The organism is Streptomyces sp. MI02-7b, from assembly GCF_033793585.1.
Lineage (GTDB): Bacteria > Actinomycetota > Actinomycetes > Streptomycetales > Streptomycetaceae > Actinacidiphila.
Genome location: NZ_JARAWX010000034.1, coordinates 1 through 56,831 on the forward strand (window position 1 = coordinate 1; position 56,831 = coordinate 56,831).

The 56,831-nt window shown below is 71.7% G+C and carries 51 protein-coding genes and 3 pseudogenes (1 of these 54 running past the window's edge); 20 read left to right on the forward strand and 34 right to left on the reverse strand.

The window, feature by feature from the left end:
* The 5 genes from PV364_RS36315 to PV364_RS41415 all read right to left on the reverse strand — a co-directional run.
* Window positions 1–1,076, reverse strand: a 1,076-nt coding sequence (locus tag PV364_RS36315) for an ABC transporter ATP-binding protein (protein ID WP_319665143.1), incomplete at its 3' end; no start/stop codon positions are given.
* Window positions 1,073–1,435 carry a hypothetical protein gene (locus PV364_RS36320; RefSeq protein WP_319665144.1) on the reverse strand — a complete coding sequence of 121 codons (363 nt, stop codon included), beginning with the start codon at window positions 1,433–1,435 and terminating at the stop codon, window positions 1,073–1,075. The genes PV364_RS36315 and PV364_RS36320, both read right to left, overlap by 4 nt.
* Window positions 1,432–2,397, reverse strand: coding sequence for an ABC transporter permease (locus PV364_RS36325; RefSeq protein ID WP_319665145.1), 966 nt, complete (start codon window positions 2,395–2,397; stop codon window positions 1,432–1,434). Before PV364_RS36325 ends, PV364_RS36320 begins: the two co-directional genes overlap by 4 nt.
* Window positions 2,398–2,451: 54 nt before the next feature.
* Window positions 2,452–3,432 carry an ABC transporter permease gene (locus PV364_RS36330; RefSeq protein ID WP_319665148.1) on the reverse strand — a complete coding sequence of 327 codons (981 nt, stop codon included), beginning with the start codon at window positions 3,430–3,432 and terminating at the stop codon, window positions 2,452–2,454.
* Between the two features lie 567 nt (window positions 3,433–3,999).
* Window positions 4,000–4,416, reverse strand: a complete 417-nt coding sequence (locus PV364_RS41415; RefSeq protein ID WP_415924656.1) for a DUF1214 domain-containing protein — start codon at window positions 4,414–4,416, stop codon at window positions 4,000–4,002.
* Window positions 4,417–4,681: 265 nt separating this feature from the next.
* Here PV364_RS41415 and PV364_RS36335 point away from each other — a divergent pair, with 265 nt between their 5' ends.
* The 3 genes and pseudogenes from PV364_RS36335 to PV364_RS36345 all read left to right on the forward strand — a co-directional run.
* Entirely contained in the window at window positions 4,682–5,038 is a 357-nt protein-coding gene (locus tag PV364_RS36335) for a DUF5335 family protein (protein ID WP_319665149.1), read from the forward strand.
* A 44-nt stretch (window positions 5,039–5,082) separates the two neighbouring features.
* A pseudogene (locus tag PV364_RS36340) lies at window positions 5,083–5,268 on the forward strand (DUF1918 domain-containing protein); the annotation flags it as partial.
* A 932-nt stretch (window positions 5,269–6,200) separates the two neighbouring features.
* Window positions 6,201–6,410, forward strand: a pseudogene (locus tag PV364_RS36345) (dsRBD fold-containing protein); the annotation flags it as partial.
* A 222-nt stretch (window positions 6,411–6,632) separates the two neighbouring features.
* On the opposite strand, the gene PV364_RS36350 reads toward PV364_RS36345, so the two are convergent.
* The 7 genes and pseudogenes from PV364_RS36350 to PV364_RS36380 all read right to left on the reverse strand — a co-directional run bounded on the left by PV364_RS36350 (window position 6,633) and on the right by PV364_RS36380 (window position 15,965).
* Window positions 6,633–9,032, reverse strand: coding sequence for a glycoside hydrolase family 65 protein (locus PV364_RS36350; RefSeq protein WP_319665265.1), 2,400 nt, complete (start codon window positions 9,030–9,032; stop codon window positions 6,633–6,635).
* A 142-nt stretch (window positions 9,033–9,174) separates the two neighbouring features.
* The gene (locus PV364_RS36355; RefSeq protein ID WP_319665151.1) at window positions 9,175–9,555 is read right to left on the reverse strand and encodes a universal stress protein; all 381 of its coding nucleotides are present in this window, start codon (window positions 9,553–9,555) and stop codon (window positions 9,175–9,177) included.
* Window positions 9,556–9,698: 143 nt separating this feature from the next.
* A pseudogene (locus tag PV364_RS41420) lies at window positions 9,699–9,770 on the reverse strand (hypothetical protein); the annotation flags it as partial.
* Window positions 9,771–10,251: 481 nt separating this feature from the next.
* On the reverse strand, window positions 10,252–11,268 hold the full coding sequence (locus PV364_RS36365) for an alcohol dehydrogenase catalytic domain-containing protein (RefSeq protein WP_319665154.1): 1,017 nt from the start codon (window positions 11,266–11,268) through the stop codon (window positions 10,252–10,254).
* A gap of 356 nt (window positions 11,269–11,624) precedes the next feature.
* Window positions 11,625–12,524: a universal stress protein gene (locus PV364_RS36370; RefSeq protein WP_319665155.1), complete on the reverse strand. Its 900-nt coding sequence runs from the start codon at window positions 12,522–12,524 to the stop codon at window positions 11,625–11,627.
* A 238-nt stretch (window positions 12,525–12,762) separates the two neighbouring features.
* Entirely contained in the window at window positions 12,763–13,383 is a 621-nt protein-coding gene (locus tag PV364_RS36375; protein ID WP_319665156.1) for a hypothetical protein, read from the reverse strand.
* Between the two features lie 212 nt (window positions 13,384–13,595).
* Entirely contained in the window at window positions 13,596–15,965 is a 2,370-nt protein-coding gene (locus PV364_RS36380; protein WP_319665157.1) for a phosphoketolase family protein, read from the reverse strand.
* A gap of 343 nt (window positions 15,966–16,308) precedes the next feature.
* On the opposite strand from PV364_RS36380, the gene PV364_RS36385 reads away from it, so the two are divergent.
* Together PV364_RS36385 and PV364_RS36390 are read left to right on the forward strand one after the other, a co-directional pair.
* A complete protein-coding gene (locus PV364_RS36385; protein WP_319665159.1) occupies window positions 16,309–18,009 on the forward strand; it encodes a sulfate permease in 1,701 nt (566 codons plus the stop codon).
* A gap of 214 nt (window positions 18,010–18,223) precedes the next feature.
* The gene (locus PV364_RS36390; RefSeq protein ID WP_415924657.1) at window positions 18,224–19,939 is read left to right on the forward strand and encodes a GAF domain-containing protein; all 1,716 of its coding nucleotides are present in this window, start codon (window positions 18,224–18,226) and stop codon (window positions 19,937–19,939) included.
* A 3-nt stretch (window positions 19,940–19,942) separates the two neighbouring features.
* Here the strand turns inward: PV364_RS36390 and PV364_RS36395 are convergent, their stop codons facing one another.
* Together PV364_RS36395 and PV364_RS36400 are read right to left on the reverse strand one after the other, a co-directional pair.
* The gene (locus PV364_RS36395) at window positions 19,943–20,920 is read right to left on the reverse strand and encodes an Acg family FMN-binding oxidoreductase (RefSeq protein WP_319665160.1); all 978 of its coding nucleotides are present in this window, start codon (window positions 20,918–20,920) and stop codon (window positions 19,943–19,945) included.
* Between the two features lie 101 nt (window positions 20,921–21,021).
* Window positions 21,022–21,729: a response regulator transcription factor gene (locus tag PV364_RS36400; protein WP_319665162.1), complete on the reverse strand. Its 708-nt coding sequence runs from the start codon at window positions 21,727–21,729 to the stop codon at window positions 21,022–21,024.
* Between the two features lie 368 nt (window positions 21,730–22,097).
* Between PV364_RS36400 and PV364_RS36405 the strand changes: the two genes are divergently transcribed.
* Window positions 22,098–22,496: a hypothetical protein gene (locus PV364_RS36405; RefSeq protein ID WP_319665163.1), complete on the forward strand. Its 399-nt coding sequence runs from the start codon at window positions 22,098–22,100 to the stop codon at window positions 22,494–22,496.
* 35 nt (window positions 22,497–22,531) lie between these two features.
* On the opposite strand, the gene PV364_RS36410 is transcribed toward PV364_RS36405, so the two are convergent.
* On the reverse strand, window positions 22,532–22,942 hold the full coding sequence (locus tag PV364_RS36410) for a universal stress protein (RefSeq protein ID WP_319665165.1): 411 nt from the start codon (window positions 22,940–22,942) through the stop codon (window positions 22,532–22,534).
* Here PV364_RS36410 and PV364_RS36415 point away from each other — a divergent pair.
* Window positions 22,853–23,143 carry a cation transporting ATPase C-terminal domain-containing protein gene (locus PV364_RS36415; protein ID WP_319665167.1) on the forward strand — a complete coding sequence of 97 codons (291 nt, stop codon included), beginning with the start codon at window positions 22,853–22,855 and terminating at the stop codon, window positions 23,141–23,143. The two genes, PV364_RS36410 and PV364_RS36415, sit on opposite strands and share 90 nt — an antisense overlap.
* Before the next feature lie 89 nt (window positions 23,144–23,232).
* Here the strand turns inward: PV364_RS36415 and PV364_RS36420 are convergent, their stop codons facing one another.
* The 3 genes from PV364_RS36420 to PV364_RS36430 are packed head-to-tail and all read right to left on the reverse strand — an operon-like array spanning window position 23,233 to window position 25,815.
* Window positions 23,233–24,000, reverse strand: coding sequence for an FAD:protein FMN transferase (locus tag PV364_RS36420; protein WP_319665168.1), 768 nt, complete (start codon window positions 23,998–24,000; stop codon window positions 23,233–23,235).
* Window positions 23,993–24,439 (reverse strand): FMN-binding protein, encoded by a 447-nt coding sequence (locus PV364_RS36425; protein ID WP_319665170.1) that lies wholly within the window; start codon window positions 24,437–24,439, stop codon window positions 23,993–23,995. Before PV364_RS36425 ends, PV364_RS36420 begins: the two co-directional genes overlap by 8 nt.
* A gap of 11 nt (window positions 24,440–24,450) precedes the next feature.
* Window positions 24,451–25,815 (reverse strand): ferric reductase-like transmembrane domain-containing protein, encoded by a 1,365-nt coding sequence (locus PV364_RS36430; RefSeq protein WP_319665171.1) that lies wholly within the window; start codon window positions 25,813–25,815, stop codon window positions 24,451–24,453.
* Between the two features lie 157 nt (window positions 25,816–25,972).
* Here PV364_RS36430 and PV364_RS36435 point away from each other — a divergent pair, with 157 nt between their 5' ends.
* Both PV364_RS36435 and PV364_RS36440 read left to right on the forward strand, forming a co-directional pair.
* A complete protein-coding gene (locus tag PV364_RS36435) occupies window positions 25,973–26,710 on the forward strand; it encodes a response regulator transcription factor (RefSeq protein WP_319665173.1) in 738 nt (245 codons plus the stop codon).
* Entirely contained in the window at window positions 26,707–28,131 is a 1,425-nt protein-coding gene (locus tag PV364_RS36440) for a HAMP domain-containing sensor histidine kinase (protein ID WP_319665175.1), read from the forward strand. The genes PV364_RS36435 and PV364_RS36440 overlap by 4 nt, the downstream gene beginning before the upstream one ends.
* A gap of 263 nt (window positions 28,132–28,394) precedes the next feature.
* Here the strand turns inward: PV364_RS36440 and PV364_RS36445 are convergent, their stop codons facing one another.
* From PV364_RS36445 to PV364_RS36455, 3 genes are all read right to left on the reverse strand, one after another.
* A complete protein-coding gene (locus tag PV364_RS36445) occupies window positions 28,395–28,553 on the reverse strand; it encodes a hypothetical protein (protein WP_319665177.1) in 159 nt (52 codons plus the stop codon).
* 97 nt (window positions 28,554–28,650) lie between these two features.
* A complete protein-coding gene (locus tag PV364_RS36450; protein ID WP_319665179.1) occupies window positions 28,651–29,349 on the reverse strand; it encodes a CBS domain-containing protein in 699 nt (232 codons plus the stop codon).
* A 61-nt stretch (window positions 29,350–29,410) separates the two neighbouring features.
* Window positions 29,411–30,088, reverse strand: a complete 678-nt coding sequence (locus PV364_RS36455) for a CBS domain-containing protein (RefSeq protein WP_319665181.1) — start codon at window positions 30,086–30,088, stop codon at window positions 29,411–29,413.
* A 319-nt stretch (window positions 30,089–30,407) separates the two neighbouring features.
* Between PV364_RS36455 and PV364_RS36460 the strand changes: the two genes are divergently transcribed.
* The gene (locus tag PV364_RS36460; RefSeq protein WP_319665182.1) at window positions 30,408–31,319 is read left to right on the forward strand and encodes a universal stress protein; all 912 of its coding nucleotides are present in this window, start codon (window positions 30,408–30,410) and stop codon (window positions 31,317–31,319) included.
* 62 nt (window positions 31,320–31,381) lie between these two features.
* On the opposite strand, the gene PV364_RS36465 is transcribed toward PV364_RS36460, so the two are convergent.
* Window positions 31,382–32,257, reverse strand: a complete 876-nt coding sequence (locus PV364_RS36465) for a universal stress protein (protein WP_319665184.1) — start codon at window positions 32,255–32,257, stop codon at window positions 31,382–31,384.
* A gap of 196 nt (window positions 32,258–32,453) precedes the next feature.
* Here PV364_RS36465 and PV364_RS36470 point away from each other — a divergent pair, with 196 nt between their 5' ends.
* From PV364_RS36470 to ppk2, 5 genes are all read left to right on the forward strand, one after another.
* Window positions 32,454–33,140, forward strand: coding sequence for a CBS domain-containing protein (locus tag PV364_RS36470; protein WP_319665186.1), 687 nt, complete (start codon window positions 32,454–32,456; stop codon window positions 33,138–33,140).
* A gap of 76 nt (window positions 33,141–33,216) precedes the next feature.
* Window positions 33,217–33,879, forward strand: a complete 663-nt coding sequence (locus PV364_RS36475) for a helix-turn-helix domain-containing protein (RefSeq protein WP_319665187.1) — start codon at window positions 33,217–33,219, stop codon at window positions 33,877–33,879.
* A gap of 121 nt (window positions 33,880–34,000) precedes the next feature.
* A complete protein-coding gene (locus tag PV364_RS36480) occupies window positions 34,001–34,465 on the forward strand; it encodes a cyclic nucleotide-binding domain-containing protein (protein ID WP_319665188.1) in 465 nt (154 codons plus the stop codon).
* A 37-nt stretch (window positions 34,466–34,502) separates the two neighbouring features.
* On the forward strand, window positions 34,503–35,135 hold the full coding sequence (locus PV364_RS36485; protein WP_319665189.1) for a CBS domain-containing protein: 633 nt from the start codon (window positions 34,503–34,505) through the stop codon (window positions 35,133–35,135).
* Window positions 35,136–35,244: 109 nt separating this feature from the next.
* Complete coding sequence (gene ppk2 / locus PV364_RS36490; protein WP_319665190.1) at window positions 35,245–36,057, forward strand: polyphosphate kinase 2; 813 nt, start codon at window positions 35,245–35,247, stop codon at window positions 36,055–36,057.
* A gap of 409 nt (window positions 36,058–36,466) precedes the next feature.
* Here the strand turns inward: ppk2 and PV364_RS36495 are convergent, their stop codons facing one another.
* The 3 genes from PV364_RS36495 to PV364_RS36505 all read right to left on the reverse strand — a co-directional run bounded on the left by PV364_RS36495 (window position 36,467) and on the right by PV364_RS36505 (window position 39,824).
* Window positions 36,467–37,000, reverse strand: coding sequence for a universal stress protein (locus PV364_RS36495; protein WP_319665191.1), 534 nt, complete (start codon window positions 36,998–37,000; stop codon window positions 36,467–36,469).
* Complete coding sequence (locus PV364_RS36500; protein ID WP_319665192.1) at window positions 36,997–37,953, reverse strand: universal stress protein; 957 nt, start codon at window positions 37,951–37,953, stop codon at window positions 36,997–36,999. The genes PV364_RS36495 and PV364_RS36500 overlap by 4 nt, the downstream gene beginning before the upstream one ends.
* Before the next feature lie 944 nt (window positions 37,954–38,897).
* Window positions 38,898–39,824, reverse strand: coding sequence for a universal stress protein (locus PV364_RS36505; protein WP_319665193.1), 927 nt, complete (start codon window positions 39,822–39,824; stop codon window positions 38,898–38,900).
* Window positions 39,825–40,165: 341 nt separating this feature from the next.
* On the opposite strand from PV364_RS36505, the gene PV364_RS36510 reads away from it, so the two are divergent.
* Both PV364_RS36510 and PV364_RS36515 read left to right on the forward strand, forming a co-directional pair.
* On the forward strand, window positions 40,166–40,309 hold the full coding sequence (locus PV364_RS36510; RefSeq protein ID WP_319665194.1) for a hypothetical protein: 144 nt from the start codon (window positions 40,166–40,168) through the stop codon (window positions 40,307–40,309).
* Between the two features lie 575 nt (window positions 40,310–40,884).
* Window positions 40,885–41,571: a helix-turn-helix domain-containing protein gene (locus PV364_RS36515; protein ID WP_319665195.1), complete on the forward strand. Its 687-nt coding sequence runs from the start codon at window positions 40,885–40,887 to the stop codon at window positions 41,569–41,571.
* Window positions 41,572–41,766: 195 nt separating this feature from the next.
* Here PV364_RS36515 and PV364_RS36520 read toward each other — a convergent pair whose 3' ends face one another.
* The 6 genes from PV364_RS36520 to PV364_RS36545 form a co-directional block, all read right to left on the reverse strand.
* Window positions 41,767–42,414 carry a cysteine hydrolase gene (locus tag PV364_RS36520; RefSeq protein ID WP_319665196.1) on the reverse strand — a complete coding sequence of 216 codons (648 nt, stop codon included), beginning with the start codon at window positions 42,412–42,414 and terminating at the stop codon, window positions 41,767–41,769.
* Window positions 42,415–42,945: 531 nt separating this feature from the next.
* Window positions 42,946–43,395, reverse strand: coding sequence for an Rrf2 family transcriptional regulator (locus tag PV364_RS36525; protein WP_319665197.1), 450 nt, complete (start codon window positions 43,393–43,395; stop codon window positions 42,946–42,948).
* Window positions 43,396–43,549: 154 nt separating this feature from the next.
* Window positions 43,550–44,773 carry an MFS transporter gene (locus tag PV364_RS36530; protein ID WP_319665198.1) on the reverse strand — a complete coding sequence of 408 codons (1,224 nt, stop codon included), beginning with the start codon at window positions 44,771–44,773 and terminating at the stop codon, window positions 43,550–43,552.
* A gap of 740 nt (window positions 44,774–45,513) precedes the next feature.
* Window positions 45,514–46,617, reverse strand: a complete 1,104-nt coding sequence (locus tag PV364_RS36535) for a Gfo/Idh/MocA family protein (RefSeq protein WP_319665199.1) — start codon at window positions 46,615–46,617, stop codon at window positions 45,514–45,516.
* Between the two features lie 109 nt (window positions 46,618–46,726).
* Window positions 46,727–47,476 (reverse strand): SDR family oxidoreductase, encoded by a 750-nt coding sequence (locus PV364_RS36540; RefSeq protein ID WP_319665200.1) that lies wholly within the window; start codon window positions 47,474–47,476, stop codon window positions 46,727–46,729.
* Entirely contained in the window at window positions 47,473–48,672 is a 1,200-nt protein-coding gene (locus PV364_RS36545; RefSeq protein WP_319665202.1) for a cysteine desulfurase-like protein, read from the reverse strand. Before PV364_RS36545 ends, PV364_RS36540 begins: the two co-directional genes overlap by 4 nt.
* Before the next feature lie 229 nt (window positions 48,673–48,901).
* Here PV364_RS36545 and PV364_RS36550 point away from each other — a divergent pair, with 229 nt between their 5' ends.
* Both PV364_RS36550 and PV364_RS36555 read left to right on the forward strand, forming a co-directional pair.
* Window positions 48,902–49,648 carry a phosphotransferase family protein gene (locus tag PV364_RS36550; protein WP_319665204.1) on the forward strand — a complete coding sequence of 249 codons (747 nt, stop codon included), beginning with the start codon at window positions 48,902–48,904 and terminating at the stop codon, window positions 49,646–49,648.
* A gap of 348 nt (window positions 49,649–49,996) precedes the next feature.
* A complete protein-coding gene (locus PV364_RS36555; RefSeq protein ID WP_319665205.1) occupies window positions 49,997–52,489 on the forward strand; it encodes a SpoIIE family protein phosphatase in 2,493 nt (830 codons plus the stop codon).
* 106 nt (window positions 52,490–52,595) lie between these two features.
* Here the strand turns inward: PV364_RS36555 and PV364_RS36560 are convergent, their stop codons facing one another.
* Both PV364_RS36560 and PV364_RS36565 read right to left on the reverse strand, forming a co-directional pair.
* Window positions 52,596–53,120 (reverse strand): ATP-binding protein, encoded by a 525-nt coding sequence (locus PV364_RS36560; RefSeq protein WP_319665207.1) that lies wholly within the window; start codon window positions 53,118–53,120, stop codon window positions 52,596–52,598.
* A gap of 656 nt (window positions 53,121–53,776) precedes the next feature.
* The gene (locus PV364_RS36565; RefSeq protein ID WP_319665208.1) at window positions 53,777–54,628 is read right to left on the reverse strand and encodes an SDR family NAD(P)-dependent oxidoreductase; all 852 of its coding nucleotides are present in this window, start codon (window positions 54,626–54,628) and stop codon (window positions 53,777–53,779) included.
* A gap of 156 nt (window positions 54,629–54,784) precedes the next feature.
* Between PV364_RS36565 and PV364_RS36570 the strand changes: the two genes are divergently transcribed.
* Complete coding sequence (locus PV364_RS36570; RefSeq protein WP_319665210.1) at window positions 54,785–55,618, forward strand: helix-turn-helix transcriptional regulator; 834 nt, start codon at window positions 54,785–54,787, stop codon at window positions 55,616–55,618.
* A 220-nt stretch (window positions 55,619–55,838) separates the two neighbouring features.
* Here PV364_RS36570 and PV364_RS36575 read toward each other — a convergent pair whose 3' ends face one another.
* Window positions 55,839–56,831 carry the 3' portion of a DUF4331 family protein gene (locus PV364_RS36575; RefSeq protein ID WP_319665212.1) on the reverse strand. It continues 30 nt past the right edge of the window, so the window shows 993 of its 1,023 coding nt (coding positions 31–1,023); its start codon lies beyond the right edge, outside the window — the gene reads right to left on this strand; it ends in the stop codon at window positions 55,839–55,841.

Here is a 56,831-nt window from a genome sequence, read left to right on the forward strand (position 1 = left end):
AGGACGGGTTCGCGCAGGTCGCGGGGGACGTCGTCGGCGGGGGCCGGGGGGAGTTCGGGTACCGGGTAGACGGTGGCCGGGTCGAGGGGGCCGCCGTCCTCGAGTTCGTGGCTGCGGTGGCAGGCGGTGGGGTGGTTGCCGCCGTCGCGGACGGTCAGTTCCGGTTCGACGCGCCGGCACACGTCGATGGCGACGGGGCAGCGCGCGGCGAAGGGGCAGCCGGGGGGCAGCGAGACCAGCGAGGGCGGGTTGCCGTCGATGGGGGTCAGGGCGTGGCGGCGGCCGTCGTCCAGGCGGGGGATGGAGCCGAGCAGGCCGATGGTGTAGGGCATGCGGGGCGTGTAGTAGACGTCGTCGACGGGGCCGGTCTCCACCGGGCGGCCCGCGTACATGACCTGGACCCGGTCGGCGAAGCCGGCGACCACTCCGAGGTCGTGGGTGATCATGACGATGGCGGCGCCGGTGACGTCCTGGGCCTTCTTGAGCACGTCCAGGATCTGTGCCTGGATGGTGACGTCCAGGGCGGTGGTCGGCTCGTCGGCGATGATCACTTCGGGGTCGTTGGCGATCGCCATGGCGATCATCGCCCGCTGGCGCATGCCGCCGGAGAACTCGTGCGGGAAGGCGTCGGCACGCCGGTCCGGGTCGGGGATGCCGACCAGGTCCAGCAGTTCGACCGCGCGTTTGCGGGCGGCGTCCTTGTCCAAATCCTGGTGGATGCGCAGGGCCTCGACGATCTGGTCGCCGACGGAGTAGACCGGGGTGAGCGCGGACAGCGGGTCCTGGAAGATCATCGCGATGTCCTTGCCGCGGATCTTCGTCATCTCCCGGTCGTCCAGGCCCAGCAACTCACGGCCGTGGAGCTTCACCGAGCCCTTGATGTCGGCGGTCTCCGGCAGCAGGCCGAGGACCGCCAGCGAGGACACGGACTTGCCGGAACCCGACTCGCCGACGATGCCCAGGACTTCACCGCGCCGTACCGAGAAGGACACGCCGCGTACGGCTCCGACGGGCCCGGCCTCGCTCGGGAAGGAGACGTGGAGGTCGGTGACCTCCAGAGCGGGGATCTCGGTCACGACGTGCGTCCTTCCTTGGACGTGCTCTTGGGCTTGCGCGGGCCACGGGCCTTGGCACTGCTGGAGTTGGGGTCGAGGGCGTCCCGCAGCCCGTCACCGATGAAGGCGCGGGCATGGGCGCGCGGCACCGGATGCACGGTGGCCATCACGTTCGGTGGTGCGCCCGGGCGCCTGCGAGCGCTGGTCTCGCCGCTGTACGGGTCGAGGAGGACCATCGCGATGTCCTTGCCACGCACCTGCGTCACGTCCGGGTTGCCCAGTTCCACGGGCTCGCGGCTGTACGGCTCCGAGAACGTGACGTCGGTCGTCCGAAGGGGGACGCGGAGGTCGGTGAGGCCCACGGCGGGCATCTCGGTCACGACGTGCGTCCTTCCTTGGACGTGCTCTTGGGCTTGCGCGGGCCACGGGCCTTGGCACTGCTGGAATTGGGATCGAGGGCGTCCCGCAGCCCGTCACCGAGAAAAGCGATCGACAGGCAGATCAGGACCAGGCAGCCGGCCGGGAAGTAGAACAGCCAGGGGAAGGCGGGGGCGGCGGGGGTGCCGGTGGCGATGAGGGTGCCGAGCGAGACGTCGGGGGCCTGCACGCCGAAGCCGAAGTAGGACAGGCTGCTCTCGCCGATGATGGCCGCGCCGACCTGGATCGTTCCGTCGATGATCAGCATCGAGGCCATCGACGGCACGATGTGCCGGAAGATGATGACCGGCGCCGGGACGCCCATGTACCGGGCGGCCTTGACGAATTCACGGTCCTTCAGGGTCAGTGTCATGCTGCGCACCACCCGGCCGGTGATCATCCAGCTGAACGCCGCCAGCAGCACGACGAACAGCAGCCAGGTGCTGCCCCGGAACAGCGGGGAGAGCACCGCGATGATCAGGAAGCTGGGCATGACGAGCAGCAGGTCGACCACCCACATCAAGGAACGGTCGACCCAGCCGCCGAAGTAGCCGGCGCTCGCGCCGACCGAGGCGGCGACGACCGTGCAGATGATGCCCGCCAGGATGCCGATGACCAGGGACTTCTGCATGCCGCGCATGGTCATGGCGAACAGGTCGGTCCCGGTCTGGTCGGTGCCGAACCAGTGGGCCCCCGAGGGCGGCTTCTGGAAGGCGGTGAAGTCCAGGTCCGTGTAGCTCCACTTGTAGAACAGCGGGGAGCCGTAGGCCATGACGAAGAGCAGGACGATCATGCACAGCCCGAACAGCGCCAGGCGGTTGCGGGCGAAGCGGACGGCGGTGAGCCGGGCCCGTCCGCTGCGGCGGCGCCGGGTCGGCGGGGCGGTGAGGGTGGCAGGCTGGACGGAGGGGGTCTGGACGGCCATCGCTGAGGGCTCCTGAGGACGCGGGATCGGGGCTGCGGCAGGGGGCGTAGGTGCTCAGCGCACCCGGACGCGCGGATCGAGCGCCGCGTAGAGCAGATCGGAGAGGATGCCCGCGATCAGGACCACCAAGGCCGTGAACATCCCGACCGCTGCCACCGCGTTGACGTCGTTGGTGTTGATCGAGTTGACCAGCCACTCGCCCATGCCGTGCCAGCCGTAGATCTTCTCGGTGAAGGTCGCACCGGTGAACAGCAGCACGATGTTGTAGACCAGCAGCGGGACCACCGGCAGCACGGCGGTGCGCAGCCCGTGCTTCATCAGCGCCGCCCGCCGGGACAGGCCCTTGGCCCGCGCGGTGCGCAGGAAGTCGCTGCCCAGCACGTCCAGCATGGTGCTGCGCTGGTAGCGGCTGTACAGCGACACCTGGATGAGGATCAGGGTGAGGCTGGGCAGCAGCAGGTGCTGCAGCCGGCTCAGCAGGATCTCTCCGGTGCCGGTCAGACCCGGGTCGTACTCGTTGGTGTACTTGATGAGCTTGAAGCCGAGGGCGTCGTTGAGGTCGATCGCCCACAGCATCAGCGTGACCGCGATCACCGGGACGGGCATGGCCAGGATGAAGAACGAGGCCAGCGTGTTGACCCGGTCCGACGCGCGGTACTGCCTGATGGCACCCCAGGCGCCCACCATGACACCGCCGATCGAGCCCAGGATCGTGGCGATCAGCAGCAACCGGGTGCTCACCCCCACCCGCCGGGCGAACTCGTCGTTGACCTGGCCCCCGGTGACGGTCCGTCCGAGGTCCCCGTGCGCCACTCCGCCGGCCCAGTGCGCGAAGCGCACCACGATCGGAGTGTCGGGGTTCAGGTTGTACTCGTTGAGGGTCTGCGTCACCGACGCGGCGGCCACCGGGGGATTACGGCCGGCGAAGTTGGCCCTCGGGTTCAGGCTCAGCGCCGCGAGGGCGTAGGTGAGGGAGGCCGCGATGAGGACCAGCGCCAGATAGTTGACGAGTCGGCGCAGCAGATAACGGCCCACGAGTCACACACTCTCACTCAGTTCGACGTGATGAAACAATTAACGTTTCGTTTCGGCCGGCTGTGGCATAGTGATGCAACACGGCCGAAACATGGGGAACGCATCCGTCTCCGCAGGTCGTGCGGGTGAGGTGCGCGGCCCTTGCGGGTCGAGTGGGACTTTCGCAATGGAATTACACCCGCGTCAATGACGACTGAGGGTTCGTTGCACATTCTTTATCTTGACTCGAGACTCACCCGCACAAGGTCGTTCTTCAGGAAATTCGGAATTGACCGCGAACCCCTAAGCCAACCACTTGAGCAAATCCCACCGATAGTTCGAGTGTGCCAAAAAACAGAATATGCATGCCTTTCATTTCAGGCTTCGGGCCATCAGGAATCGACTTGGACCGAATCCGCCCGTCTGGCCAGGTGTGTCATGATCACTCTGCTGTCCTCAGTCTTTGCGTCGGTGTGGACCTTGCTGCGTTGGTCACAGCGGGCAGCATCTGGCGCCGTACCGCACCCGAAGATGCCCCCCGTGCTGGGGCATTGCTGCGGGCGGCCCCGGTCATCGGATCCGGAGGGCTCACCGTCCAGGCGTTCCGTCACCCGCGGGGCGCCGCCGCACGGGTGCCCCAGCCAGGTCGGGGTGGACGGCGAAACACCGGGTCAAGCTGTACTTCACCCCGGCCGACACACTCCGGCCCGACCGGTAGGGGGCCACGGCCGGTGGGTCCGCGATCCCGCCGCTCCCCTGGTCCGAACTGGCGGGGGCCTCTTTCCAGACCGCGGTGCGGTCTCCGGCCGAACCGCGGGTTGCCGGGTTGAGGATGGGGTTCATGTCCTCGTCGTAGATGGTCAGCGACCAGAACGCCACGGCGGGCGGCAGGTCGTCCCCGACGAAACGGAGGACGTAACGCCCGTCGGCCGGCTGCCGCAGCCCACGTTCTGGAAGTGGCCACGTGGACCGCGCGAGCCGTCCGGCTCCCGTCGGCCGGCGCACGGCGACGAGGTGTCAGGGGCGATCGCGGACGCGGGAATCACGCGACACCTCCATGCACTGCGAGTCGCCCGCGATGGCAGCGCCGACCGGACCGAACAGCGGACCGAACGGCCCATGCGCGTGGTCCTTCCGGCGGGCTTTGCACCGGCGGCCGGCGTAGCACCATGAGAAGAGAACGCCGAGCCGACAAGGGGTCGTGCAGACCCGGCACCGTCGGTGAAGGCGGACCGGCGGTGAGAACGTCAGCAGAACAGGAACGACGATCATGACCACCGACATGCTCGACCGGAGCGACTGGAAGACGGTGCTCGACCGGGTCACCGCGCGTCACGACGGTGACCTGGTGACCATCGAGGTGTTGGACCCCTCCCTCGGGCCCCAGCACGAAGCCGAGCGACTGCCCTTCTCCTACCTCACCTATGACCCCAAGGACGACGCGGTGATCGCTGCGGTCGGCGGCACGCCGCCGCGCTACCCGGTGGTGCTGCGCCACATGATGGTGCACCCGGAGGAGATCGACGTCGCAGCGTTGGACGCACCCGAGGCGGCAGTTCGGGTCGTCGCGGAGGACGGCACTCCCACACTGATCACCTTCTACCCGGCGCGGAAGCAGGGGGACTGAACGCCGGAGCCCCGGAAAACACGACGCAGAAAGGGAGAACGAAGATGCACGCCCATCTCGGCGACCAGCTCGTCGTGGAGAGTCCGGCCACCGGGGCCACCCGCCGCGAGGGAGAGATCGTCGCACTCCATCATCCGGACGGGACTCCGCCGTACGACGTGCGTTGGTCGGACACGGACCGGACGACCCTTGTCTTCCCAGGTCCCGATGCCCGTGTCCGGCATCTCGAGCGCCGTTCCGCAACGGACTCATGAGGCCGGAGCCGGCCCCGTTCCGTACCGGAGGCCACCCGGGCCGGCGTGGGTCACCGCCCCGGAGCGGTCCCGCCGACGGCTGATGCCGCGATCACGACACATAGGGAGTTCTCCTGTGACGTGGGAGACGATCGCTCAGGGGCGGGAGCACAGCCCCGACGGGGAGGCGCCGAAACCGCACGGCGCCGCGCTGCGGACTTTGTGCCCGTCGTCCGGCACACCGCGCTGCTCATACGACCGTCGGCGAAGTCGGCGACCCCTTGGACCGGCCGCTCACCGACGTCGTCCACACAGTCTCCGTACTGCGCGACCACTGCCTGCTCGCACTGCCTGCTCGACGAGAGCCACGCCACCCGCGTTCCGGACTACTCGGTACAGGATCATGAAGCCGCTCCACGCCTTCGACCACACGGCCGTCCGGCCCAGCCGCTCGTCAGTCGAACCGGAACCGTCCTCCACGGGGTGGCGGCGTGTCCGCCCCGCATTCGGCTCGGGCACCGCGGAAGGCACTTCGCAGCGTCTGCCGGGCCTGGGTCCGCGCGGTTCGCCGCCGCCACGATCTTCGGCGCGCCCGATGACGTTCGACGCGGAGGTCACCACGGTCGCGGAAGGGACCCTGCAGGTCCCCGCGCGGCGCACCGGCATCGCCGTGGACATCGGCATCCGGGGCCGGGTGGGCAACCGCCCAGGGCTCCTGCTCTCGGTCGGGACGGCCTGCTGGGCCGAGGTCATGGACGTCGGCCACGCAATCTCCCGTCGGCTACGGCGGAGCGGGTTTCAGCCCAGGACTGCGCGAGGCTGAACTGCGCGGGAAGGTCGTCCTCGTCGGCCTCGACCCCCTGTATCAGGGCGAATAGGGACGGGCCACCGGTCCATGTCCGCCAAGAAGCAGCTCAGGAGTGATCGCGATGGAAGCCGAGCAGTGGAGAATTCAGGTCTACATCACCGAGCACGGTGATCGGACGCACGCCCGAGCCGTGCTGACCACCCGGGACACCTCGAACGTCACCGGCACGGGCGTGGCACGGCGCACATCCGCGGACTCCGTCCCCGAGATCGGTGATGAACTCGCCGCGGGCCGGGCACTGGAGGATTTGGCTCTTCGGTTGCAGGCCACCGCCGTCGATGACGAACGGGCCGGCTCCCCGGGATGGGAGTCCCCTCGGGGACGCCCGACGGCGGCCGGCCGGCTCGCTAAGCCGTCCGGCGGCCCTCTCCTGTCACCCGTGGCCCTGCGGGCGGCGTGTGCAGGCGGCGCGGCAAGAGCGGCCGGACGATCCCCCGGCTCCGCGGCCCGACACCTCGCGGCCCAGGAGACCGAGCCGGCCGGGCGGGGCCGTTCAGCGGCCCGGCAGCTCGATCAGACGGGAGCGGCCCGGCGGGACCGACCAGGTCCGGCCGGCGACGCGGACCCGGACGGGCGCCGATTCGGAGGCGGGGACGACGATCCCGACGTGACGGGCGTCGACGTGCACCCCGACTCCCCAATGGCCGCGGTAGCGGATGGTGAAACCGAAGCGCGACAACTGCGGCAGCGGCGCCGGGTCGAGCCACAGCGCGTCCTCGCGGGCCTCCATACCGGTCAGACCGCGCTGGACCAGATCGAGCGTGCCCGCCATGGCGCCGAGATGGATGCCCTCCTCGGTGGTGCCGCCCTGAACGTCGGTGATGTCGCCCAGCAGCGCTTCCTGGGCGTAGGACCAGGCGTCGGCGCGATGGGCGCGGGTCAGTACCCAGGCGTGGACCACGCCGCTGAGGGTCGAACCGTGGCTGGTCCGCCGCAGGTAGTAGTCGAGCGTGGAGCGCCAGTCGCTGTCGTCCAGGCGGTATCCCAGGCGGTCGAAAAGGCCCCGGAGTTCGGCGGGAGGGAAGAGGTAGCCCAGCATGAGCACGTCGGCCTGTTTGGATGCCTGGTAGCGGTCGACCGAGTCTCCCTCCGCCTCCAGGATCCGGTCCAGGCGCCGGATGTCCCCGTACCGTGCTCGATACCCCTCCCAGTCCAGTTCGCGCAGTTCCCCGTAGCCCGCGAACTGACTGATCACACCGGCGTGCCGGGGCACGTACAGCCGCCGCGACACGTCCTCCCAGCGCTGCGTCTCCTCCGAGCCGAGGGCCGTGCGCTCGCGCAGTTCGTCGCGGCGCGGGGCGGGCAGGGTGCGCCAGAGTTCCAGGGCGCGGGCGAGCACCCAAGCGGCGGTCACGTTGGTGTACGCGTTGTCGTCGAGTCCGGGCGTCGCGGAGCCGGGATAGGCGTCGTGGTACTCGTCCGGGCCGACGACTCCGCGGATCCGGTAGCGGCCGGCGCCGTCGCACTGCGGGTCCCAGGTGGCGGAGGCCGCCCAGAAGCGGGCGATCTGCAGCAGCATCTCGGCGCCCTTGGTGTACAGGAACTCCGTGTCGCCCGTGGCCTGTCCGTAGCGCCAGATGTTGTAGGCGACGGCTGAGCCGACGTGGTGCTGGAGGCGGGTGTGGTCCGGCAGCCATCGTCCCGACCGCGGGTTGAGATGTCGGGTCTGGGTCTCCTCGCGGCCGTCGCTGCCGCTCTGCCACGGGTACATCGCCCCGGTCAGTCCGGCATGGGCCGCGGCGCGGCACGCCTCGTCGAGACGGCGGTGGCGGTACTCCAGCAGTGCCCGGGACACTTCGGGGAAGTGCAGGTCGAGATAGGGCAGGACGAACAGCTCGTCCCAGAAGACATGACCGCGGTAGGCCTCTCCGTGCAGTCCTCTGGCGGGTACGCCCACGTCCAGTTCGGCGGTGTGCGGGGAGAGGGTCTGCAGGACGTGGAAGGCGTGCAGCCGCAGGATGCGTCCGGCGTCGCCGGGGACGTCCAGCGCGGCGCGGCGCCACAGCTGCTCCCATGCGGCGGTGTGCGTGGCCAGCAGGGCGCTGAAGTCGGGCGCGCGGCCGACGCGGTCGAGGGCGGCGTGCAGCGGATCGCTGATCGCCGGGTCACGGGAGGTGTGCAGGGCCACCGTCTTCTCCACGACCGCCGGCCGGCCGGGTGCCACCGCGACCGTGAGCCGGTGGACCGCGGTGCGCTCCCCCGCTTCCAGCGCGCGGACGGTCTCCGGAGCGGTCGTGGCGCGGGTGCGCGCGGCCACGGCGACGCGGATGTCGGACGAGGTCGTGCGGCACCTCAGCCACACCGTGTCCGGTGCGGACGTCCCCGCGTGCATCCGGGTCAGGTGACGGCCGTTCAGGTCCCGGTAGCGGGCGACTCCCGCGTTGGTGACGTCCCCGTCGAGTGCGGATTCGACGTCGAGGTGGGCCGACCAGTCGCCGTCGGCGGTGAAGACGGTGCGCAACGCGGCGAGGTGCGGATCGTGCATGTGGACCAGCCGCGTCTGCTCGACGGCCAGGACCCGGCCGTGTGGATCACGCAGCCTGAACGTCCTGGTGAGGGTGGCGCGGCGGAGGTCGAGGTCCTGCCGGTGGTCGAGCAGCGATCCGTCGTCGGGGCTGAACCACGTCCCGCCGTCGCGGAACCGGAAGCGCAGGGGCAGCCAGTTGGGCAGGTTGACCATGTCCTCGTTCCGGACTTTCCGGCCCGCGACGGTGGAATGGAGCCGGTCGTAGCAGCCGGCCACGTAGGTGCCGGGGTAGTGGTGGGGCCCCGCCGCGCATTCCGGGGCGGCACCGCGGGTGGCGAAGTAGCCGTTGCCCAGTGTGCACAGGGCTTCGCGCAGCCGTTCCTGCGCGGGGTCGTAGCCCTCGTACGACCAGGTCCACGCCCGCATCGTCATCCCTCCCGGAAACCGGTGGGCCGGGCCGGCACATGAGGTCCACCGGCCGGAGCCGCGGCGGCGCACCGCCTCTGCGGTCCAGTGTCGCCCGCAGGGGCCTGCCGCGCCCGCGAGGCGGGCCCGAGCGGCACTCGGGTCAGCCCTGCTGTGGGACGACGGCGACCGGGCAGGGGGCGTGGTGCAGCATGGAGTGGTTGACCGGGCCGAGCTGGAGGCCGAAGGGGCTGTGGCGGCGGCGGGCACCGACGACGAGCAGATCAGTGTCGTCGAGGGCCGCGAGAAGGACTGTGCGCGGGTGGCCCTCGCCAGGATGCCGGCGGTAGCGGACCGCAGGGTGGGCGGTCGCCGCGGCACGCAGCGCCTCGTCGAGGTGATCTTCGGCGCGGCGCTGATGCGCCTTGACGGCCTCGTCCTCGTAGCCGGTCCATTCGGCCGTCTCATCGGTCGGTATCCGCCATGCGTACACGGCCTTGACGCCGCATCCACGCAGTTCGGCCTCGCGGAAGGCGAACTCCACGGCCGCCGAGGAGTTGTCGTCCGGGCCGACGCCGAGCGCGATCCGCTTCGGGCCAGCACCGGTGCCCCGCCGCCGCCACTCCCCCTGACCACGACGACCGGACAGGCCGCGCGTCCGGCGAGGGACAGTCCGACCGAGCCGAGCAGCCACCCGGCCATGCCGCCACGGCCACGATGTCCCACCACGAGCGCGGTGGCACGGGTTCCCTCGCCGACCCGCGCGGACGGCCTCCGGTGATCGACGAGACGAGGCGTCTGATCGGTGTGATCAGCAGCGCCGACCTGCTGCGGATCTTCCTGCGGCGCGACCGGGCCATCCGCGAGGAGATCGCCGGTGACCTCCTGGTGAAGACGCTCGGGCTCCCGCCGAACGCGGTCACCGTCCGCGTGGAGGACGGCAAGGTGTTCCTCGAAGAGGTGGTGGACCGAAAGATCTCGTGACGGTCGTGACCGCCTGTGCCGCGGCGTGGACGGCGTGGCCGATGTCGATGCGCGGCTGGACTACAAGGCCGACGACACCGTCGGCCCGGCCCCGGCACGCCGGTAGCCCGTGCGACTGCAGGGCGCCAGGCGGGGTTGCGGCCGCCGTCCCATGGGGCAGCCGAGATGGCGTTCCCGCCCGGACGGCTCGAAGACGGGGAAAGGCGAGGGGCGGTGCCGGCACTGCGTGTGCCCGCCCGCCCCCCCTGCGGCTGCGTCAGGACGCCATGTCGAGTACCACGCGGAAGCGGGCCGCCCCCGACAGCATGTGCTCGTAGGCCTCGGCTGCCTGGGAGAAGGGCATGGCCTCGACGCTCGGGCGGATGTCATGGGCGAGAGTGAAGGCGAGGTTGTCCTCGTTCTCGATGGACGAACCGGTCAGGCTCCCGACGACGGAACGAGTGCCGAAGATCAGGTCGGGGGTCGAGATCGTCAGAGGGTCCGGCGCGGCCCCCACGACGACGAGCCTGCCTTGCGGCGCGAGTCCGCGGACCAGCGCGTTCATGGAGGCGCCGCTGGACGCGGTGGCGATGACGAGGGAGGCACCGCCCAGGGCACTGAGCGCGGTACCGGGATCGACGCTGTTGCTGTCGATGTACTCGTGGGCGCCCAACCGCCGGGCAGCCGCCTCCTTCTCGCTGCCCCGCGCCACGGCGGCGACCTTGTAGCCAAGGCTCCGGGCGTACTGCAGTGCCAGGTGCCCCAGACCTCCGATGCCCTGTACGGCGACGAGGGCACCGGCCCGCGTCGGCCCCTGCTGGAGTGCGGTGAAGGTGGTCAGACCGGCGCACAGCAACGGGGCGGCGTCGATCGCCGATATGCCCTCGGGGATTCGCACCAGCCCGCTGGCGCGGGCGTACGTCACCTCCGCGTAGCCGCCGTCCACGGTGGTACCCGTCTGCTGCTGGTAGCGGCAGTTCACGAAGTCGCCCCGGCGGCACGGCTCGCATTCCCCGCACTGGCCGTTCAGGAAACCGACGCCGACGCGGTCGCCGGGCTGCCAGGCGGTGACGCCGGCCCCGACGGCGTCGATGACGCCGACGACCTCGTGCCCAGGGACGACAGGCTGCGCGGGATCCGGGCGCAGGCCCTCCACGGCCAGCACATCGCTGTGGCAGACGCCGCAGGCCTCGACTCGCAACCGGACGTGTCCTGGTGCGGGGTCGGCGAGATCACGCTCGACAAGCCGCAGGTTGTGAACGCCGGTGGCCTCGAAGGCGCGGTACGTGGACATAGCTGCTCCTGTGTGTGTGGGGGGCTGCCCGTGCGGCAGGGGGGCCGTTCCTGGGCGACCGCGGTTCGCAGCGCACCCGTTTCCGGCTCACGGGGTAGGGAGCCAGAATAGGCGACCGGTCATCTAACGCAAAACCCGACCAGCCGCAGAGGGCGCCCACAGCCCGCATCGCACCCTCTCGTCTGGCGGTTCGCCGCCAAGCCCGTCCCGGCCCCCGTGCGAACACCGGGCCAGGACGGGGTGCGGGTCACGCCTGACCGGGACCGGACGGCTGGATCGCCGCGTTGCCCTTCGCGGCGCCACGCGTGCGGGGCCCGAGCGGGAGAGCCGTATTCACAGCGCCGGGGCCGACATGATCATGTGTGCGGGACCACGGCGACAGGGGCAGCGCTGTGATGCATCACCGCGTGGGTGACCGGGCCGATGTGGCTGCCGACCGAGGAGCGACGTATGTGGCGGCCGACCACGACCATGCAGGCGTCGGCGGAGGCGTCCACCAGGTGGTCGGCCGCTCGGCCGACGGCTTGATGGGCCTCGACGTCCACATCGGGATGCTTCAGCCGCCATGGCCGCAGGGCGTGGGTGAGCGCCCTGTCGAACTCCGAGGCGATCTCCCCGATCAGGTCGGGCAGCACCGTGCCGGTGCCGTGCACGTACGGGTGCAGCGTCCAGCCGTAGATCACCCGCAGGCGCGCGGCCCGGCGGGCGGCCGCCTCGAACGCGAAGCCGAGCAGGGCGTCGTGCGGATGGTCCAGGTCGAGGCCGAGAACGACGTCCCGGTAGGGGGTGGTGGCCGAGGCCGGCCCGTCGGCGTCGGGAAGGTGTTCGTCCTCGGCGCTCGTCCCGGATCTCACCAGGACGGCCGGGCGGTGCACTGAGGCGACCACCGCGAGGGCCACGGAGCCCACGAAGAAGCCGGTGATGCCCCCGAGGCCGCGCGAACCGAGCGCCAGTACCTCGGCGCCCTCGGCGGCGGAGGACAGGACCGCGGCAGGCCGTCCGGCGATGTCCTCGGAGCTGATCTCCAGCTGCGGGTAGCGTCGGCGCAGGGTGTCGGCGGCCTCCCTCGGCACACTCTCGGCCCACGCACGCATGGCCACGGGCCCTCCCAGGGGCGCCTGGGCATAGGGCTGCCTCTCCCAGACGTGCAGCAGCCGCAGGGGCAGCCCCCGCGAGGAGGCGTCACGGGCCGCCCAGTCGGCGGCCGACAGGCTCTCGGCCGACCCGTCCAGGCCGGCGATGACAGGACGCACCATGACGATGACCCCCTCACGGAGAGTGGCGTGACCGGCGTGGCTACTGTCACCAGCGTGCCCTGCGGCTCCCGCGACCGCATGGGCCGCAGGTCCCCTCGCGGGACCGAGCGGCCCATACGGCGCATCAAAGGCCCCAGCCGCGAGCCGCCACTCGTCCCCGTACGCGCCGATGGCTCAACCGACGCGGCGGCCCGGGGACGTACGTCCCCGGGCCGCTTGACGCGTCTCGATCAGGCGCTCAGCGCAGCCAGGCGTGGTCGCGGACCAGGGGCAGACGGGCCCAGACCCGGCCCAGGCCCCACGTGGCGCCGGCGGAGACGGCGGCCAGTGCGATCAGCACGACGGCGTAGATGACGTGGTAGTCGGCGAACGGGTTGGTCGACATGCTCGGCGAGCCGTCGGCCAGGTGCTTCGCGGGCGGCCATTCGGCGATCCACATCATCGCCATCAGGGCGGTGCCGGCGATGGCGGCGAGGCGCAGTGCCACACCGCTCATGACGGCGGCACCGACGCCGAGCAGGCCGAGCATGAACAGCCAGTCCACCCAGCCGGCGCCGGCCCAGCTGTGGAACGTGGACTGCATCGGTCCGGCGGCCACACCGCTGAGGAAACCCTTGGTGGGCGATCCGCCGTCGATCCAGCCCTTGCCGGACGCGGTGGCGTAGCCGAAGCCGAAGGTCTTGTCGAGGAAGGCCCACAGGAAGACGAAACCGGTCAGGACACGCAGGCCGGCGAAGACGTACGCGCGGATCGCGGCGGCCGTGGTCGCCTCCTCGCCGGATGCCTGCGCGGCTCCGGTCCTGCGCAGCGACGGAAGGCGGAGCCCGGTGTGCCGGTGGGGGTGTCCTTGGATGGCCATGATGCTGATCCCTTCGGGACGGTGCGCGAACGGTGGGTGGTGGCGTCTTTGTCGCGTGTTCACTGTCCCGCCGGACGCGGCGCACCGCCGTGGGCCGAAGGCCCATTCCCTGGGGGCCGAACAGCCCTGCCGCGAGGGCTTGTTGGGCGGCGGCGTCCGGAAAGCCCGAGGGCCGCCCCCCGCGTGGGGGGCGGCCCTTGGGCCGTGTGTGCTCATCCCGGCCAGGACCAGCCCGTGACCTCGGGCAGGTCGGTGCCGTGCTCGCGGATCCAGGAGTGGTGCCGCAGGCGTACGTCCTCCATCAACTGCCTTACGGGCGCGGCGCGTACCGCGAGACCGGGGACGCGGTCGATGACGTCCATGACGAGGCGGTAGCGGTCGAGGTCGTTGCGCAGCACCATGTCGAAGGGCGTCGTGGTGGTGCCGATCTCCTTGTAGCCGCGCACGTGCAGGTTGGCGTGGCCGGCCCGGCGGTACGCCAGGCGGTGGATCAGCCACGGATAGCCGTGGTAGGCGAGGACGACCGGCTTGTCGCGTGTGAACAGGGCGTCGTACTCCGGGTCGGCCATGCCGTGCGGGTGCTCGTCCTGGGGCAGCAGACGCGCGAGGTCGACGATGTTGACGACGCGCACGGCGAGTTCCGGCAGGTGCCTGCGCAGCAGCGACGCGGCGGCCATGACCTCCAGGGTGGGCACGTCCCCGGCGCAGGCCAGGACGACGTCCGGTTCGCGCGTGCCGTCCTCCGTGCCGGCCCACGCCCACACGCCGGCGCCGCGGGCGGTGTGGGCGCGGGCGGCCGCCAGGTCCAGCCAGTCGTGGCAGGGCTGTTTGCCGGCGACGACCACGTTCACGTAGTCGCGGCTGCGCAGGACGTGCTCGGCCACCGCCAGCAGGGTGTTGGCGTCCGGCGGCAGGTAGACCCGCACCACCTCGGGCGCCTTGTTCAGCACGTGGTCGATGAAGCCCGGGTCCTGGTGCGAGAAGCCGTTGTGGTCCTGCCGCCACACGTGCGAGGTGAGCAGGTAGTTGAGGGAGGCGATGGGACGCCGCCAGGGCAGCGCGCGGGTCGTGCGCAGCCACTTGACGTGCTGGTTGACCATGGAGTCGACGATGTGGACGAACGCCTCGTAGCAGGAGAACAGCCCGTGCCGCCCGGTGAGGAGGTAGCCCTCCAGCCAGCCCTGGCAGGTGTGCTCGGACAGGATCTCCATGACCCGGCCGTGCCGGTCCAGGTGCTCGTCCACCGGCAGCGTGTGCGCCTGCCATGCCTTGCCGGAGGCCCCGTACACCGCGTCCAGGCGGTTGGAGGCGGTCTCGTCGGGCCCGACGAGCCGGAAGTCGCGGCGCTCGGCGGTGGCCGCCATCACCTCCTCCAGCAGCCCGCCGAGCACCCGGGTCGGCTCGTGGAAGGAGGCGCCGGGTTTGCCGACCTCGGCCGCGAAGCGCTCCAGCGGCGGAACCGGCAGGTCGCGCAGCAGCAGACCGCCGTTGGCGTACGGCGTGGCGCCCAGCCTGCGGTCGCCCGCGGGCACGCAGGCCAGCACCTCCTCACGCGGCCGGCCCTCCCCGTCGAAGAGCTCCTCCGGCCGGTACGAGCGCAGCCACGCCTCCAGTTGGGCCAGGTGGGCGGGGTTGTCGCGGACACCGGGCAGCGGGACCTGGTGGGCGCGCCAGGTGTTCTCCACCGGCACGCCGTCGACCTCGGCCGGACCGGTCCAGCCCTTGGGGGTGCGCAGCACGATCACCGGCCAGCGCGGGCGCTCGGCCGTGCCGCCGCCGTTGCGGGCGGCACGCTGGATTCCGGCGATGCGGTCCAGGGCGGTGTCCATGGCGTCGGCCATCGCGGCGTGCACGGCCGGCGGGTCGTCGCCGGTGACGTGCAGCGGGTCGTGGCCGTAGCCGCGCAGCAGTTCGTCGAGCTCGGCCTCGGGGAGGCGGGCGAGCACCGCCGGGTTGGCGATCTTGTAACCGTTCAGGTGGAGGATAGGGAGCACGGCACCGTCGTGGACGGGGTCGAGGAACTTGTTGGAGTGCCAGGACGCGGCCAGCGGGCCCGTCTCCGCCTCGCCGTCGCCGATGACGCAGGCGACCAGGAGGTCCGGGTGGTCGAAGGCGGCTCCGTACGCGTGCGAGAGGGAGTATCCGAGCTCGCCGCCCTCGTGGATCGAGCCGGGCGTCTCGGGGGCCACGTGGCTGGGCACGCCGCCGGGGAAGGAGAACTGCCGGAACAGCCGGGCCATGCCGGCCGCGTCCCGGGTGACGTCCGGGTACGTGTCGGTGTAGCTGCCCTCCAGCCAGGAGTTCGCGAGCACCGCCGGACCCCCGTGACCGGGGCCCCAGACGCACAGCGCGTGCAGGCCGCGGGCGCCGATGACGCGGTTGAGGTGGGTGTGCACCAGGTTCAGGCCCGGTGAGGTGCCCCAGTGGCCGAGCAGCCGGGGCTTGATGTGCTCGGGGCGCAGCGGTTCGGTCAGGAGTGGATTGGCCATCAGATAGATCTGGCCGACGGCCAGGTAGTTCGCGGCGCGCCAGTGGGCGTCCAGGGCTGCGAGTTCTGCTGCGGGAATGCCGTTCGACGACATGGCTCCTCCGGAACGTCACGGTCGTTCCCTGCAGCCTGTCCCCGCCCGGGGCCCGCTGGGTAGGGCCGGCCGGGCGACGGCCTGGGCCGGACGGCCCTCCGTGGACCCTGCGCCGGCACTCCCGGGGCCGCTCCCGTCCCGTTCCCGCCCGGTGCCGGGCCCGGCGTCCGGGCGCGGAGCCGGAGAGCCGTGAGGGTGGCGCGGCACGACGGCCGCCGAGGGCTCCCGCCCGGCCCCGGCGCCCGCGGGAAGGTGCCTTCTCCGGTCGTCCGGACAGGTACCCGACATGCCTGCTCCTCGCGATATCTGCGCCGGCTCGCATTCCCGGGGCCAGGATGGGCGCATGCGGAAGTCGCGGACGTGGCGCAGGACGCTGCCGGGGGTCGCGGTCATGACCGGGTACCGCAGGTCGTGGCTGCGCGGTGACCTCCTCGCCGGGCTGACGGTCGCTGCCTACCTTGTGCCGCAGGTCATGGCGTACGCGGGGCTCGCCGGGCTGCCGCCGGTCGCCGGGCTGTGGGCGGCACTGGCACCCCTGGTGCTGTACGCGCTGCTGGGATCGTCCCGGCAGATGTCCGTCGGTCCGGAGTCGACGACCGCGCTCATGACGGCGACCGCGGTGGGGCCGTTGGCCGCGGGCGATCCCGGGCGGTACGCGGTCCTGGCCGCGGCGCTGGCGGTGGTGGTCGGCCTGCTGGCGGTGGTCGCCTGGGCCGCCCGGGTGGGATTCGTGGCGGACCTGCTGTCACGGCCGGTACTGGTCGGCTACCTGGCGGGCGTGGCAATGATCATGATCGTCGATCAGCTGCCGAAACTCACCGGCGTACCCGTGACGGGCACCGCGTTCTTCCCGCAGGTGGCGTCTTTCCTCGCGCACCTGCCGCGGGCGCAGCCGCCGACCGTGCTCGTGGCCGCCTGCGCCCTCGTCTTCCTCCTCCTGGTGGGGCGCTGGACGCCGATGGCCCCCGGCCCGCTGCTGGCCGTGGTGTTCGGCACGGTCGCGGTCTTTGTCCTCCGACTGCGCGGGCACGGTGTCGCCGTCATCGGGGAGGTGCCCTCGGGCCTGCCGAGCCCGTCGCTGCCGGCGCCCGGCAACCTGCCGAACCTGGTGCTGCCGGCGGTCGGTGTGCTGCTGGTCGGCTACACCGACGTCATCCTCACGGCCCGGGCCTTCGCGGCGCGTGCCGGACACGGCCTCGATCCCCATCAGGAACTCCTGGCGCTCGGGGCCTCCAATCTCGGCGCGGGTGTGCTGCACGGCTTCCCGGTGAGCAGCAGCGCCAGCCGGACGGCGCTGGGGGCCCAGGCAGGGAGCCGCAGCCAGGTGTACTCCCTGGTGGCCTTCGTGGCCGTGGTGTGCGTGCTGCTCTTCCTGGGCCGGCTGCTGTCCGGCCTGCCGGAAGCGGTGCTCGCCGCGATCGTCGTCTTCGCCGCCTGCCGGCTGATCGACCTGCCCGGTTTCCGGCGGCTGGCGGGCTTCCGCCGCCGTGAGTTGCTGCTTGCCCTCGCCTGCCTGCTCGGTGTACTCGCCCTCGGCATCCTTTACGGCGTGCTGGTGGCCGTCGCGCTGTCGGTCGCCGAGATGCTCTTCCGGGTGGCCCGTCCGCACGACGCCATCGAGGGCCTTGTCCCCGGACTCGCCGGGATGCACGACGTGGACGACTACCCGCGGGCCCGCACGATTCCCGGCCTGCTGGTCTACCGCTACGACTCGCCCTTGTTCTTCGCCAACGCCGAGGACTTCCGCCGCAGGGCCCTCGCCGCGGTCGACGCCCAGGACGGGCCGGTTCGCTGGTTCGTGCTCAACACCGAGGCCAACGTCGAGGTCGACATCACCGCCCTGGACGCGGTGGACGCTCTGCGTCTCGAATTGACCGGCCGCGGCGTCGTGTTCGCGCTCGCCCGGGTCAAGCAGGACCTGATGGACGACCTGGACGCCTACGGTCTGACCGAGGCGGTGGGGCGGGACCGCGTCTTCCCGACGCTGCCGACCGCCCTGACGGCGTACGCCGCCTGGGTGCGCGCCCGGCAGAACGGCGACTGAGAAGGCGGCCGCGTTCGCGGTCCTGGGGCCGGACCGTTCGACGGGCGGGAAGCCGGTCGTCCACCCGCTGCGACGGGACCATGTCTGACCCCGCGAGCCTCCGCGGCGACTCCTGTCACCTGCCACGACCTGGCCGGAAGAGCGTTCGATGCCTACCCGATGCCGCTATGTTGAGAACCGGAGAGACCCCCTCCCGTGCCTGATGGAGGAATCCATGGGGATGGAGCCCGACAAGGGTGAGCAGCGCCTGCCGCGGCTGCAGCTGGACGACCTGCTGGACGAGTTGCAGATCCGGATCGATGCCGTGCGCGGGACGCGGGACCGGGTGCACAGCCTGCTGCAGGCCGTGCTGTCGGTGGGGCGCGAGCTGGATCTGTCGCAGGCGCTGCGCCGGATCGTGGAGGCGGCGGTCGTGCTCGTGGACGCGGAGTACGGCGCGCTCGGCGTCATCGGGGGCGACGACCGGCTGTCGCAGTTCCTCACGGTGGGGATCCCGGGCGATCAGGTCGAGTCGATCGGCCCGCTGCCGTCCGGCCACGGCATCCTGGGTGAACTCATCCGCCATCCCGAGCCGCTGCGGCTGGAGGAGATCTCCGAGCACCCGGCCTCGTACGGCTTCCCGGCGGACCACCCGCCGATGCACTCGTTCCTGGGCGTCCCGATCAGGGTCCGCGACGAGGTGTTCGGCAACCTCTACCTGACCGAGAAGCGCGGCGGCAAGGAGTTCGACGGCGAGGACGAGGCCGTGCTGTCGACGCTCGCGGTCGCGGCCGGTGTCGCGATCGACAACGCCCGGCTGTACGAGGAGGCCCGGTCCCGGCAGCGCTGGCTGGAGGCGAACGCCGAGATCACCGCCAGTTTGCTGTCCGGCGCCGAGGAGTCCCGGGTGCTGGAGCTGATCGTCGAGCACGGCCGGCGCATCCTGGGCGCGGACCTCGGCGCGGTGGCGCTGCCGGTCGAGGGGACCGGCGACGTCCGGATGGCCATCGCCACCGGCATCGACGCCGCCGCGCATCGAGGACTCGTTCTGCCGCGTGAGGGGTCGTTCGTGGGGGCCGCGATGGCGCAAGGCGAACTGATCACCAGCTGTGAGGTGGGGCGGGACCCCCGCGTCACAGCGGGGCCCCCCCGGTTCGGCGGGCTGGGGCCGGCCGTGGCCGTGCCGATGAGCACCAGCGAGGGTGTGCGCGGGGCGCTGCTGCTGGCCCGGGCGCAGGGGGAGCCGGAGTTCACCGGGATCGAGACGGCGCCGCTGACGGATTTCGCGGGTTCCGCCGCGCTCGCCATGGAACTGGCCGAGCGGCGCCGCTCCGCCGAGCAGCTGGCCCGGTTGGAGGACCGTGACCGTATCGCCCGCGACCTGCACGACCTGGCCATCCAGCGGCTGTTCGCGACGGGCATGACGCTGCAGAGCGCGGTGCGCTTCGTCGATCACCCGCAGGCCAGCGAGCGGCTGCTGCGCGCGGTGGACGACCTGGACGAGACCATCAAGATCATCCGGTCCACGATCTTCGGCCTGCGCGCCCACGATGCCGGACCGGGCCGCAAGGGCCTGCGGGTGCGGATCGCGGGCGAGGTGGAACGGGCGGTGCCCGCGCTCGGCTTCACCCCCGCCCTGCGGATGGAGGGCCTGATCGACACCGACGTACCGGCCCCCGTCGCCGAGAACGTCGTCGCCGTCCTGGGCGAAGCCCTGTCGAACACCGCCCGGCACGCCGAAGCCCGCTCCGCGGACGTGTCCCTGGTCGTCGCCGACGGCGAAGTCACCCTGACCGTGACGGACGACGGCGTGGGCATCCCCGACGGCGGACGCCGCAGCGGCCTGGACAACCTCTCCGAGCGGGCCCGTGCACTGGGCGGGTCGTTCACCGCCGGCACAGGCGCCGACGGCGGAGCGCTCCTGCGGTGGCGGGTACCGCTCGACAGGTAGTCGTCACCGCGGCCCCTCCAGGACCTCCGCTGCCGGCCTGCGGGGACTCGCCGGTCCCTCGGGACCGTAGCCGAGCCTGATGAGCATCTGGACGTGCACCGGTCCGCTGCCGGTACTGCGCAGCTCCCAGCGCAGGTCCGGCCACTCCAACGCCTGGTGCAGCAGCGACGCGCGCAGCCGGTGCGTCGTGGCGACCAGCAGCACGCGTTCCAGTGCCTGACCGGCCCGGAGCCAGTCTGCGGGCCGGTCGTCGGCGGTGGACAGGACGGCGATGAGCGGGCGCTGTTCGAAGGCGGCGGCGGGCACCTGGTTCTCGGGTCGAAGCGCGGAGAAGTCGCGGACCGGCAGCCGACCCGAGGAGTCCAGCGGGCCGAGGACTGCGGTCGGCAACCCGTCCCGCGCGCCGTCGCGGATCCAGCTGCGGCTTTCTGTCCGGCGCGCGGTGTCGGAGGCGTCTCGTCGTTCGGCTTCCGCGGTCAGCTCGAGCAGCCTCTCCGTCTCGTCCGCGTCCGGCAGGTGCAGCGCCGCGCCCTCGGTGTGCGCTGCGTCCGTCAGCTCGGCGAGGACGGGTCCCGCAGGCCGGTGGGCCGAGAACGGGAAGCGGCTGCTGTGCCGGCGCCACAGCGCCTGATACAGGTCCCCGCGGTGCTCCGGAGCGGCGCGGGGTGGACCGGCCAGGCGTACGGAGGCCAGCAGGTCCGGCTGTGCCGGCACCGGCAGCAGCCGGACGACCGGTTCCCAGCCGAGGTGTGCGCTCGCGACCCGCAGATTGAACACCGCGGCGCCGACGGACAGATGCACGGCCCGGCCCATCGGGTCGACCTCCCTCAGCCCCCGCTCCCCCACGGCCCGCACCAAGAGCGTGGCGGTCTCCGGCTCCAGCCGGAAACGCCACGGCTGGCTGTTGTGGAACGACGGTGCGGCTACCGCGGCGGAGATCAGTTTCTCCAGGGCCACCGCGTCGATGACCGAAGTCGGCATGGCACTCTCCCTCCAGCCGGAACCTGTCTCAAGGTTCCGGCCGGGCCGTGCCGGGCGGGAGGGGCCGACCGGACCGGAGCGAGGGGCCACGTGGCCCGATCTCAAGGACGGGGTGCGGTGCCCCCCGTGCCCGTGCCCTGGTGCTGAGTGGCGAGGACGGCGGCCTGGATGCGGCGTTCGACGCCGAGTTTCGCGAGCAGCCGGGAAATGTGGTTCTTCACGGTCTTCTCCGACAGGAACAGCCGGCTGCCGATCTGGCGGTTCGTCAGGCCCTCACCGATGAGTTCGAGAATCTCCCGTTCCCGCGGGGACAGTGCGGCCAGCGTCACGTCCTCCTGGCTGGTGCCGGGGTCCTCCTGGTGGCGCAGACTACTCATCAAACGAGCGGTGGTGGCCGGATCGAGCATCGACTGGCCGGAAGCCACTGTCCGCACGGCGGACATCAGGTCGGCCCCCTTGATCTGCTTGAGGACATAGCCCGCCGCACCGGCCATGATGGCGTCCAGCAGCGCGTCGTCGTCGTCGAACGAAGTCAGCATCAGGCAGGCCAGTCCCGGCAGGCGGGAACGCAGTTCACGGCAGACCGCGATGCCGTCCCCGTCCGGGAGACGCACGTCGAGGACCGCCACATCGGGGCGCAGGGCCGGCCCGCGGGCCAGTGCGTGGTCCACCGAGCCCGCCTCTCCGACCACCTCGATGTCCGGCTCCGCGTCGAGCAGGTCGTGCAGACCGCGGCGCACCACCTCGTGGTCGTCGACCAGGAACACTCTGATCGGCGTCTGTGGTGTGAACTCCCGTGCACCGGTCATCCCGGCCCCCTGCCCTGTGTGGCGTTCCGTCCCGACGATCGTCGCCCATGAGCCGTACGCACACCAGGGCCGAACGGGCCCATGAAATGCGGGGATCGACCCGCACGGCCCCTGGGCCCTGCCTCTTCGGCCCCTGCCGCGTTCGGCCGGCCCCGTGCGATCGTCGCGGTACGAGACAAGGGGGCGTGGCCATGGACGCGACGACGGTGCTCTGGCGTCAGCGGCGGAATCCGCTTCGGCGCCGATCGGACGTTCTCGCAGCGTGGACGGGGGTCGCGGCGGCCTTTCTGACAGCCGTCGGAGCACCGGCGGTAGGCGCGGTCACCGCGTTCCGCGCGGAGGACTCCGCACTCCGGCAGGGACAGGACATGCGTCGGGTCGCCGCCGTGGTGACCAAGGACGCCGCCCATGCCGTGCCCAACGCCTACACGGGCTCCCGTGGCAAGGTCGAAGCACCCGTGCGATGGGCCGCTCCCGATGGCTCGGTGCACACCGGAAGCGCCCGGGTGGACTCGGACAGCCCGGCAGGTTCGATCACCACTGTCTGGGTCGACCGGGGCGGGCGGATCCAGGAGGTGGCCCCGCCGACTCCCGGGCAGGCGCGCGTACAAGGGGTGGTGACGGGAATCCACGGCGCCGTGGGAACGAGTGCGTTGCTCCTGGCGGGCCGTTGGGCAGTACGGCTGCGGATCGACCGGCGTCGCGCCGATGCCTGGGACAGGGAGTGGTCGGAGGTCGAACCTTCCTGGGCACACCGCCAGGCCTGAGCGCTCCAGCCGGGATGTGCCACCGGTAGCGGCATTCAGCCGATCGGAATGAGAACCACGGGGCAGTGCGCGTGATGGAGCACCGCGTGTGTCACGGGGCCCATGCGCATTCCCAGTGGGTCGCCTTGCCGCCGGGCGCCGACGACCAGCACGTCCGCTGACCGGCTCGCCTCGACCAGAGCGGCGGCGGCCGGACCGGAGACGGTGTGTACCCGCACCGCGACGTCGGGGAACTGCTCGGCCCGCTCGGCCGTCGCGAACCGGGCGAGGTCCTCGTGCTGACGGGCCTGGGCCGGCACGTCCTGCCGCGGTGAGACCGGCCACTGCCCCATCCTCAGCAGCGGGCGGGTCCACGTGTGGACCACCCTCAGGCGTGCGCCGCGGCGGTCTTCCTCGTTCTCGGCGCCACCCAGCTGGGCATCGCCCTGGCGTCCCGGGCTCGTCACGGTTCGCTGGACAACCCCTTCCTGCTGGTGGCCGTCACCACCGCGCTCGCGCTGCAGATCGCCGGTGTCTGCCTGCCCCCGCTGCGCGTGCTGCTGGGCACGGACCCCGTCTCGGCGGGGGACCTGGCCATCGCCTGCAGCCTGTCCGTCCTGGGATACCTGGTGATGCGCCTCCAGACGCGGCTGTTCCCGGCCCGCTGAACGAACCCGGGCCCCGCGGGGCCTGTGGCGAGCGGCCATTGTGCCGCCGCGCGGCCGGGACCCGGGCGGACTGCACGCGACAGAGCCGCTCAGGAGGCGAGCCGGTCGAATCCCGAGGTGCGCCAGGTACGGCCGTCGGGCAGGACGGCGAGTGCCTCGTACCCCGCCAGCGATTCCAGCCAGTCGCGGGACTCCTCACCCCGTGCGAAGGCCGCGGTCGCGTAGGCGTCGGTCATCGTCAGGCGGGATCCGACGACGGTGACCGAGGCGAGTCCCGCGGCGGGCGAGCCGTCGTGGGGATCGAGGATGTGGGCGCCGCGTTCCGCGGTGCCCGAGGTGGCGACGGCCAGGTCTCCGTTCGCGATCACGACCGTGGCCAGCTCCGCGGGATGCAGCGGATGGGCGACGCCGATGCGCCACGGTGTTCCGGGAGCGGCCTGGCCGCGGACCTGGATGTCACCGCCGCCGTTGACGCAGGTGTGGAGTGCGCCGGCTTCGTGGAGCAGCCGGGAGGCGTTCTCGGTGGCCCAGCCCTTGACGATGCCGGAAGGGTCGAGGGTGCCGTCCGCCACGGCACTGAACCAGCCCTCGGTGTCGCGGTTCGCCCGGGCGCACAGCGAGAGCACCTCGTGAACCTCCAACGGGCAGTCGGCCAGGCGGATCTCGTCGCGGCCGAGCCTGCTGACGGCGCTGTCGTGCCGGTACGTGGAGAACACCGCGTCCACGGTGTGCAGGTGGCGGACGGCGTCGCCGAGGGCACGGTGGATCGCGGTCGTGGGCCTGTCCCGGATGTCGAAGGAGAAGACGGTGCCCATGACGTGCTCGACGTGTCGCAGACCCTGCTCAGTGTCACGCACGGGCCTGGTCCAGAGCGCTCTGCAGGGACTGGATGTAACCCTGGCTGGTGTAGCTGGCGCCGGACACCGCGTCGATGTGGGCGCTTTGGGCGCCCAGCGCCTCCTGGGTCAGGCGCGGCAGGGCGTAGGAGGCGATCTGCTGGTCCCGGCCGTTCTCGTCGGGTGCCTGCAGGACCCGGACGGCGGTGATCTTCCCTCTGGTGAGGGTGGCGGCCACCTGGACCGTCCCGTAGCGCGTGTCGATGGGAGTACCGGTGAAGGTGCCGCTGGTGGCAGCGGTCCCGCCCGAGGCCGCCTGTTGTCCGGACGGCGGTGAGGAAGAGGTCGGCGAGGGGGCCGCCGGAGCGTCTGCCAGAGGGGCCGGATGATGGGGCTTGAGGGAGAGCAGCGCAACGATCAGGGCGCTGGTCCCGGTCGTGGTGAGGACGGCTCGGCGCACGGCGGTACTCCTCAGAACGCGAACGACTCGTGGTGGATGCGGCGCGCCGGCACACCGGCCTCGCGCAGGGCCCGGACAGCGGCTTCCGCCATGGGCGGCGGGCCGCAGAGGTAGACGTCGTGGTCGGCCAGGTCGGGTACGAGGCCGTTCAGCCCCTGTGCCGTCAGGGGCGAGGAGAACCGTTCCGGGGTGTCGACGACGTAGTGGACGGTCGCGCGACGGCGCTCGGCTATCGCATCGAGTTCGCCGCGCAGCGCGAGGTCTTCGGGGCGGCGCGCCCGGTAGACCAGGGTCACCTGGCCCGGCAGGGTCTCGAACAGGGCCCGCAGAGGTGTGATGCCGACGCCGCCCGCCAGCAGCAGCACCTTGGCCGCGGTGCGGCGGTTCGCGGTGAAGCCGCCGTAGGGGCCTTCCGCCCAGACGCGGGTGCCGGGGGTCAGCCGGGCCAGTGCCCGGCTGTGGCCGCCTGCCGCCTTCACGGTGATGCGCAGGTGCCGCGGGTGGGCGGGGGCGGACAGGGAGTACGGGTTGGCGGTCCACCACAGGCCGCGGGTGAGGAAGCGCCAGCGCAGGAACTGCCCCGGTACGCCGCCCAGTTCGTCCAGGTGCTCACCACCGAGGTGGACGGACACGACGCCCGGCGCCTCCGGCCGGACCGCGACGACCCTGAGCCTGTGGCGCAGCCCGCGCCGGACGGGCACGGCGAAGCGGTACCAGGCGACCATGGCGGCGACAGAGAGGTACAGCGCGTACCAGGCGGCCTGGGCGGCCCGGTCGCCGACGAAGTCCGCACCGTTGGAGAGCTGGTGGCCGAAGGAGAGGAAGACCGCCAGGTAGGTGAGGAAATGCAGGTAGTGCCAGGTCTCGTAGCTCATCCTCCGGCGGGCCGCACGGGCAGAGAGGACCGCTGTGGCGAGGAACAGCAGAAAACCGGCGGTGCCCTTGAGCAGGTCGGGATAGTCCAGGACCAGGGTCGTGGTCTGCCCCACGAGGGAGCTGTGCGAGGCCAGGGAGTAGCCCCAGATGATCAGCAGGGTGTGGGCCAGGGCCAGCGACACGGTGCAGCGTCCGCCCCACGCGTGCCAGCGGGCGAGCCGGTCGGTACCGACACCGTGGTCCAGGAGCGGGACCCGGGCCATCAGGGCGAGCAGGACCGCGCATGCGTATCCGGCGACGAGCCCGGTGATGCGGCCGGCACCGGTCAGCCAGCCCGCCGGGCCGACGACGGAGGAGGTGTCGCTCCACCACAGCGCCAGGGTCCCGGCGGCGCCCGCCCAGATGACGAGCGGCGCGAGCACCGGGACGACGCTGCGAGGCGGCCGCCGGTGCTGCACGTGGCGGCCCTCGTATGCGGCACTCGTGGATGTCGTGGCCATGGAGTTCCCTGGGGCTCGATCGGGTGTCGGCGCGCCCAGCATCACCACCGAACCTCTGCGTACCCTCTGAACGGGGAGCCACAGCGACGTTTCAGAGGAAACTCAGAGGCTTCCCCCGCCGACAGGGGGGCGGCTCACGAGAGATCCTGGACGGACCATGGAAGAACGCAGTACGCCGCCCCCCGCCCTGCGACGTCCCGACGGCAGCCCGGTGCGGATTCTGGTCGTCGACGACGAACCCGATGTCACCGACGTGCTGTCCGGTGTCCTGACCGTCGAGGGCTGGGAGGTCCGCACGGCCGCCGACGGGGCGTCCGCACTGGCCGCGGCCCGGCAGTTCCGCCCCGATGCGGTGATCCTGGACTGGATGCTCCCCGACGCCGACGGCCTGCAGGTCCTGCGCGAACTGCGACGCGACGCGCACCGCGTGTGCGTGCTGTTCCTGACCGCCCGCGACGCGATCGAGGACCGCGTCGCCGGGATCACCGCCGGCGGTGACGACTACGTGACCAAGCCCTACAGCCTGGAGGAGGTCCTCGCCCGGCTGCGCGGCCTGCTGCGCCGGGCCGGCATGACCGCGGAAGCCGACGCCGGTCTGCTCGTGGTCGGCGATCTCACGATGGACGAGGAGGCCAGGGAGGTCCGCCGCGGGGGGACGGCGGTCGATCTGTCCCGTACCGAGTTCGAACTCCTGCGGTTCCTCATGCGCAATCCGCGCCGTGTGCTGTCCAAGGCCCAGATCCTCGACCGGGTCTGGGCCTACGACTTCGGCGGCCGGGCTCACGTCGTCGAGCTCTACATCAGCTACCTGCGCAAGAAGATCGACACGGGACGCCCCCCGATGATCCACACCGTTCGCGGGGTGGGCTACGTCCTCAAGCCGGAGACGCCATGAGACGGCTCCCTCCGCGTACCCTGCGCGGTCAGCTCACCGCCGGTCTCCTCGTCCTGCTCGCCGTCGCCTGCCTGACCGTCGGCGTCACCACCGTCCTCGCCCTCCGCGGATTCCTGGTGGGGCGGCTCGACGAGCAGCTCACGGCGGCCGACGGCCGCTTCGCCGCCAGCCTGGAGCACGAGAGGGCCCCCGACGCGGACAACCGGCCGGACACCCGGGGACAGGCCGACGCCACCTTCGGTGCCCGGCTGCTCGACGGCGTCGTCACCCAGGCCGCGGTGGTCGACGACACGACGGACCGACCCCTCACGCTCCTCCCCGGTGACCGTCGCGCCCTCGCCCGCATCCCGGTCGACGGGACAGGCCACAGCATCCGCCTCTCCCCCCTGGGCGGCTACCGGGTCGTAGCGGTTCAGGGCGACGACAACGACATCCTCCTCACGGGGCTCCCCCTGCACCCCGTGGAGGCGACGCTGCACCGGCTCGAAGCCGTCGAGGCCGGGGTGTTCGGCGCTGCGCTCCTCGCCACGGGCATCGCGGGGGCGCTGTGGGTGCGGGTCTCGCTGCGCCCCCTGCGCAAGGTCACCGAACAGGCGACGGGCGTCGCGCGGCTGCCCCTGGCCGACGGCGACGTCGCCATGCCCGAGCCCCTCCCGGACTCCGACCCGCGCACCGAGGTCGGACAGGTCTCGGTCGCACTCAACCAGATGCTCGGACACGTCGAGGACGCCCTGGTTCGCCGCCAGGCCAGTGAGGAACGCCTGCGGCACTTCGCCGCCGACGCCAGTCACGAACTGCGCACCCCCGTCGCCAACATCCGCGGCCACGCGGAGCTCGCTCTGCGCCGGCACGGCCCCGTGCCCGCCGACATCCGCCACGCCCTGGAACGCATCCAGTCCGAGTCCCACCGTATGTCCCGCCTCGTCGACGACCTCCTGCTCCTGGCCCGGCTCGACGCGGGACGCCCCCTGGAACACGAGGACGTCGACCTGACCCTGCTCGTCCTGGACGCCACCCACGACGCCCGCGCCGCGAGCCCCGGCCACCGCTGGCTCCTGGACCTCCCCGAGGAACCCGTCACCGTGACCGGCGACGCCCACCGCCTGCAGCAGGCGGTCGGCAACCTGCTTGCGAACGCCCGCACCCACACCCCGCCCGGCACCCAGGTGACGGTCGCCCTCACCTCGGACGAGGGCGGTGCCTGCCTGACCGTCAGTGACGACGGACCGGGCATCCCCGAGGACCTCCTGCCCGAGGTCTTCACCCGTTTCGTCCGCGCCGATCAGGCGCGCTCGCGCAGTACCGGCAGTACCGGACTCGGGCTCGCCATCGTCCAAGCCGTCGTCACCGCCCACCAGGGCACCGTCCACGTCAGCAGCCGCCCAGGACACACCGCGTTCCGCGTGGTACTCCGCACATGAGCCGGCAGACCGGGCGCCGCGTTGTGGAGGGCGCCGGCCCGGGCTTCCACCAGTCGGCAGTGGTCGGCAGTCGGCGGGTACCGCGTCGCCCGCGTCCAGGACCAGTACGTCACAGGGCACCAGTTCCCGTACGGGCACCACCTCGCGCTCGCCGTCCCGCAGCGCGGTACAGGTGTGCCGGACCATCGCTCGCAGGGACTCCGCCGTGCGCTTCGCCGAGTACTCCCGGGTGAAGCCGATCACCGCGTCGAGCAGCACCACTCCTACGATGGCCAGGGCGAGTTGGAGCGCCCCACGGTCGTGGGGGCTCTGCAGTCCGTATGCCAGGAACGTGATGAGGCGATGAGCAGCACGATCGCGCACAGGTCCGTGAACCGGGCCGGCAGCCGGCGCCACAGGCCTCGACCAGCCGTCGCGGGCATTTCGTTCGGACCGTACCGCCGCAGGCGGCCCGTCGCCTCGGCGACCCCCAGTCAGCGGAGGCGCCGTCGTGGCCACGCCGGGGCGTTCTCCCGACGCTCAGCTGCGAAGCGAGCCCTCGGCGATTTCGTGGACATGGGGCGCGACGGACCGTCGTTGTGTGTCGTCCAGCCGGTACGTGAGCCGGTTCACCACGGCGACGACACCGTCTATGCGGCGGGTCAGACCCTCGGCAAGAGGGATCTCACTGCGGCGCTCCAGCCGGCCCTCAAGGATGACGACCCCGCCCTGGACGCTCACCGCGAGGGCATCCGGACCGAGCCACAGGGCTCGGATCGCCACCTCGTCGACCACTTCGGCACGGATGTCGGCGTCGGGGCGCAGGAACATCTGGAGCAGGTCCCCGCGGGTCACGATGCCGACGAGGCGGTCCTCCTCGTCGACCACGGGCAAGCGGTTGACCTTGTGTTCGGCCAGGGCACGGGCCGCGACGGCGACGGCATCGGTCGCACGGACGGTGACGGCCGGTGCGGACATCAGCTGCCCTGCGGTGCGATCGTGGAGGCCGGCGGCGCCGGACCGTGCGGACTGCTGACGGGCGGAGCCCTGGGGCTCGGCCTGCCGCGCCGTCAGGTCGGTCTCGGAGACGACCCCCAGCACCTTGTCGTCGTCGTCCACCACGGGCATGCCGCTCACCCGGTACCTGCCGAGCAGTGCGGCAATGTCCCTGAACGGGGTTTCGGCCCGCACGCTGACGACATCCGGGGTCATGACGTGCCCGGTCTTGCGGAGCCTCATCGTCATCTCCTTCCGGCCGCGACGGCGCGGCCTCAGGCGGGGGCCCCCTCGCCGCCTCGGTTCAGCGTGGAGCGGCCGCCGGCCTGCTGGTGTCGTCGGCCTTGAAACCGAGACGCGCCCGGACGTCCACGACGCCGTCCACTCCACGGCACAGCTGCGTCACGACGGGGATGAGGCTCCTGCGGTCCACCACGCCGTCCAGTGACACCTTCCCGTCGGTCACCGTCACGGCGACAGCTCCCGGGGCCAGGCCGAGAGTCCTCACCAGCACGTCACCGGTGATCTCCTCGAGGATCGCGTGGTCCCTGCGCAGGAACAGCTGCAGCAGGTCCGTGCGGCTCACCACCCCCACGAGCCGACCCGCCTCGTCCACCACCGGCAGCCGCTTGACGTTGTGGCGTTCCATGACCCGTGCCGCCTCCACGACCGACCACTCGGACCGTGCGACGACCACCGGGCTGCTCATCAGACCTTCCGCGGTGGTGGCGTCGATGCGGGCACGGTCCTGGGGCCGCGGGTGCGGGGGCGGCAGCAGGCCGGCCGGGTCGAGCAGCCCCGCCTCCTTGCGCAGCAGATCGGCCTCCGACACCACCCCCACGGGTCGTCCGTCGTCGTCGACCACGGGTACGGCGGTGATCTCGTGCTCCGTGAGCTGCTTCGCGATGTCCTTGAACGACGTGTCCCTGCGTACTGACACGACGCCCTTGGTCATCAGGTCGCCGACGTTGCGGTGATGCATCGTCTCCGCCTCCTGCCTGTAGCCCGTGCCCGCCCTCTGCGGGCTCTGCGGTGTTGCACCTCCACTGTCGAACCGTGTGCGGGGTCCCGGCATGGGCCAGTGGGGCCACGGGAGTCGGCCGAGCGGCCCACCAGAGCGGGCGGCAGCCGGCTGCTCGGCGTGCACGCCGGGTCCTGAAGCCCGCTCCATGGGCCGCCCGGCCCCGGAGACGGGACCAGCGGCCCCTGCCCGGCCCCCGACGGTGCCCGGGAACCTGAACCCGTCAGACCTTCCCCTCGAACCCGGGTCGCCTGTGCGCCGGTTCATCAGGAGGCACTTCATGTCCCTTGCCATCACCGCGGGAGTCGACGGATCGCCCGCCGGCCTGGCCGCCGCGGACTGGGCCGCCCGCGAGGCCCGGCTCCGAGGCCTTCCCCTGGTCCTCGTACACGTCCACGACTGGCAACCGCGGGCGTACACCTACGCGCCCCTGGCCGGTGGGATCGCTCCGCTGGACGCCGGGACGCAAGCCCACTGGGCGGAGCGCACTCTGCGGGACGCCGCCACGGATCTCGGGCGCCGCCATCCGGGCCTGGAGATCTCCACCCGGCACCTGGGCGGGGAGCCCGCCGCGGTGCTGGCCGCCACCGCGCAGGAGTCGGAACTGCTGGTGCTCGGCTCGCGTGGCCTCGGCCCGGTGACCGGCTTCCTCGTCGGCTCGGTGGCCTCCGCCACGGTCGCCCGCGCCGCCCGCCCGGTCGTCCTGGTGCGGGCCGGCGGCACCGAGGGAGACCCCACGAGCGGCCGCTCCGATGCGGCGGCGTCACGCGACGTGGTGCTGGGACTGGATCTGACCCGTCCGAGCGAAGAGCTGGTCTCCTTCGCTTTCGAGGCCGCTTCACTGCGCCGGGTCCCCCTGCGTGTCGTGCACGGCTGGAACCTGCCGCCTGCGTACGGCTATGACGCCGGGGCCGCCTACGCGGAGCTGCAGAAGGAGATCGCCGTCACGGAGGCGGGCGCTCTGGCGCAGGCACTGCTCGGATGGCGGGAGAAGTACCCGTCGGTGGCGGTGTCCGAGCACTCCCTCCTCGGAGGTGCCGTACCGCTCCTGCTGGACGCCGCGGCAGACGCCTGCCTCGTCGTGGTGGGCCGTCGTATCCGCCGGTCCGCTGCGGGCATGCACGTCGGTCCTGTCGCGCACGCGATGCTGCACCACTGCGCCGTTCCCGTGGCGGTGGTCCCGCACGCCTGACACGGCCGCCGCGTATCGGCACGCCTCTCACGGCCCGGCGGAAAGGGTCGGGCCGTCAGAGCTCAGGCTTGGTCGGGAACGACGGCCACGGGGCACGGTGCGTGATGCAGCACGGCATGGTTCACCGGCCCCAACTGCAGTCCGACGGGACTGCGACGGCGCCGCGCGCCCACGACCAGCAGGCCGGCGCCTCCGGCGGCATCCAGCAGCGACGGGCGTGCACGCCCCTCGGGCATCAGGCGTTCGACGGGCACGTCCGGGAAATCAGCCGTCGGCCGCCTCAGAGCCTGGTCCAGCCGTTCCACGGCCACGGCGTGATCCTTGTGGGCGGCCGAATCCCGCCATCCCTCCCAGTCGGGGCCCACGCCGTGCGGCGTCCTCCAGGCATGGACGGCCAGGACGCCCCAGCCGCGCAGTCGCGCTTCGGTGAAGGCGAACACGCAGGCGGCATCCCCTGACCCACCAGCTGGATCGATGCCCAGGGTGATCCACGGCCTGCCCCCCGGATCGGCACCGTCGCCGCGGATCACGACGACCGGGCAGGTCGCCTTCGCCGCCACCGTCAGACCGACCGAACCCAGCAGTTGAGAGGCGAACTCGCCACGCCCGCGGCTGCCGACCACGATGGCGGCGGCCTGGTGACTCAAGTGCAGCAGTGCTTCCTCCGCCTCCTCGGCCAGGACCTCGCGCGTGACCTCGATCTCCGGCCGGCGCAGCAGCGCGCGTTGCCCGGCCGACGCCAGGATGCGCTCGGTCATGCCCCGCTCGGTTGTACGGCCCGCCCCGAGGGACGGCGCGGATCCTTCGTAGCGCTCCCAGAGGGAGGCGTACACGATGCGCAGTTCCGAACCGCGCAGGGCCGCTTCATCGGCGGCCCAGTCCACGGCGATGAGCGCGGCATCGGAGCCGTCCGTGCCCACGACCAGGGGAAGCGGCATGATCGCCACCGCCTTTCTCCAGCTTTCGCCCTTTTGTCAGTTTCGGGATCGGCAGTCCCCGGAGACAGGGGTTGCCCGGCCCTGCCCGGGGTCCGGTCGGCCGGAGTACGGGTCCTACCGGCCCATGCGCCGCCCCACCGGAACGAGGGAGAGTGATGGCGAGGGACGGAGGACGGAGGACGGAGAGGAGACAGTGATGTGGCACCGAAACGTCAGTGACCTGATGACGACGCCCGCGGTGAGCGCGCGGCCGGACACGGCCTTCAAGGAGATCGCGAAACTCCTCGCGGAACACGACGTCACGGCGCTCCCGGTCGTGGACCGCGACGATCGTCCCGTGGGAGTCGTCTCCGAGGCGGACCTGATGCGCAAGGCGGCCGGGCAACGCGATCCGGCCGACCTCATGCCGCCGTTGTACGCCTCGCCCGCGGACCGCGCGAAGGCGGAAGCCGTCACCGCCGGCGAACTCATGACGAGCCCGGCCGTCACGGCCCGGCCCGAGTGGACCGTGGCGGAAGCCGCCCGGACGATGGAGCAGCACCGGGTGAAGCGCCTGGCCGTGGTCGACGAGGTCGGCTGCCTGGTCGGGGTGCTGAGCAGGTCGGACCTGCTCAGGGTGTTCCTCCGGCAGGACCGTGCGATCCGCGACGAGCTCAACTCCGAGGTGCTGGGCCATGCCTTGCGGCTGTCGCCCCTGGCGGTCACGGTGCACGTGGTCGACGGCCGCGTGACCCTGGAGGGGACGATCGAGCGGCGGAGCCTGATTCCCGTCCTGGTCGCGCTGTGCAGCGGCGTCGACGGGGTCGTCGACGTCCGTGAGCACCTGCGGTACCACGAGGACGACTCCAGCCGTCCCGCGCCGACTCACCGCCAGCCCGCCTGACCCACGGGGCTCCTCCCGTCGCGGCGCCGTTCATCCCCGGCGACTGGCGACCGCTGAGCAACAGAGAGGCATGATCATGACCGGCAACACCACGTCCCATGCCCGCGGCGACATCGGCCGGCGGGTCGCCCGGCGCCGTGAGGAACTGGGGCTGTCACGCGACGAGGTCGCCCTCAGCGCCGGCCTCTCCACCGGCTACCTGCGTTTCCTCGAGGAGGAGGCCACGGCGGCTCCCGCCATGGGAACGCTGCGCGGCCTTGCGGCGGCGTTGAGCACCACGGTCGTCGCCCTCAACGGAGGCGAGGCGGATCTTCCCCCAGGACTGGGACAGGCTTCCGCGCACCCGCGCTTCCTGGAACTCGAACCCGACGAGTGCCGGGAACTGCTGGGCACTCACGGTGTGGGTCGTGTCGTCACGTTCGCCGACGACGGTGTGGCGGTGCTGCCGGTCAACTACAGCATCGTGGGACAGGCCATCGTGTTCCGGACGGCGACCGGGTCCGCACCCGCCGCCGTAGCGGGCACCGATGTCACCTTCGAGGTGGACAGTGTCGACGAGGCCCTGAGCCAGGGCTGGAGCGTCCTGGCACGCGGCCACGCCCGTGCCGTGGCGGGCAGGCAGGCGGAGGAACTGGAACGGCTGGCCTACACCGGCCCCTGGCCCGGCAGGGACGACCGCGACCTGTGGATACGCATCGACGTGAACGACCTCACCGGGCGTCGCATCGAAGTCCCGTGACAAACCGGCCCGACACCCGGCGAGCCGGGCAGAGCCGCACGGACCGCGGTAGGGGCCTGCGGGACCGGAACAGGAAACGCCCGTACCGGCCGCAGGGCCACGGAAACACTCGGAGGCAGTCATGACCACCAGCCGCACGACCGGGCTCCTCGACGCGTTGCCGCCGACTGCCCGCGGGCGCCTGACCGAACTGTCCCGCGAGGTCGACTTCCCCGAGCGGACCCGTGTCTTCGAAGAGGGGCAGCGAGCGGACCGCTTCTGGGTCATCCGGACCGGCTCCGTCTCCCTCGATCTGCATGTGCCCGGCAGGCGCGCCGCGGTCGTCGCAACACTGGGACCGGGCGATCTGCTCGGCTGCTCCTGGCTCTTCCCCCCGTACACCTGGCACTTGGGAGCTCAGACCCAGAGCCCCGTCCGGGCGCTGGAGTTCGACGCGACGATCGTGCGGGCACTGTGCGAGGCCGACGCCGCATTCGGCCGTGATGTCGCGCGGCGCGTCGCGGAGATCGTCGCGCATCGGCTGCAGGGCGCCCGCACACGTCTCCTCGACCTCTACGCCCCCTACGGGAGCGGCCAACGCGGATGACCGCCGGGGCGCGTCCCCGCGGCGGAAGGAGGATCTCGTGCACGGGAGCCCGCACATCGTGAGCGACGTCATGACACAGACGGTGGTGGCCGTCGCCCGTGGTGCTTCGTTCAAGGAAATCGTCGAGACGATGGCGAAATGGAAGGTGAGCGCCGTCCCGGTGCTGGAAGGTGATGGCCGGGTGATCGGTGTGGTCTCGGAAGCCGACCTGCTGTCCAAGGAGGAGTACCGCGACAGCGATCCGACCCGGGCCGAGCAGATGCGCCATCTGGCCGAGATCGCCAAGGCCGGAGCGGTGACCGCCGAGGAGTTGATGAGCGCTCCAGCGGTGTGCGTACGCGCCGACACCACGCTCGCCCAAGCCGCACGGGCCATGGCACAGCGCCGGGTCAAGCGCCTGCCGGTGACCGACGGCGAGGGCATTTTGTGCGGCGTGGTCAGCCGGGGCGACCTGCTGAAGGTCTTCCTGCGGCCCGACGAGGACATCGCGGAGGAGGTGCGCCGTGAGGTGGTGGCCTATCTGTTCCCCGGACAACCGTCGCCGGTGCGCGCGGATGTGAAGGAAGGCGTCGTCCGCTTCAGCGGTACGCCACGCGACACGGCCCTTGTGCCCGTCGCCGCCCGCCTGGCCCGCGCCGTGGAGGGCGTCGTGGACGTCGAGTGGGACTGAGGGGAGGGTTCTCGGCCACAACCACTCCGCCGATCAGGCCACGGACGGCCGCGCCGCGAAGCGTCCGCCGCACGAAGTGAGCGTTCCAGGAAAGCGAGGGCACCGGGAGATGGGTGACAAGAAGCGGCAGGGCCGCCTGTCCCTGGGCGCCTACGAGCGGGAACTCTTGCGCCTGCAAGTCGAGTTGGTCAAGTTGCAGGAATGGGTGCGGGCCGAGGGCCACCGGCTCGTCGTCGTCTTCGAGGGCCGCGACGCGGCGGGGAAGGGCAGCACGATCAAGCGGGTCACGGCCCATCTCAACCCGCGCATCGCGCGCATTGCCGCCCTCCCGGCACCGACCGAACGTGAAAGCACGCAGTGGTACTTCCAGCGGTACGTCGACCACCTGCCGGCGGCCGGGGAGATCGTGCTGTTCGACCGCAGCTGGTACAACCGTGCCGGTGTCGAGCACGTCATGGGCTTCTGTACCCCCCAGGAGCACGCGCGCTTCCTCCACCAGTGCCCGATCTTCGAGCGGCTGCTGATCGAGGACGGCATTCTGCTGCGCAAGTACTGGTTCTCCGTCAGTGACGCCGTCCAGGAACAGCGCTTCAGGGCCAGGCTGGACGACCCGACCCGCCGCTGGAAGCTGTCGGGTATGGATCTGGAGTCCATCACGCGCTGGGAGGCGTACTCACGTGCCAAGGACGAGATGTTCGTGCACACCGACATCCCCGAGGCCCCCTGGTACGTCGTCGAGAGCGACGACAAACGCGCGGCGCGCATCAACATGATCGCGCATCTCTTGTCGAGCATCCCCTACGAGGAGGTTCCGCTGTCTGCCATCGAACTGCCGCAGAGGCCGCCTTCGACGGGCTATCAGCGTCCGCCGCGCGACTTGCAGACGTTCGTGCCGGACCACGCGGCCGGCCTGTGCGAGTAGGGCTCGCGGGCACGATCCGCCGACGTGTCGACGGCGTACCGCGCACCGGAGACGCACCGCCGCAAGGAACATCGGCGGCACGCCGTGAGCGCGCTGGGAACCGGACCGCGTCCCGCAGCGGGCATCCCGCGCCGTTCATGCTCCACGGCGGCACGGCCACGGCTGTGGCCCCCGCTGCCACGGCCCTGCCGTTGGGCCTGGCAGATCTCGACGGGGTCGGCACCCCCGAAGCCGTCTTCGCGTTTACCGCGGGAGCCACGGACCGCTCTGCCGCCCGAAGACTTGCCCGCGGCCCTCCACGACGAGGGCGACGACGTGGCCATGATCGCCGTCCGACGGGAACGGACCGCGCCGCCCGCGGTCCATGGCGTCGAGCCCCTCGCCGGCGGTATCCGGCGCCTGCCGTCGATCATTGGTCCCGCGCGTCCGGCGCGTCCGGTGCGTCCCGGCGCAGGCTCGCCGCCTCGGGTCCGGGCGCGGCCGGCTGCGGCTGCTCCTGGCCTCTGACGATGACGATCGGGCACGGTGAGTGCTGGGTACAGTGCTGTCCCACCGATCCCAGCAACGCCTCGGCGAACCCGCCGTGTCCACGGTTCCCGAGCACCAGCAACGAGGCGCCTTCGGCCGCCGCGAGCAGCACACCCGCCGGTGTGCCGTACTCCACGCGGCTGTGGATGTCCACCGCGGGCTCCGCCCCCGTCACGGTGGCGATGGTGTCGTCGAGGACCTGCGCCGCCGCGCCATCGAGATTCAGATCCTGTCCCATGGGGGGCATCCAGCCGAACGAGCCGTAGAACTGTGGGTACTCCCACGCGATCACTGCGTCGATCACCCCGTCCACCAGCGACGCCTGCCGTACCGCCCAGGCGAGCGCCTCCTTCGAGGACGGTGAACCGTCGACACCGACCACGATCCGCGGCCTGTTGTCCTGCTGCGTACTCACACTGCCTCCTCGGCGACGGTCCCGTCGGCGCGACCGCGCGACCGTTGGTGACGTGAGGTCTCATCGCCGCTCCCGCCGTCCGGGTGCGGTACGACGACGACCGGCGAGCGCGCGTGGTGGAGAACGCCCTGGCTGACCGATCCCATCAGCATGCCGGTGAAGCCGCCGAGGCCGCGCGAGCCGACGACCAGTCCCCTGCAGTCGGCCGAGGCGTCGGTGAGCGCCTGGACGGGGTGCCCCCGTACGACCTCCTGGCGGAGGTCCACGTCCGGATGGCCGGCGGCAGGCCCTTCCACCGCTCGGGTCAGAGCCTGCCGTGCCTCCTCCTCCGCCGCCGACCTGTTCGGGCCGCCGAGCAGCCCCGGGTGCCAGGCGTACACGGCATGTAGGCCCACACCGTGCAGGGATGCCTCGTCGAAGGCGAAGTCCACGGCTGCCGCCGAATGCGTGCTGCCGTCCACACCGACGACCCAGTGCTTCTGCGTCTGCCCTGTGGCTGCCGACTCCGGGACGACAGCCACGGGACAGCGGGCCTGGGCGACCACCGGAAGGGTGACCGACGCGGAATGGAATAGATCCTGGGCCGTGGCCGGATGCCGGGAGCCGAGTACCACCAGCGCGGCGTCCTGGGCCTGCTCGCGCAGCACCCACACGGGATCGCCCTCGGCAAGCAGTGCGGAGACCTTCACGTCCGGCTGCCGGGACTCGGCGAACGCCACGGCCTCGGCCAGCAACTGCTCCCCCGCCGTGTGCAGGGCCGCGTTCCACTGCTCCCAGGAAGGCGGGACCTGGTCCGGCCGGTATCCGGCGGTGGGAACACCCTGGGCGTGCAGCAGCAGCAGCGGAAGCCGTCGCCGCGCGGCCTCGTCGGCCGCCCAGGTCAGCGCGGACCGGCGCTCGGGTTCCGGAGCGACACCGACCACGATGGGCCGGTGACCTGGTGAAACCGTCATCATTGCCTCCCAGGCGCACTGGTTCCCATGCGACCCTCGCCGCGTCACCGTCGCCCGCGGGAACGGTCTTCGCACGCGGTGGGAAAGGGACCCACGGCGCGCCTGGCGCGGCACGGCGACGGGGCACCGACGGGTACGGCGCCCGCTGGGCCCGCACGTCCCAGCGTGTGCGCGGACCTGCCGAGCCGCAATGCCGCGGCGCCCCCACCGGAGGCCGGCACAGTTCGGTTGCGTCGGCGGATGTCCGAGGTCCGGGGGCGACACCGTCCGCATCGCGGGGGCGATGACGGTACAGCCCGGCACTGACGTTTCCGTCCCTCCCCTGCTGCGTTTGTGCGGGAGGGAGCCCAAGCACTCATCGCTGATCGCTACGAAGTCACCGGGCGCTGTCGGCGGCGCGAGGTGGCCGCCGGAACCGAAGGCAGGGTCGTGCCGGTGGGGGAACCGCGCCGATGACAGTGACAGCGCCGCGTGCACCACAGGCCGGAGGCCCGGTCGTGGCGACGGCAGGGGGCGGCACCCGCGGCGTGCGGGGTCCGCCACGGATGCGCGCCCAACCGCGCTTCCGCGGGAGCGGCCCTCGGTCGAGGAGGGACACCCACCATGACAGCCGGATTCCCCGCAGCGGCCTCTGCGGACCTGCCTGGTGACGTACCGGGCAGGCGGCTCTCCCGCCGGGCGGTCCGCCGTCCGCCGGAGCCGACCCCGTCGGCTGGGCCGACCGGGTGGCCGAGGTTCCGGAGACGGCACGGGCAGCGACCGTACGCACCCACGACCGCCGGCGTCCCCGCGGTCGCTCGGGGGACGGAGGAGCACAGCGGTTCCCGGCCCGATCCGCCTTGCGCGCCGCCGCACTGACGGTCGTGGCCTGTCCCGCTCGGCCCGCATGCGCGTCGCGGCCGAATCCGCGTGGGTGTCCGGGCGCGGGAATGCCTGCCGTGTCCTCACGGCTGTGCCGTCGTAGGGACCGGAACGACCGCCACCGGGCAGTGCGCACCATGCAGCAGCGCGCGGGTGACAGGACCGAGCCGCGGACCGGGCCCGCCTGCGCGGCGATGCGCGGCCACAACGACCACGTCGGCGGTACGCGTGGCCTCAAGAAGAACGTGGGGCGCCGTACCGTGGACGGTTTCGATGTCGGTCGCGACTTCCGGGTGGGCCTTGCCCAGCCGAGCGACCGTCCGGATCACTTCCGAGTGCCCCGTGAACACTCCCTCGGAACACTCGCCCGTCCGCTGCCTTCGGGGCGCGGTCGGCTGGGAGGTCCAGGCATGCAGGACGGTCAACGAGACGTGGCGGCGGTCGGCCTCGGCCAAAGCGAACGCCGCCGCCTCGGTGTCGGCGTCGCTTTCCAGGCCCAGCACCACGTGACCGTGTCCAGTGGGTCGCGCAGGTGACTCCCCGCGCACCACGAGCAGCGGACACGCCGAGTGCGCGGCCACATGGAGGCTCACCGAGCCCAGGAGCGCGCCCGTGACAGCGCCGTGCCCCCGCGTCCCGACCACGGCGAGACCCGCGTCGCGACTGCGGCGCACCAGCACTCCCCCGGCGTGCCGGTCGACCAGCGAGGTACTCACCCGCAGGCCCGGGCGCAGTTCGGCGGCGCGTGCGGCGGCCGACGCGAGCAACGCCTGCGCGACATGGTAGGGGCGGACCCCCTGGCGCGCGGCCTTGCGGTGGCCGCCCCAGGGCTGCCCGTGCAGGATCTCCAGCCGCACATCACGCCTGTCGGCCTCCGCCACCGCGGCGTCCAGCGCACGCCCGGAGGCCGGCGAGCCGTCCACCCCGACGACCACATGTCCGAACAACTCCGGGTTGGGCGGCGGCTCCCACCACGTGGAGCCCAAGTCCTGGTCCGGATCCGCGTCCATCGTGCCCCTCCTTCGCTCTCCAGGCGCGATGCTTCATCGGCCGTCGAGACCAGCGTGAACGCGGTGAGCCGGCGGCGCCCGGGGCCGGACGGCCCCCATGCACGGGCCGAAGCGCCCCGCGGCGCCTGCGGGACCGGATTCCGCGTCCGGCGGCCGCATCTGACGGCATGTCACATAGCCGTGTGGTCCCTCGTCCGTCGCCGGGTACACGAGGCTCAGCGGGCGGGGGCGTACCCCCGGCGGTTGCCTCGCCGACGAGGGCCTCGCAGGTCATCCCCGTCGAGCCCGGGTGGGGCGGGGGGACCGCCTGGCGGGCCCGGACTGCCGAGGGAGGCGATTCGGTGGCTCCGCCGATCTGGGACTGGACCTCGTGGACGTGGATGGGGTGGGCGTCCTCCGTGAAGTCGTGGATCTCCGAGACCTCGGTCCCTGCCGGCGCCGGGTTGTCCGTGGTGGGATCGTTCTGCCGCAGCGGGACCGGCTGACCGCGTCGGCCATGGAACCGAGCGGGAGCTGCCGCGGCCCGACGTGTGGAAGGATGCGTCCCCGCGACGTGCCGCTCGCCCGCTCATGGCCGATGACCATCCGCGGACCAGCCAACCGCTGCACCGCCTTGCCGGACAGCGCCGAACGGCCTCGATCGCACGACGCACCTCGGACGCCCGGGGGCCGTGTCCGGCACGTCAGCCCGGTTCCCTTCGCGGCGGAACGGCCTGGCCGGACAGATGGCCGGCGGATGAATCGACACCCGTGCCTGTGCCAACGCAGTCTCGCGATCGCCGCTGGTGTCCATCGGGACGGCCTCCGGCCACAGAGCCTCGTCGGGTGCCGTCGCAGCGGCAACGGCGGGCCCGGCGTCGGAAGCCCCGGGGCCTCGGGTCTCCAGCCGAGTGGCCCCAGCCGCGCTGGGAACGCCGCGGTGCAGAGGCACCAGATCCGCACTGGCTCGAACGGCTACGCAGGCAGCCGCTGCACTCGGCCTGCCGATGAACCCCGTCGCCCGGCCGACAGGACCGCGGCCGCCGACGGTGACATCCTCGACGGTAGGAGGTGCAGAGCCGTGAGCGAGAACCGCATACCCTCCCACGCGCCTATCGGCACGCCGAAACCTGAGCCGGGCGAGGTGGCTCGCCGTGTGACGCAGCGCTGCGCGATGCTGGGGATCAGCCGTGAGGAGGTGGCGCGTCGGGCAGGCATGTCCCCCCACTATCTGAAACTGCTGCAGGAAGCCGGTGCCGACTTCGATCCCGCCGGTCTGCTCCGGATTGCCGCGGCGCTGCGCACCACCCCTGGCGAACTGCTCGGGGGCGCCGCTGACCAGCCTCCGGGGCAGGGCCCCACCGCGTCTCATCCGGTTCTGCAAAAACTCGGTCCTGAGGAGTGCCGGGACAGGCTCGGCACGCACGGAATCGGCCGCGTCGCGATGGCCACTTCCGAGGGACCGGTGGTCCTGCCGGTCAATTACACCGTCCTCGCCGGCAGCATCGTCTACCGCACGGATCCCGACGCGGTGACGGCTGCCGCGCCGGGAACCGAGGTCGCCTTCGAGGTCGATCACGTCGACGAGGCGATGAGCTCGGGATGGAGCATCCTGACCGTCGGCAGGGCCGAGCACGTCGACGATCCCGGCGTCGTGCGGCAACTGTCCGAACAAGCGGCGACGGCCCCATGGGCCGGCGGGAAACGCGACCTGTGGGTCCGCATCAATCCCACGCGGGTGACTGGGCGAGTGATTCGAACCGCCTGATCGGCTCGACCTGACGACGCGGGGGAAACGGGGTACGCGGCCTCCCGGCTGGAACACGGCCGCTCCTGACCAGCGGAGTCGGCGGTCGGCGGCGACAATGCGGAGAGCCGTGGATCACAGGGCACGCGTCCGCTCAGGATCATCGGCCCGGAACACCCGTCGGAACGTCATCCCTGTCTCCCGGCTCCGCACTCCTCAGCGCATTCCATCGAGTACTTCGTCAGTCGACAGCAGCGCATGCGCAAAGAAGCGGTAGTTGATGATCGCCGCCTGGTAGCCGTCGCCCCAGACCGGGTGCCGGGGTCCGGCTGTGGCATCCCTGACCACGGCGACCTCGAATCCCTCCTCGACGAGGTGACGCAGGTGGGACTCGACGCACATGTTGGCCAGCATCCCGCCGAGAATGATTCTCTGCATTCCGCGCTTGCGCAGTTGCAGTACCAGGTCGTTGGTTTGCGGTCCGAATACCTTGTGCGGGCTGGCGACCACCGTTCTGCCGTCTTCGATATAGGGCTTGAAGCGGTCGAGCCAGTCTGCTCCGGAGTTCCGGAACCCGGTGAGATCGAGCTGTCCCGCCCGTGCGAACGTGTGGGTCTCGAGCTCGCTCGTCTCCAGCGGCCCGTTCATTCGCCACCCGTTGTCGGTCGGGTAGAAGTAGTGGGGCGAGATGAAGACCTCGTATCCGCCCGCCTTCGCCGCCTCGAAGATCCTCTCCATGTTCTCGACGGTCCGGTTCTCCGTGACGCTCGCTCCCACCACGTCCCAGTTCGCCCCGTGCTCGCTCAGCACGTCGTTCTGCGGGTCGATGAACACCACCGCCGTGTCGGCCTTCTTGATTTCCACGTGACGCTCCTCACGCGATCACACACCACTGGTGCGGGGTGACAATTGTTCGGTACAGCGGAGGTCTTTCCGAGGCACATTCCGGTGGTCCGGTGACGCGAGGTCTGTTCCCGAGCGGATGCGGCGGATTGCGTCGCCGATCGGCCGCACGCGAGTGCCGCGCTCACCTTCGGGGCCCGCGCCCCGAGGAGGCGCTGTCTCGACCGTTCGACCCTCCGCCCACTTTGCCCCATCGCGGGGCGTTCTGCATGGCCGAATGGCCGCACCTCGGTCGCCGCCCCTCCTCGACGCCCGTCATCCCGCCACGCGGCCTGCCCGTCGGACCTGCCAAGCCGGAGTCGAGGCGCGATCACTGAGGCGCGGTTTCAGGCGGGAGCGTTCCTTGTGCCGGGACGCGCGCCTCGCATGCCGTTCAAGCGGCTTGTGAGGCCGGCGCCCTCGCGGAACTCCCCCGGCGTGTCCGAAGCCAGGTCCTGACGCAGGGCGGCATCACCTCTCCCGCCGGCGGAGGACGCCATCGGAGTCCGGGCTTCAGAGGGGGCGGACCTTCGCCCCCTGCTCGGCGAGGACATCCCGCAGCATGTCGGCGATCGTGGTGCGGGCCAGTTGCTGCCGCATCTGCTGTTCCAGGCTGCTGTACACCTGTTGCAGGGCCGGTCGGATTCCGAAGCCGACCGGGCAGTCGGCGTTCGGCGGGGTGTGGTGCATCCCGAACGGGCCTTCACCCTCCACGGCGAGGTAGACCTCGAGCAGGGTGATCTCTTCGGGCTCCCGCTTCAGGATCCAGCCGGCCCCCACACCCCTTTTGGCCTCCACCAGTCCCGCCTTGCGGAGGTCGCCCAGGCATCGGCGGATCACCACGGGGTTGGTGTTGACACTTCCCGCGATGCGCTCCGAGGTGGCGACCTCGTTGTTCTGCCGGTCCAGAGACATCCAGGTCAGTACATGGGTCCCGATCGTCATTCTGCTGTTGGCACTCACCTTGGCCTCCTCTCCGGCCGTCCGGGGCCCTTGTCCACCCCGCTCCTCACGTTCCCGCATCGTAACATTCAAGGTTACATCGCCATGGCGCAGTCCCTCACCGGGCCGCGGCGCCGTGCACGTGGGCGATGCACGCGCCGTCACCGCCCGGAGGTCAGCCGAGCGGCAGGCGGGGGCGGATCTGAGTGGCCGCACTGAGCAGTGCGAGCGTGCTGCCGACGGCGAAGCCGGCCCACGTGCCGTATCCGTCGACGACGATGCCGCCGATGAACGACCCTGCGGCCAGTGCGATTTGGCATGCGCTGACCAGGAGCGCCATGCCGCTTTCGGGGGCTTCGGGGGTCGCGCGCAGAATCCAGGTCTGCAGCGCCAGGGGCACCGCACCGAATGCCGCTCCCCAGACCACGACGAGGGCGACCACCGCGGGTGCCGCGCCTGCCGCGGCGTTGAGGAGGGCGGCTGCGGCCGCGACCAGGACGGCCGAGACGACGTACACCGAGCGCAGACGGCGGCCGATCACCGCGCCGGCGGCGAAGTTGCCGGCCAGCCCCGCCAGACCGTAGGCCAGCAGGACCGCGGTCACGGCCGAGGACCCGAAGTGTGCCCGATCCTCCAGGTACGGCGTCACATAGGTGTAGGCGGCGAAGTGCCCGAAGAAGATCAGCACGGTGGCCAGCAGGGCGATACGGGCTGCGGGACTGCGCAGAGCGGAGGTGAGTGCGGCCAGGCGGATCGCCCCGGTGGGCGGCAGCGCGGGCAGCCTCACCGCCAGGGTGGCCAGGGCCAGGAGAGCGGCACCGGCGGCCACGACGAACGCGGTGCGCCACCCGGCAAGGTGGCCCACCAGCGCGCCGAGCGGCAGGCTGACCACCGTGCCGGCCGAGATTCCGGCGGTGATCAGTGATGTGGCCCGGTGGACGGCCCGGGCGGGCACCAGTCGCGCGGCGACACCGGCGCCCATGGCCCAGAATCCGCCCACGCCGACGCCGAGCAGCACCCGGGCGGTCGCCATCACGGCCATGTTGGGTGCCATGGCTGCCAGGGCGTTGGAGGCTGCGATGAACAGGGCGAGGACGATCAGGACTCTGCGCCGGTCCAGTCGCCCTGACGCCATCGTGACCAAGGGAGCCGTCACCGCGGCCATCAGACCGGGCACGACCACCACCAGGCCGACCGTCCCGATGGACACACGCAGGCTGGAGGAGATCACCGGCAGCAGCCCGATCGGCAGGAACTCCGACAGCACCAGGACAAAGGACATCAGCGCGACGGAGACGACGGCCGACCAGCCGCCTCGCGGAGAGCGCCCGCCTCCGACCACGCCATGTATCGACTCCGGCTGCTGGACGGCCGAAGCCGTGCGGGAAGGGTTACTCATGCTCTCTCTCCTGGAAGGGCCCGGGCCCCGTTGATGCGTCCCGCGTGAGACACGAAGGCTGCGCTTCGCAGAGACGGAAGCGGACAAGCGGTCACGCCGGTGTGACCTGAGAACGCGGGCGGGCGTTCGCACGGGCGACGTTCAGCCCGGACCGCCGCACGCTGATGTAACAAGGTATGTTACATCAGGCCGCGGCCGGTACCGGGGCGGCCGTCCCGGAGCGGGCCCACCGCCGGAGGGTGGGTTCGGCCGGGGGCCGCGAGCCGGGGGGGTTCCGGACGGGGGCCGCGCCGCCGCGACGCCGGTGGAGCCGCTGCTCCCGCCACCGCGGACGGGGCCGAAGCGCGGGCGGTGCGGGAAGCACACGTGACGACGCATCGTGGACGCGGTCTTCCACGCGGTGCAGACGGGCTGCCCGTGGCGGCAAGTGCGGTACGACGTCCCGCCCCGGCAGACCGTGCACTCGTACGTCGTACGTCGTACGCCGTACGCCGGCACGGCGAGCGCACAGGTCGGCAGGCTGTGGGGCGAAGCGGGCCACCGGCGCCCGCGCCGTAGCCGCGCATCGTCGTACCGACCGGCGCCCGGCACGACGTCCACGCGTCCACGCGTCCCCGGAGATCCCTCCCGGGTCTCGGCAAGAAACCGAACCGCGGGATCGGCATGCTCGGGACGCCGCTCAGTGTGCGCCGGCCCGTGAGGTGCCGGGGTACGAACCGCGGCGCTTCACGGCCGCGGGATCAGCGGGCCGCCCACGCCTCCAGCGCGGTCGTCACCGGCGCCCCCGTACGTGCCGACTCCTCGACGGCCAATGCCAGCAGATGGTCCTGGCAGCCCTCGGCCAGCGGATACGGTTCCGGGCCGGCGTCCCGGACCCATGCGCCCGTACGGCACAGCAGGTCCACCACCGCGAGGTCGTCCTCGGACAGGCTCGCGCCCAGGTAGTCGTTGCGCCACAGCACCCGTCCGTCGAACGAGATGTGGTGCACCTCCGCCCCTTCGAGGTTGAGGTCGGTGCCGGTACGGCGGCGCATCAGCGCCGACTCCACCGGCGTGCGCGGGTCGGCCATCCGCACCACCGTGTCGTCCACGATCTCGCCGAGCGAGCCGCGCACCACGATCCGGCGGGCGCGCAGCGGATTCCACCACTGGTTGTCCGTGAAGTCGTAGACGCCCGTGCGGGCCCCGCCGAAGTCCAGGAGAGCAAGGGTGGTGACGGCGTCCTTGGGCGTCAGGTCGTCCGACCAGCCGCCGGGCGTCAACGGGTCGGCGAGCGGGGCGGTGAACGCCCGGGCCGTCACCGTCACGGGCCCGCAACCGACGTCCAGCGTGTGCCGGATCAGCGACATCGCGTGGTACATGTGGGTCGAGGACACCTGGACGGACGTGACCTCGCCGATCGCCCCTTCCCGTACGAGGGCGATACGGGCGGCGTGGCCGGGCATCAGTGTGTACTGCTCCGCGATCTGGACGAGTGCGCCACCCCCGGCGCGCGTCGCGCCTCCCACGGCGTCCCACAACTCCCGCAGCCCGTTCACGTCGGGCGCCGGCGGCGTCTCCGCGAGGACCGGCACCTCCTGCTCGACGAGTTCCCGTACGACCTGGGGCGTGACCTCCCACGGCACCGACGGGATCACGAACTCCGGCTTGTTGCCGCACAGTTCGCCGACCGTCCGGAAGGCGGGCACCCCCCACTCGGCCTCCACCTGGGCGGCGCGTTCGGCCGAGCGCGTCACCACGCCCGCCACCGCCAGCCGTTCGGGCAGCGCCCTCGCCAGCCGGGCGAAGAACTCGGCCCGCCAGCCACTGCCCACGATGCCGAACCGCATGGGTGCTGCGCTCACGTGTCCGTTCCTTCCCACAGCCGGGCCGCGAGTCTAACCCGGCGACCTGTGCCGCACGCCGCCGGGCGACCGGCCGCCCGCAGTGCCCGCCGCCCGTCCGCCACTGTGGTCAGCTGCGCAAGTAGGAAGCCCCGTTGACGTCGATGACGGTGCCGCTGGCGAACACCGCCTCCGGCGAGGCCAGCCACAGCACCGCGGCCGCGACCTCCTCCGGGTGGGCCACCCGCCCGAACGGCGACTGCCGGCGCACCGCCTCGCCCTCCGGGCCGTCGAGGACCGAGCGGACCATGTCGGTGTCCACGAAACCCGGCGCCACCGTGGCCACGCTGATGTTCCGGCCGGCCAACGCCACGGCCATCGACTGCCCGAAGGCGTTCAGCGCCGCTTTGGACGCGCCGTACGCCGGGCAGTCGGGTTCGCCGCGGAACGCCCCGCGGCTGGACACGTTGACGACCGCACCGCCGCCCGCCGCCACCAGGTGCGGCACCGCGCAGAAGGTCGCGTTGGCCGCGCCGGTGAGATTGGTTGCCAGCGTCGCCGACCACACCGCCTGCCACTGTTCGTACGAGGTACTCAACGGCGGGTGCGCCAGGAACACGCCGGCGTTGTTGACCAGCACGTCCAGGCGCCCCAGATCCGAGGCGGCGGTGTCCACGGCACGCCGCACCGCCTCCGCGTCGGCCATGTCCGCCCGGACGGTGACGTGCCCCTGGCCCGGAAGCGACGCGGCCACCTGCTCGGCCTCCCGCACCGACCTGTTGCAGTGCACCGCGACCCGGTCCCCGGCCCGCGCGAACGCCTCGGCGACGGCCCGGCCGATGCCCCGGGACGCGCCCGTGACCAGCACTCCGCGGTTCACCCGGCCACCGCCGCGACGCCGTCGATCAGCCGCTGCACGTCCTCCTCGTCGACGTACGGGGCGAGCCCGGCACGCACCGCGCCGGTGTCGCCGAGCCCCAGCAGCCGCGATGCCTCCAGGGCGTAGAAGTTGCCCGCGGGGGCGTTCACACCGCGCCGTGCCAGCCGCTCGTAGACCTCCCGGCCGGGCACTCCCGCCACCGAGAAGAACACCGTCGGGGTACGGCGCGCCGGCGCGCCGTACAGCCGCACCCCGCCGATGCCCGACAGACCCTCCAGCAGCCGTTCCAGCAGCTTCTGCTCGTATGCCTCGACCGCTCGCATCGACTCCAGTACCCGGCTGCGCCGGTCGCCCGCCGAGGACGCCAGTGCGGCGATGTAGTCCACGGCGGTGGTGGTGCCGGCGAGCATCTCGTACGGCAGGGTGCCCAGTTCGAAGCGTTCCGGCACGTCGTCGGTGGACGGCAGCAGCTTGTCCGGGTGCAACTGCTCCCACCGTCCGGGATCGGCGACCACGACACCATGGTGGGGGCCGAAGAACTTGTAGGGCGAGCACGAGAAGAAGTCGGCGCCCAGGGTGGCCAGATCGACCGGCGCGTGCGGCGTCACGTGCACCCCGTCCACGTACAGCAGGGCTCCGGCCTCGTGGACGGCCGCGGCGATCGCCGCTATGTCGGGGCGGGTGCCCAGGACGTTCGACGCCCCGGTGACCGCCACCAGCCGGGTCCGGCCGGACAGCTGTTCCCGGACGGCGTCGACGCTCAACTCACCGCTCGCGGGATCGAACGCGGCCCACCGCACCGCCGCACCGGCGGATTCGGCCGCCTGGATCCACGGCCGGATGTTGGCGTCGTGGTCGAGGCGGGTGACGACCACCTCGTCACCGGCTGTCCACTGCCGCGCCAGGGCACGGGAGACGTCGTACGCCGCCTGCGTCGCCGACCGGGTGAAGACGACGCCGCGCGGCGCGCAGCCGAGCAGGTCCGCCATGGCCTGCCGCGCCTCTTTGACGACGTGCTCGGCACGGCGCTCGGCGGCTGTCACCGCGCCCCGGTTGGAGATGCCCGAGCACATCGCCGCGGCCATCGCCTCGGCGACCTTGCGGGGCACCTGTGAGCCGCCCGGCCCGTCGAAGTGGGCCACCTTTTCCTTCAGCGCGGGGAAGTCGTCACGGATTCGCAGGACATCGAGATGCATGCACCCATCCTGCCGGGGCGCGGACACCGCGCGCGCCGGGTCGCACGGAACGGATCCGGCCCCGCGGCAGCAGCCGTGGCAGCCGGCAGCACCGACGTCGCGATCGTGTCCGCATACAACCGCCAGGGCGAGTCCGGCGACCCGCCGGGTATCGGGGCGCGGACAGCCGCGTCGTCGCACGCGGCAAACCCGGCGACGTCGGCGATCGTCCCCGGGATACTGGTCGACCATGGATGAGGTCGAAGTCGTCGTCGCCCATTCCGAGCGCGCGACGCTGCGCGTGGGTGACGTGTTCTTGAAGGTGGACGCCGATCAGGCACGCATCGACGTCGAGGTCGAGGTGATGTCCCTCGCGCCGGTCCCGACCCCGGAAATCCTGTGGCGCAGGCCGCCCGTACTCGCGCTCGCCGCACTCCCCGGGACGACACTCGGGGTCCTCGGCGGGCCCGCGACCGGGTCGCGCGCGGCGTGGGCCGCGGCGGGCGCCGCCATCCGGAGGCTGCACGACGCCCCTCTGCCACCCCGGCCGGGCCGGGCCGGGCGGAGCATCGCCGCGCTGGCGGCGGAACTCGACGCCGAGTGCGCGTTGCTCGTGACCAGCGGCCTCCTGCCCGCCGACATGGTCACCCGCAACCGCCAGGTCGCCGAGGCCGCGCTCCGGCCGTGGACCGCGGCCTTCACGCACGGCGACCTGCAGATCGCGCACGTCTTCCTCGACGGCGACGAGGTCACGGGCATCATCGACTGGTCCGAGGCGGGCCAGGGTGACGCCCTGTACGACCTCGCCACCTTCACGCTCGGACACGAGGAGCACCTCGACGATCTCGTCGCCGGCTACGGCGCCGACATCGACCTCGACGTGATCCACGGGTGGTGGTCGTTGCGAAGCCTGCTGGTGATCCGCTGGCTGGCCGAGCACGGCTTCGACCCGTTCGCGCCGGGCTGCGAGGCCGACGTGCTCAGATCCCGGATGTGAGGTCGCGCGGGCCGGACTGCTGCGTATGCGTTCCGACGTATCCGAGCAGGCCGTTCGTCCGGGACGCCTCGCGGACGCGTGGTGGATGTGGTCGCGGATCTCCCGGCGGACGCGCTGGCGGCGGACCCGCTCCACCGGTCCCTGAGGCCGTCGACTCCCCCGGGCTCTGCCGCTCACTCCCTTCGCATGGCGCAGCACCCTGTCGACAGGCAGGGTGTGCGGCCCCACGGAGCAAGGCGTCCGATTTGTCACAAACGGGAGCCTTGGCCGGTCTTTCCATCACGTGCGGCGGATTTTCGGCCGCACCCTCCGCCCAACCCATCACACCCACACAAGGACGACGGTTCGATGACCACGAAGAGCTTCGACACTTTGACGCTCGGTAAACATTCGAACGGGCTCGACATGCCGGACACGGCACTCGCGATGCTCGATGAGCAGGGGACCGTCGTCGGATGGACACAGGCCGCCGAGCACCTCGTCGGACGTTCGGCCGAATCCGTCGTGGGGCGTTCGGCCGCACTTGTGCTGCCGTTGTTCGGCGAGCGGCAGAGCACCTCGGACTTCGTCAAGCACTGCCGCGCCCAGAACGGCTGGTCGGGGACCACAGCCGTGCGCCATCGCGACGGACGCGTCATGGAGGCGTGCTTGCGGATCACGATGCTGCGCGGCATGGCCGGAGCGGTGCGGTGGTTCGTCTCGCTGATCGACACCGGCACTCTCTCCGGGGACGCGATGAGCAGCCTGGTGAGTGGACCGCTCCTGGGCCGCGCACCGATCGGGGTCGCTGTGCGCGACCCGCAGCTGCGGTGCGTGTTCGCCAACGACGTGATGGCGGAGCATGACGGCATCCCTTGCGACAAGCGGCTCGGACGCCGCCTGACCGAGGTCGTTCCCGGTCCCAGGTCGGAGGCGCTCGAGGCCATGACGCAGCAGGTGCTGCAGAGCGGCACCACGAAGGTGCACGAGTACCGGACGTGGCTGCCGATGGGCAAGGGCCGGGGGTACCCGCTCGCGGCGTCGTTCCACTGCCTCCAGGGGGCCGACGGTGAATCGCTCGGGGTGTGTCTCGTCAGCGCCGACCTCGCCGAGAGCCGTCTGGCCAGGGAGCGCCTCGCCGCGGTGGGAGAGGCCGAAGCGCGGCTCGGCGGGACCCTGGATGTGATGCGGATCAGCCAGGAACTGGCCGACCTCGCGGTACCGCTGCTGGCCGACCTCGTCGCCGTGGATCTGGAGCAGTCGACGCCGTCCGGTGACCACTCCGCGGTCCGTGTGCCTTCGGCCGGCGGACACCGCCCGCCTCTGCGCCGTGCCGGGCATGCCTCGATCCACGCGGGAGTTCCGGAATCGCCGTGGGTGCGCGGGGGGCCGGTCACCGTGCCGCAGGCCTCGCCGTTCGCCGCGGTCCTGAGCACGGGCAGGTCGCACCTGGAACCGATGCTCGACAGGACACCGGGGATCTGGATGGATCAGGTTCCCGCGATCGGGGAGAAGGTCCGCTCCCACGGGGTGCACTCGCTGATGGTCGTCCCGATCCGTGCGCAGAACGCCCTGCTGGGTGTGGTGCTGTTCCTCCGCACCGAGGACCCCACGCCGTTCCACGAGGGTGACCTGCTGCTCGCCGAAGAACTGGTCCGGCGCGCCGTGCGGGCGCTGGACAACGCCCGCCGGTACGCGCGCGAGCAGACCGCGGCCCTGACCCTGCAGCGCAACCTGCTCCCCCGCCGGTTGCGAGGTGGCACCGCCGTCGAGACGGCCTCGCGCTACCTGCCGGCCGACGTGGAACACGGCGTGGGTGGCGACTGGTTCGACGTGATCCCGCTGTCCGGAGCGCGCGTCGCCCTGGTCGTCGGCGACGTCGTCGGGCACGGCCTCCACGCCGCGGCGACGATGGGCACGCTGCGCGCCGCCGTCCGCACCCTGGCCGATCTGGAACTGCCACCGGCCGAGCTGCTGTCCCGCCTCGACAACACGCTCCAGCGACTGGTCGAGGAGGACCCCGAGCCCGCGGACGGCACGGCGGCGGTCGTGGGGGCCACCTGTCTGTACGCCGTCTACGACCCGGCCACCCGCGTGTGCACCATGGCCAGGGCCGGGCATCCCCCGCCCGCGATCATCGACCCGCAGGGCCGGGTCGCCTTCCCGGATCTGCCCACCGGAGCCCCGCTCGGCCTCGGCCTCGGCCTCGGGGACCCCTTCCAGTCGGTGGAGCTGGAACTCCCCGAAGGAAGCCTCATCGCCTTCTACACCGACGGCCTGGTCGAGTCCCGCGACCACGACATCGACGACGGGATGAACAGCCTGGGCGCTGCCCTCGCCGAGCCGGACCAGGCCCTGGAAGACCTCTGCGACCGCGCGACGGAGTCGTTCCTGGAGCAGACGTCGTGCGACGACGTCACCCTGCTCCTGGTGCGCACCTGCTCACTCGGCGCCAACCGGGCCGCCTCCTGGACGCTGCCCAGCGACGAATGCGCCTCGGGCAAGGCACGGCAGTTGGTGACCGGTCAGCTCCGCACATGGGGTCTCGACGCCCTCGCCGACTCGACAGAGCTGATCGTCAGCGAGCTCGTCACCAACGCCGTACGCCACGGAACCGGCACCGTCACCCTGTGCTTGAAACAACACAACGCCCTGACCTGCGAAGTGTCCGACACCAACGTCTGCGTCCCCCAGTTGCGCAGCGCGGGCATCACCGACGAGAACGGCCGCGGCCTGTTCCTGGTCGCCCAGCTCTCCCGGCGCTGGGGATCGCGGCCGGCGCCGGAAGGCAAGGTCGTCTGGGCCGAACAAGAACTGCCCGGCACCTCCCGCACCCGATCACGCCCGTTGCAGGCCGCCTAAGGGCCCGTCCAGCGGATCTTTCGGCTCGGCATGCTTGGCACGACCTCGTGGCCGAATCCCCAGCGAAGGCTGACGCTCCCGGCGTTGGGCCGCGCCAAGGTTGGGTTCACGCGAGCGACGGCCACCGATCAGCAGCCCACTCCAGCCATCCCGACCATCCAGGAGGCGGACCCGCGATCTCGTGCCCGCCGAGTTCGGTGGCGTCGGGCTCCTCGAAGAGCGTTCTCCAGTGCACGAGGTCTGCTTCGCTCATCGGGAAGGTCTGATCCGGGGCGGTCAACTGGCGTTGGGCGATTCGAGCACGTTGAGTCTCACGGTCCACCGGCACGTACACAAGGCGACAGGCTGCCCCGACAGACTCCGCCAACCAGCGGATCGCGGACCTCTCGTCACGGGACCAGCATCCGAAATCCAGGACCACGTTGGTTCGAAGTCTCAGCGCCTCAAGACCGAGCCAGAGCAGCCGCCCTTCCAGCACATCGCGCTTCCCATCCGCCTCCGACTCGCCGAACAGCGGAATCATCCACTCATCCGGCGTCAGCCGCAGGGCGCTGTGCTCCTCGGCGAGTTGCCGAGCCCTCGTGGTCTTTCCGGCCCCGGGCAGGCCGATCGTCAGGAACAACGTGGTCACATCCTGATCGCATCAGGAGGACCAAGTACAGGGCAACTGCTTTTCTGCCGGGATCGCCGGCCCGCGCCGCGGCCGGGCAGCGCAATGACACACAGTGGTGGTGACGCACGCGTCCCAGGCGATCCGAAGGGCCCGATGCGATGGATCCTCGCGTGAATCCGGTTCCCGTAGACCAGGGCGGCACAGCCGTGTTCCCGGTCCTTCGACACCGGGACACCGCTGTCGCACCGGCTGAACTCGTCGAGATACCCGTCACCGGACAGCTCCCGCAGGGTGATCCTCTCCATCCGCACGTCCTCAGGGCCGTCGAGGAAGACCATGAGCTGCGGCACCCCCCTGCGGCGCGGCCAGTGGGCGGGGAGGCCCCGGCAGACGCAGTCCAGCACACGCGGGACGTCCGCCCGCACCGCGGGATCCAGCGACTGGAGTCCTCTCCGCGTGTATGCGCCGGCATCGTTCACCGCTCAAGCGTCCATGAGTGGAACCAGCCGCTCAACCCTGGGCTCAGCGGCCCGCGCTTCGGCTCTGGGCGCGCGGTCGCGTGCCAAAGGCGCCCGCTGGCCGATCAGTTGAGCGGCAGCACCGTCCCGGTGTCCGGTTCGGTCCGATCGCTCCGCAGGCGGACGGACGGGCGGGCGAGCGGACCGACGGTGTTCCTACGCGCCGTCAGCCCCGCCGAAAGGCGACCCGTGAGCGGCACGTGAAAGTCCGTCCCACTTCCGCCAGCCGTCGAGGCGGCTCGCGTACTCCTCGCGCACCTCGTCCAGGCCTCCGATGCCGAACAGAACCCGCAGCGGCGGTTCGGCGGCGTCGGCGAGTTCGAGCACCGCACGGCCCGAGGCCGCTACGTCGCCCGGGACGATGTGCGCGGCGCCGGCGAAGAGCGCCTGGCGGGCGTGGGTATAGGCGTCGTCCTTTCGGGCCTGGGGCGAGGAGGCCATCAGGCCGGTGTGGAAGACGACCGGCTCGATGAGCGTCACGTGAATGCCGTAGGGAGCGACCTCCGCCGCGAGCGACTGGCTGACGGCCTCCAGCGCCCACTTCGACGCGTGGTAGAGGCCGAGCGCCGGGTAGGCGACGACACCGCCGAGCGAGGAAACCTGGAGGATGCGGCCCCCACCGCGGGCGCGCATGCCCGGCAGGACGGCACGGGTGGCCCACAGCGCGCCGAAGTAGTTCGTGTCCATCTGCTCACGGGCCTGCTGGTCCGTGGCTTCCTCCACGGCCCCGACGAGCATGTGCCCGGCGTTGTTGACCAGCACGTCGATGCCGCCGAAGTGTGCCTCGGCGGCTGCCACGGCTTCGCGTACGGCCGCCGCGTCCGCGACGTCGAACCCCAGCGGCAGAACCTGGTCACCGTACGCATCGACGAGCGGCTTCAGCGACGCGGCGTCCCGGGCCGTCGCCGCGAGCCGGTCGCCGCGCTCCAGTACGGCCCGTGCCCACTGAGCGCCCAGTCCACGGGACGCCCCGGTCAGGAACCAGGTCCTCGGGCGGTGATCGGTCATGACGGTACTCCTCTGTCGTCGTACGTGGCGGAAGGGTCGGTGGTCCGGCCCTTCCCGCACCACTGTCCGCAGTCGGCAGCCGCGCAGGCAGAGCGGGCTTTTCCAGGGACCGGCCGTCCCTGGCTGACCGATGGCTCCCGAGTGACACTGGGGCCCATGGACTCCGGACAGCTCTCCCACTTCCTGAGGGTGCGGCGCGAGGCGCTCACACCGGGCGAGGTGGGGGTCGTCTCCTCGACGCGACGGCGCACGCCCGGCCTGCGCCGGGAGGAGGTCGCCGTACGCGCGGGCATCTCCACCGACTACTACACGCGCCTGGAGCAGGCCCGCGCCCCGCAGCCGTCACCGTCGGTGCTGCGCGGACTGACACGGGCGCTGCGGCTGACCCTGGACGAGCGGGACCACCTCTTCCGGCTCGCCGGGTACACCGCGCCTGACCGGCTCTCCCCCGACGACCACGTCTCCCCGGTACTCCTCGGCCTTCTGGACCGCCTGCACGACATGCCGGCGCAGGTGATGACCGACCTCGGCGAGACCCTGGCGCAGAACACGCTCGCCACCGCGGTCTTCGGCGACCACACTCGACTCGACGGGCCGGAACGCAGCGCCGTGTACCGATGGTTCACCTCACCCGACGCCCGAGCGGCCTATCCGCCCGAGGACAGGACAGAGGAGTCACGCACGCTGGTGGCCGACTTGCGCGCCGCGACGGTCCGGCGGGGCGATGCGCGGGCACGGGCGCTGGTGGACCGCCTGCTGCGGGACAGCACAGAGTTCGCCGCCTTGTGGTCCGCACACGAAGTCGCCGTCCTGCGCAGCCGCCGCAAGCGCATCCAGCACCCCGAAACGGGCCTCCTCCAACTCGACTGCCAGGCGCTCCTGGAGGAAGACCGGTCGCAGATCCTGGCGCTCTTCGTTCCCGTGCCCGGTACGGACACGGCCGACCGCCTCGCGCTTCTCGGCCTCCTCCGCGCCGGCCAGGACCACTGACGACCGGCTGATCGGCTTCCGCGCGAGCCCGGCGTCCGGCCCCCGATCGGGCAGGGCGCGCAGCCGCGCGACGACGATCACACCCGGTTGCGGGCGGCCGGAGGGGACGTCACGCCCCGCAGAAGTCCCGCAGCGCCCGGGAGGTGAACTCCGGATCGTCGCCGGCACCAGCGAGCCACTGCAGGGCCGGCGCAAGGCGCCGGTCAGGACGCGGGGACGGTCATACGGGCACGACGTACGGGAAGCGGTCGGTGCGCAGGTGCTCGGCGACGGACGGCTTGAGTCCGGCCGGCACAGCGGTGCCGGTGACGAGCGACAGCATCGCCTCAGGCGCGTTGTCGGCCAGGGTGCGGCCGTTGCGGGCGGCGAAGCCGTACGAAGCGGGCGTCCCGACGACGTAGGGCAGCATATCGGGGAACAGCTGCCCGGCCACGGTGCGGCCGTAGCCCTCGGGGTCGGCACAGGTTCCGGTGGCCGCGACAACAGCCGCGACCTGTCCGGCAACGGCTTCACCGACGGCGGCCCGGTCCTGCGAGGGGTGCCGGGCGTTGGCGGGGTTGCTGAAGTCGGTGTCGCCGGGCCAGAAGATCGGCCACATCATCGGGTGCCCGCCGCGGTTGATCTGCCGCCATCCACCGGCGTCCGTGGCCAGTTTCGTCGCGCACCATACGCCCGTGCGGGCCCCGGGCCTCAGCTGCGCGTGCTCGTGCGGAATCTCGAGCACGATCGATTCCACGGTGGTGCCGGCGAAGCTGTTCCGCGCCTCCTGCGGGCGCCAGTCCGAGAGGTCCGCTGCCGTCCCCTTCGCCACCGCCCCGTTGACGACGGCCAGCAGGGACAGGTCGATGTAGAAGGAGTCCGAGACGCGCCCGGCCCAGATGCGGGTGCCGTCGGCGGCAGCCGACTCACCGGTGCGGCCTTCCAGCACCAGGTCGCCGTCCGCGGCGTCCTCGCGCGCGGCGTCGCCGGTCAGGACGTGCAGCCGCAGGTTCTGCCTGCCGTCCGGGCCGGGTTCGTCGAAGGAGACCCGATAGGTCAGGGTCTCGAATTCGGCGCCGTCGAAGTGAACCTTGAATTCGTACCGTGCTTCAGGGTGGAACCCGGGCTCGGCGTAGACGCCGGTGATGTCGGAGTTGACGTCCATGACGAACACCGTGCTGCGCCCACCGGGAAAGACGTACAGGTCGTCGATGAACAGCTGGCCGTTCTGGGC

Coding starts and splice junctions, on each gene's coding strand:
- PV364_RS36325 (WP_319665145.1), bottom strand. CDS start 2,397: ATGGCCGTCCAGACCCCCTCCGTCCAGCCTGCCACCCTCACCGCCCCG.
- PV364_RS36335 (WP_319665149.1), top strand. CDS start 4,682: ATGACCACCGACATGCTCGACCGGAGCGACTGGAAGACGGTGCTCGAC.
- PV364_RS36350 (WP_319665265.1), bottom strand. CDS start 9,032: ATGCGGGCGTGGACCTGGTCGTACGAGGGCTACGACCCCGCGCAGGAA.
- PV364_RS36365 (WP_319665154.1), bottom strand. CDS start 11,268: ATGTCCACGTACCGCGCCTTCGAGGCCACCGGCGTTCACAACCTGCGG.
- PV364_RS36370 (WP_319665155.1), bottom strand. CDS start 12,524: ATGGTGCGTCCTGTCATCGCCGGCCTGGACGGGTCGGCCGAGAGCCTG.
- PV364_RS36375 (WP_319665156.1), bottom strand. CDS start 13,383: ATGGCCATCCAAGGACACCCCCACCGGCACACCGGGCTCCGCCTTCCG.
- PV364_RS36380 (WP_319665157.1), bottom strand. CDS start 15,965: ATGTCGTCGAACGGCATTCCCGCAGCAGAACTCGCAGCCCTGGACGCC.
- PV364_RS36385 (WP_319665159.1), top strand. CDS start 16,309: ATGCGGAAGTCGCGGACGTGGCGCAGGACGCTGCCGGGGGTCGCGGTC.
- PV364_RS36390 (WP_415924657.1), top strand. CDS start 18,224: ATGGGGATGGAGCCCGACAAGGGTGAGCAGCGCCTGCCGCGGCTGCAG.
- PV364_RS36395 (WP_319665160.1), bottom strand. CDS start 20,920: ATGCCGACTTCGGTCATCGACGCGGTGGCCCTGGAGAAACTGATCTCC.
- PV364_RS36400 (WP_319665162.1), bottom strand. CDS start 21,729: ATGACCGGTGCACGGGAGTTCACACCACAGACGCCGATCAGAGTGTTC.
- PV364_RS36405 (WP_319665163.1), top strand. CDS start 22,098: ATGCGTCGGGTCGCCGCCGTGGTGACCAAGGACGCCGCCCATGCCGTG.
- PV364_RS36430 (WP_319665171.1), bottom strand. CDS start 25,815: ATGGCCACGACATCCACGAGTGCCGCATACGAGGGCCGCCACGTGCAG.
- PV364_RS36435 (WP_319665173.1), top strand. CDS start 25,973: ATGGAAGAACGCAGTACGCCGCCCCCCGCCCTGCGACGTCCCGACGGC.
- PV364_RS36440 (WP_319665175.1), top strand. CDS start 26,707: ATGAGACGGCTCCCTCCGCGTACCCTGCGCGGTCAGCTCACCGCCGGT.
- PV364_RS36445 (WP_319665177.1), bottom strand. CDS start 28,553: ATGCCCGCGACGGCTGGTCGAGGCCTGTGGCGCCGGCTGCCGGCCCGG.
- PV364_RS36450 (WP_319665179.1), bottom strand. CDS start 29,349: ATGAGGCTCCGCAAGACCGGGCACGTCATGACCCCGGATGTCGTCAGC.
- PV364_RS36455 (WP_319665181.1), bottom strand. CDS start 30,088: ATGCATCACCGCAACGTCGGCGACCTGATGACCAAGGGCGTCGTGTCA.
- PV364_RS36460 (WP_319665182.1), top strand. CDS start 30,408: ATGTCCCTTGCCATCACCGCGGGAGTCGACGGATCGCCCGCCGGCCTG.
- PV364_RS36465 (WP_319665184.1), bottom strand. CDS start 32,257: ATGCCGCTTCCCCTGGTCGTGGGCACGGACGGCTCCGATGCCGCGCTC.
- PV364_RS36470 (WP_319665186.1), top strand. CDS start 32,454: ATGTGGCACCGAAACGTCAGTGACCTGATGACGACGCCCGCGGTGAGC.
- PV364_RS36475 (WP_319665187.1), top strand. CDS start 33,217: ATGACCGGCAACACCACGTCCCATGCCCGCGGCGACATCGGCCGGCGG.
- PV364_RS36480 (WP_319665188.1), top strand. CDS start 34,001: ATGACCACCAGCCGCACGACCGGGCTCCTCGACGCGTTGCCGCCGACT.
- ppk2 (WP_319665190.1), top strand. CDS start 35,245: ATGGGTGACAAGAAGCGGCAGGGCCGCCTGTCCCTGGGCGCCTACGAG.
- PV364_RS36500 (WP_319665192.1), bottom strand. CDS start 37,953: ATGACGGTTTCACCAGGTCACCGGCCCATCGTGGTCGGTGTCGCTCCG.
- PV364_RS36505 (WP_319665193.1), bottom strand. CDS start 39,824: ATGGACGCGGATCCGGACCAGGACTTGGGCTCCACGTGGTGGGAGCCG.
- PV364_RS36530 (WP_319665198.1), bottom strand. CDS start 44,773: ATGAGTAACCCTTCCCGCACGGCTTCGGCCGTCCAGCAGCCGGAGTCG.
- PV364_RS36545 (WP_319665202.1), bottom strand. CDS start 48,672: ATGCATCTCGATGTCCTGCGAATCCGTGACGACTTCCCCGCGCTGAAG.
- PV364_RS36550 (WP_319665204.1), top strand. CDS start 48,902: ATGGATGAGGTCGAAGTCGTCGTCGCCCATTCCGAGCGCGCGACGCTG.
- PV364_RS36555 (WP_319665205.1), top strand. CDS start 49,997: ATGACCACGAAGAGCTTCGACACTTTGACGCTCGGTAAACATTCGAAC.
- PV364_RS36565 (WP_319665208.1), bottom strand. CDS start 54,628: ATGACCGATCACCGCCCGAGGACCTGGTTCCTGACCGGGGCGTCCCGT.
- PV364_RS36570 (WP_319665210.1), top strand. CDS start 54,785: ATGGACTCCGGACAGCTCTCCCACTTCCTGAGGGTGCGGCGCGAGGCG.